The organism is Streptomyces sp. NPDC014764 (genome assembly GCF_043082785.1).
GTDB classification, from domain to species: Bacteria; Actinomycetota; Actinomycetes; order Streptomycetales; family Streptomycetaceae; genus Streptomyces; species Streptomyces althioticus.
Genome location: NZ_JBIBXY010000016.1, coordinates 1 through 55,050, shown reverse-complemented (window position 1 = coordinate 55,050; position 55,050 = coordinate 1). Strand labels below are relative to the sequence as shown.

General features: G+C 72.7%; 54 protein-coding genes, 1 tRNA gene and 1 pseudogene. 28 read left to right on the top strand and 28 right to left on the bottom strand.

Going from position 1 to position 55,050, the window contains the following annotated elements:
* Window positions 1-743: 743 nt before the first annotated feature.
* The 3 genes from ACF1AG_RS28070 to ACF1AG_RS28060 all read left to right on the top strand — a co-directional run bounded on the left by ACF1AG_RS28070 (window position 744) and on the right by ACF1AG_RS28060 (window position 4,697).
* Window positions 744-2,114, top strand: a complete 1,371-nt coding sequence (locus tag ACF1AG_RS28070; protein WP_359601902.1) for an ABC transporter ATP-binding protein — start codon at window positions 744-746, stop codon at window positions 2,112-2,114.
* 92 nt (window positions 2,115-2,206) lie between these two features.
* Window positions 2,207-3,595, top strand: coding sequence for an aldehyde dehydrogenase family protein (locus tag ACF1AG_RS28065; RefSeq protein ID WP_359601901.1), 1,389 nt, complete (start codon window positions 2,207-2,209; stop codon window positions 3,593-3,595).
* A gap of 16 nt (window positions 3,596-3,611) precedes the next feature.
* The gene (locus tag ACF1AG_RS28060; RefSeq protein WP_359601900.1) at window positions 3,612-4,697 is read left to right on the top strand and encodes a Zn-dependent alcohol dehydrogenase; all 1,086 of its coding nucleotides are present in this window, start codon (window positions 3,612-3,614) and stop codon (window positions 4,695-4,697) included.
* A gap of 230 nt (window positions 4,698-4,927) precedes the next feature.
* Here ACF1AG_RS28060 and ACF1AG_RS28055 read toward each other — a convergent pair whose 3' ends face one another.
* From ACF1AG_RS28055 to ACF1AG_RS28045, 3 genes are all read right to left on the bottom strand, one after another.
* Window positions 4,928-6,040, bottom strand: coding sequence for an alkene reductase (locus ACF1AG_RS28055; protein WP_359601899.1), 1,113 nt, complete (start codon window positions 6,038-6,040; stop codon window positions 4,928-4,930).
* A gap of 72 nt (window positions 6,041-6,112) precedes the next feature.
* Window positions 6,113-6,715 carry an NAD(P)-binding domain-containing protein gene (locus ACF1AG_RS28050; protein WP_359601898.1) on the bottom strand — a complete coding sequence of 201 codons (603 nt, stop codon included), beginning with the start codon at window positions 6,713-6,715 and terminating at the stop codon, window positions 6,113-6,115.
* Window positions 6,712-7,734, bottom strand: coding sequence for a zinc-binding dehydrogenase (locus ACF1AG_RS28045; RefSeq protein WP_359601897.1), 1,023 nt, complete (start codon window positions 7,732-7,734; stop codon window positions 6,712-6,714). The genes ACF1AG_RS28050 and ACF1AG_RS28045 overlap by 4 nt, the downstream gene beginning before the upstream one ends.
* A gap of 94 nt (window positions 7,735-7,828) precedes the next feature.
* Here ACF1AG_RS28045 and ACF1AG_RS28040 point away from each other — a divergent pair, with 94 nt between their 5' ends.
* A complete protein-coding gene (locus tag ACF1AG_RS28040) occupies window positions 7,829-8,431 on the top strand; it encodes a TetR/AcrR family transcriptional regulator (RefSeq protein WP_359601896.1) in 603 nt (200 codons plus the stop codon).
* A gap of 15 nt (window positions 8,432-8,446) precedes the next feature.
* Here ACF1AG_RS28040 and ACF1AG_RS28035 read toward each other — a convergent pair whose 3' ends face one another.
* Window positions 8,447-9,169, bottom strand: coding sequence for a helix-turn-helix transcriptional regulator (locus ACF1AG_RS28035; RefSeq protein WP_359601895.1), 723 nt, complete (start codon window positions 9,167-9,169; stop codon window positions 8,447-8,449).
* Window positions 9,170-9,556: 387 nt separating this feature from the next.
* The gene (locus tag ACF1AG_RS28030) at window positions 9,557-10,198 is read right to left on the bottom strand and encodes a TetR/AcrR family transcriptional regulator (protein WP_019522756.1); all 642 of its coding nucleotides are present in this window, start codon (window positions 10,196-10,198) and stop codon (window positions 9,557-9,559) included.
* 93 nt (window positions 10,199-10,291) lie between these two features.
* On the opposite strand from ACF1AG_RS28030, the gene ACF1AG_RS28025 reads away from it, so the two are divergent.
* From ACF1AG_RS28025 to ACF1AG_RS28015, 3 genes are all read left to right on the top strand, one after another.
* Window positions 10,292-11,443 (top strand): acyl-CoA dehydrogenase family protein, encoded by a 1,152-nt coding sequence (locus ACF1AG_RS28025; RefSeq protein ID WP_359608091.1) that lies wholly within the window; start codon window positions 10,292-10,294, stop codon window positions 11,441-11,443.
* A 91-nt stretch (window positions 11,444-11,534) separates the two neighbouring features.
* Window positions 11,535-11,822, top strand: coding sequence for a YiaA/YiaB family inner membrane protein (locus ACF1AG_RS28020; protein ID WP_359608089.1), 288 nt, complete (start codon window positions 11,535-11,537; stop codon window positions 11,820-11,822).
* 722 nt (window positions 11,823-12,544) lie between these two features.
* The gene (locus tag ACF1AG_RS28015; RefSeq protein ID WP_387796633.1) at window positions 12,545-13,183 is read left to right on the top strand and encodes a TetR/AcrR family transcriptional regulator; all 639 of its coding nucleotides are present in this window, start codon (window positions 12,545-12,547) and stop codon (window positions 13,181-13,183) included.
* Here the strand turns inward: ACF1AG_RS28015 and ACF1AG_RS28010 are convergent.
* The gene (locus tag ACF1AG_RS28010) at window positions 13,180-13,641 is read right to left on the bottom strand and encodes a MaoC family dehydratase (protein ID WP_391810585.1); all 462 of its coding nucleotides are present in this window, start codon (window positions 13,639-13,641) and stop codon (window positions 13,180-13,182) included. The genes ACF1AG_RS28015 and ACF1AG_RS28010 overlap by 4 nt on opposite strands.
* Before the next feature lie 131 nt (window positions 13,642-13,772).
* Here ACF1AG_RS28010 and soxR point away from each other — a divergent pair, with 131 nt between their 5' ends.
* The gene (gene soxR, locus ACF1AG_RS28005; protein WP_033276740.1) at window positions 13,773-14,249 is read left to right on the top strand and encodes a redox-sensitive transcriptional activator SoxR; all 477 of its coding nucleotides are present in this window, start codon (window positions 13,773-13,775) and stop codon (window positions 14,247-14,249) included.
* A 35-nt stretch (window positions 14,250-14,284) separates the two neighbouring features.
* On the opposite strand, the gene ACF1AG_RS28000 is transcribed toward soxR, so the two are convergent.
* From ACF1AG_RS28000 to ACF1AG_RS27990, 3 genes are all read right to left on the bottom strand, one after another.
* The gene (locus ACF1AG_RS28000; protein ID WP_359607651.1) at window positions 14,285-15,352 is read right to left on the bottom strand and encodes an RNA ligase (ATP); all 1,068 of its coding nucleotides are present in this window, start codon (window positions 15,350-15,352) and stop codon (window positions 14,285-14,287) included.
* A gap of 223 nt (window positions 15,353-15,575) precedes the next feature.
* Window positions 15,576-16,178: a hypothetical protein gene (locus ACF1AG_RS27995; protein ID WP_359607653.1), complete on the bottom strand. Its 603-nt coding sequence runs from the start codon at window positions 16,176-16,178 to the stop codon at window positions 15,576-15,578.
* A gap of 467 nt (window positions 16,179-16,645) precedes the next feature.
* A complete protein-coding gene (locus tag ACF1AG_RS27990; RefSeq protein WP_359607655.1) occupies window positions 16,646-17,902 on the bottom strand; it encodes a DUF1343 domain-containing protein in 1,257 nt (418 codons plus the stop codon).
* A 169-nt stretch (window positions 17,903-18,071) separates the two neighbouring features.
* Here ACF1AG_RS27990 and ACF1AG_RS27985 point away from each other — a divergent pair, with 169 nt between their 5' ends.
* Together ACF1AG_RS27985 and ACF1AG_RS27980 are read left to right on the top strand one after the other, a co-directional pair.
* Window positions 18,072-18,845 carry an SDR family oxidoreductase gene (locus ACF1AG_RS27985; RefSeq protein WP_359607657.1) on the top strand — a complete coding sequence of 258 codons (774 nt, stop codon included), beginning with the start codon at window positions 18,072-18,074 and terminating at the stop codon, window positions 18,843-18,845.
* A gap of 202 nt (window positions 18,846-19,047) precedes the next feature.
* Window positions 19,048-19,641, top strand: a complete 594-nt coding sequence (locus ACF1AG_RS27980; RefSeq protein WP_387796639.1) for a TetR/AcrR family transcriptional regulator — start codon at window positions 19,048-19,050, stop codon at window positions 19,639-19,641.
* Window positions 19,642-19,697: 56 nt separating this feature from the next.
* Here ACF1AG_RS27980 and ACF1AG_RS27975 read toward each other — a convergent pair whose 3' ends face one another.
* Both ACF1AG_RS27975 and ACF1AG_RS27970 read right to left on the bottom strand, forming a co-directional pair.
* Entirely contained in the window at window positions 19,698-20,912 is a 1,215-nt protein-coding gene (locus ACF1AG_RS27975) for an acyl-CoA dehydrogenase family protein (protein WP_359605729.1), read from the bottom strand.
* Between the two features lie 6 nt (window positions 20,913-20,918).
* Window positions 20,919-21,941 carry a phosphotransferase family protein gene (locus tag ACF1AG_RS27970; RefSeq protein WP_359605730.1) on the bottom strand — a complete coding sequence of 341 codons (1,023 nt, stop codon included), beginning with the start codon at window positions 21,939-21,941 and terminating at the stop codon, window positions 20,919-20,921.
* Between the two features lie 196 nt (window positions 21,942-22,137).
* On the opposite strand from ACF1AG_RS27970, the gene ACF1AG_RS27965 reads away from it, so the two are divergent.
* Window positions 22,138-23,085 (top strand): NADP-dependent oxidoreductase, encoded by a 948-nt coding sequence (locus tag ACF1AG_RS27965; protein WP_359605731.1) that lies wholly within the window; start codon window positions 22,138-22,140, stop codon window positions 23,083-23,085.
* A gap of 63 nt (window positions 23,086-23,148) precedes the next feature.
* Here the strand turns inward: ACF1AG_RS27965 and ACF1AG_RS27960 are convergent, their stop codons facing one another.
* From ACF1AG_RS27960 to ACF1AG_RS27950, 3 genes are read right to left on the bottom strand one after another with little or no spacing between them, the layout of a single operon-like run.
* Window positions 23,149-23,475, bottom strand: coding sequence for a DUF202 domain-containing protein (locus ACF1AG_RS27960; protein WP_391810584.1), 327 nt, complete (start codon window positions 23,473-23,475; stop codon window positions 23,149-23,151).
* Window positions 23,472-23,864, bottom strand: coding sequence for a DUF202 domain-containing protein (locus ACF1AG_RS27955; protein WP_359605733.1), 393 nt, complete (start codon window positions 23,862-23,864; stop codon window positions 23,472-23,474). Before ACF1AG_RS27955 ends, ACF1AG_RS27960 begins: the two co-directional genes overlap by 4 nt.
* Before the next feature lie 10 nt (window positions 23,865-23,874).
* Window positions 23,875-24,435 (bottom strand): NUDIX hydrolase, encoded by a 561-nt coding sequence (locus ACF1AG_RS27950; RefSeq protein WP_387796645.1) that lies wholly within the window; start codon window positions 24,433-24,435, stop codon window positions 23,875-23,877.
* 259 nt (window positions 24,436-24,694) lie between these two features.
* Here ACF1AG_RS27950 and ACF1AG_RS27945 point away from each other — a divergent pair, with 259 nt between their 5' ends.
* The 4 genes and pseudogenes from ACF1AG_RS27945 to ACF1AG_RS27930 all read left to right on the top strand — a co-directional run bounded on the left by ACF1AG_RS27945 (window position 24,695) and on the right by ACF1AG_RS27930 (window position 28,669).
* Window positions 24,695-25,645: a hypothetical protein gene (locus ACF1AG_RS27945; protein WP_359605757.1), complete on the top strand. Its 951-nt coding sequence runs from the start codon at window positions 24,695-24,697 to the stop codon at window positions 25,643-25,645.
* 41 nt (window positions 25,646-25,686) lie between these two features.
* Window positions 25,687-27,228, top strand: a complete 1,542-nt coding sequence (locus ACF1AG_RS27940; RefSeq protein ID WP_359605734.1) for an APC family permease — start codon at window positions 25,687-25,689, stop codon at window positions 27,226-27,228.
* 73 nt (window positions 27,229-27,301) lie between these two features.
* Complete coding sequence (locus tag ACF1AG_RS27935; RefSeq protein WP_359605735.1) at window positions 27,302-28,072, top strand: molybdopterin-dependent oxidoreductase; 771 nt, start codon at window positions 27,302-27,304, stop codon at window positions 28,070-28,072.
* Window positions 28,056-28,669 (top strand): annotated as a pseudogene (locus ACF1AG_RS27930) (cytochrome b/b6 domain-containing protein). The gene ACF1AG_RS27935 and the pseudogene ACF1AG_RS27930 overlap by 17 nt, the downstream one beginning before the upstream one ends.
* Window positions 28,670-28,733: 64 nt before the next feature.
* Here the strand turns inward: ACF1AG_RS27930 and ACF1AG_RS27925 are convergent.
* Window positions 28,734-30,131: a gluconate:H+ symporter gene (locus ACF1AG_RS27925; RefSeq protein ID WP_391810583.1), complete on the bottom strand. Its 1,398-nt coding sequence runs from the start codon at window positions 30,129-30,131 to the stop codon at window positions 28,734-28,736.
* Between the two features lie 72 nt (window positions 30,132-30,203).
* Window positions 30,204-30,722: a gluconokinase gene (locus tag ACF1AG_RS27920; RefSeq protein ID WP_359605739.1), complete on the bottom strand. Its 519-nt coding sequence runs from the start codon at window positions 30,720-30,722 to the stop codon at window positions 30,204-30,206.
* A gap of 144 nt (window positions 30,723-30,866) precedes the next feature.
* On the opposite strand from ACF1AG_RS27920, the gene ACF1AG_RS27915 reads away from it, so the two are divergent.
* A complete protein-coding gene (locus tag ACF1AG_RS27915) occupies window positions 30,867-31,568 on the top strand; it encodes an FCD domain-containing protein (protein ID WP_359750686.1) in 702 nt (233 codons plus the stop codon).
* A gap of 43 nt (window positions 31,569-31,611) precedes the next feature.
* On the opposite strand, the gene ACF1AG_RS27910 is transcribed toward ACF1AG_RS27915, so the two are convergent.
* Window positions 31,612-31,998 carry a helix-turn-helix domain-containing protein gene (locus ACF1AG_RS27910; protein WP_359750688.1) on the bottom strand — a complete coding sequence of 129 codons (387 nt, stop codon included), beginning with the start codon at window positions 31,996-31,998 and terminating at the stop codon, window positions 31,612-31,614.
* 105 nt (window positions 31,999-32,103) lie between these two features.
* Between ACF1AG_RS27910 and ACF1AG_RS27905 the strand changes: the two genes are divergently transcribed.
* A complete protein-coding gene (locus ACF1AG_RS27905) occupies window positions 32,104-32,505 on the top strand; it encodes a RidA family protein (protein WP_391810582.1) in 402 nt (133 codons plus the stop codon).
* 21 nt (window positions 32,506-32,526) lie between these two features.
* Here the strand turns inward: ACF1AG_RS27905 and ACF1AG_RS27900 are convergent, their stop codons facing one another.
* Both ACF1AG_RS27900 and ACF1AG_RS27895 read right to left on the bottom strand, forming a co-directional pair.
* A complete protein-coding gene (locus ACF1AG_RS27900) occupies window positions 32,527-32,907 on the bottom strand; it encodes a YchJ family protein (RefSeq protein WP_391810581.1) in 381 nt (126 codons plus the stop codon).
* A 64-nt stretch (window positions 32,908-32,971) separates the two neighbouring features.
* Window positions 32,972-33,056, bottom strand: a tRNA-Leu gene (locus ACF1AG_RS27895).
* A 198-nt stretch (window positions 33,057-33,254) separates the two neighbouring features.
* Here ACF1AG_RS27895 and ACF1AG_RS27890 point away from each other — a divergent pair.
* The 3 genes from ACF1AG_RS27890 to ACF1AG_RS27880 all read left to right on the top strand — a co-directional run bounded on the left by ACF1AG_RS27890 (window position 33,255) and on the right by ACF1AG_RS27880 (window position 35,966).
* Window positions 33,255-34,580, top strand: a complete 1,326-nt coding sequence (locus ACF1AG_RS27890; RefSeq protein WP_359605749.1) for a M20/M25/M40 family metallo-hydrolase — start codon at window positions 33,255-33,257, stop codon at window positions 34,578-34,580.
* Window positions 34,581-34,736: 156 nt separating this feature from the next.
* A complete protein-coding gene (gene chpH, locus ACF1AG_RS27885; protein WP_006135972.1) occupies window positions 34,737-34,970 on the top strand; it encodes a chaplin ChpH in 234 nt (77 codons plus the stop codon).
* 165 nt (window positions 34,971-35,135) lie between these two features.
* Window positions 35,136-35,966 carry a chaplin family protein gene (locus tag ACF1AG_RS27880; RefSeq protein ID WP_391810580.1) on the top strand — a complete coding sequence of 277 codons (831 nt, stop codon included), beginning with the start codon at window positions 35,136-35,138 and terminating at the stop codon, window positions 35,964-35,966.
* A gap of 77 nt (window positions 35,967-36,043) precedes the next feature.
* Here the strand turns inward: ACF1AG_RS27880 and ACF1AG_RS27875 are convergent, their stop codons facing one another.
* On the bottom strand, window positions 36,044-36,232 hold the full coding sequence (locus ACF1AG_RS27875; protein ID WP_387796655.1) for a DUF5703 family protein: 189 nt from the start codon (window positions 36,230-36,232) through the stop codon (window positions 36,044-36,046).
* Between the two features lie 47 nt (window positions 36,233-36,279).
* Here ACF1AG_RS27875 and ACF1AG_RS27870 point away from each other — a divergent pair, with 47 nt between their 5' ends.
* Complete coding sequence (locus tag ACF1AG_RS27870) at window positions 36,280-36,966, top strand: hypothetical protein (RefSeq protein ID WP_359605753.1); 687 nt, start codon at window positions 36,280-36,282, stop codon at window positions 36,964-36,966.
* Window positions 36,967-37,172: 206 nt separating this feature from the next.
* Here the strand turns inward: ACF1AG_RS27870 and ACF1AG_RS27865 are convergent, their stop codons facing one another.
* On the bottom strand, window positions 37,173-39,242 hold the full coding sequence (locus ACF1AG_RS27865; RefSeq protein ID WP_387796893.1) for a helix-hairpin-helix domain-containing protein: 2,070 nt from the start codon (window positions 39,240-39,242) through the stop codon (window positions 37,173-37,175).
* Entirely contained in the window at window positions 39,227-40,213 is a 987-nt protein-coding gene (locus tag ACF1AG_RS27860; RefSeq protein WP_359607113.1) for an aldo/keto reductase, read from the bottom strand. The genes ACF1AG_RS27865 and ACF1AG_RS27860 overlap by 16 nt, the downstream gene beginning before the upstream one ends.
* 189 nt (window positions 40,214-40,402) lie before the next feature.
* Between ACF1AG_RS27860 and ACF1AG_RS27855 the strand changes: the two genes are divergently transcribed.
* Entirely contained in the window at window positions 40,403-41,458 is a 1,056-nt protein-coding gene (locus ACF1AG_RS27855) for an LLM class F420-dependent oxidoreductase (protein WP_391810579.1), read from the top strand.
* Window positions 41,459-41,790: 332 nt separating this feature from the next.
* Window positions 41,791-42,579, top strand: coding sequence for a ferritin-like domain-containing protein (locus ACF1AG_RS27850; RefSeq protein ID WP_359607110.1), 789 nt, complete (start codon window positions 41,791-41,793; stop codon window positions 42,577-42,579).
* 18 nt (window positions 42,580-42,597) lie between these two features.
* Here ACF1AG_RS27850 and corA read toward each other — a convergent pair whose 3' ends face one another.
* Entirely contained in the window at window positions 42,598-43,593 is a 996-nt protein-coding gene (gene corA, locus ACF1AG_RS27845) for a magnesium/cobalt transporter CorA (RefSeq protein ID WP_359607108.1), read from the bottom strand.
* Between the two features lie 107 nt (window positions 43,594-43,700).
* On the opposite strand from corA, the gene ACF1AG_RS27840 reads away from it, so the two are divergent.
* From ACF1AG_RS27840 to mshC, 4 genes are all read left to right on the top strand, one after another.
* Window positions 43,701-44,387 carry a histidine phosphatase family protein gene (locus ACF1AG_RS27840; RefSeq protein WP_391810578.1) on the top strand — a complete coding sequence of 229 codons (687 nt, stop codon included), beginning with the start codon at window positions 43,701-43,703 and terminating at the stop codon, window positions 44,385-44,387.
* An 87-nt stretch (window positions 44,388-44,474) separates the two neighbouring features.
* Entirely contained in the window at window positions 44,475-45,065 is a 591-nt protein-coding gene (locus ACF1AG_RS27835; protein ID WP_359607104.1) for a DUF3090 domain-containing protein, read from the top strand.
* A complete protein-coding gene (locus tag ACF1AG_RS27830) occupies window positions 45,029-45,862 on the top strand; it encodes an SCO1664 family protein (protein WP_359607103.1) in 834 nt (277 codons plus the stop codon). Before ACF1AG_RS27835 ends, ACF1AG_RS27830 begins: the two co-directional genes overlap by 37 nt.
* A gap of 113 nt (window positions 45,863-45,975) precedes the next feature.
* Entirely contained in the window at window positions 45,976-47,205 is a 1,230-nt protein-coding gene (gene mshC, locus ACF1AG_RS27825; RefSeq protein ID WP_359607101.1) for a cysteine--1-D-myo-inosityl 2-amino-2-deoxy-alpha-D-glucopyranoside ligase, read from the top strand.
* Between the two features lie 168 nt (window positions 47,206-47,373).
* Here mshC and ACF1AG_RS27820 read toward each other — a convergent pair whose 3' ends face one another.
* The 5 genes from ACF1AG_RS27820 to ACF1AG_RS27800 form a co-directional block, all read right to left on the bottom strand.
* Window positions 47,374-48,360 (bottom strand): PAC2 family protein, encoded by a 987-nt coding sequence (locus ACF1AG_RS27820; protein ID WP_359608201.1) that lies wholly within the window; start codon window positions 48,358-48,360, stop codon window positions 47,374-47,376.
* Between the two features lie 227 nt (window positions 48,361-48,587).
* Window positions 48,588-50,204 carry an FAD-dependent oxidoreductase gene (locus ACF1AG_RS27815; RefSeq protein WP_391810577.1) on the bottom strand — a complete coding sequence of 539 codons (1,617 nt, stop codon included), beginning with the start codon at window positions 50,202-50,204 and terminating at the stop codon, window positions 48,588-48,590.
* 7 nt (window positions 50,205-50,211) lie between these two features.
* Entirely contained in the window at window positions 50,212-51,750 is a 1,539-nt protein-coding gene (glpK, locus tag ACF1AG_RS27810) for a glycerol kinase GlpK (RefSeq protein WP_359607737.1), read from the bottom strand.
* A 65-nt stretch (window positions 51,751-51,815) separates the two neighbouring features.
* Entirely contained in the window at window positions 51,816-52,610 is a 795-nt protein-coding gene (locus ACF1AG_RS27805; protein WP_359607739.1) for an MIP/aquaporin family protein, read from the bottom strand.
* A 420-nt stretch (window positions 52,611-53,030) separates the two neighbouring features.
* Entirely contained in the window at window positions 53,031-53,795 is a 765-nt protein-coding gene (locus tag ACF1AG_RS27800; RefSeq protein WP_359607741.1) for an IclR family transcriptional regulator, read from the bottom strand.
* A 299-nt stretch (window positions 53,796-54,094) separates the two neighbouring features.
* Between ACF1AG_RS27800 and ACF1AG_RS27795 the strand changes: the two genes are divergently transcribed.
* Window positions 54,095-55,050: homocysteine S-methyltransferase family protein (locus tag ACF1AG_RS27795; RefSeq protein ID WP_391810576.1), on the top strand; the 956-nt coding region annotated here is incomplete at its 3' end.

Here is a 55,050-nt window from a genome sequence, read left to right as displayed (position 1 = left end):
CTTCGGGTCGACGGTTCGTGTCCGACCGGAGTGCGGCCGAGGGTCGCGTCCGCTTGGTGGCTTCGGGCCGAGGGTCCGTGTCCGACCGGAGTGCGGCCGAGGGTCGCGTCCGCTTGGTGGCTTCGGGCCGACGGTCCGCGTCCGACCGGAGCACGACGGACGAACGGAGTGAGCGCGTGACCCACGGCCGCGCGGAAGTGGCCCGGGCCGGAGTGCCTCCGCCGGGCGGCCCAGCTCCCGACCCGGCATCCCCGGCGGTCGCCGCCCTGCCGGCGCGCTGCAGACGCACGGAGGGCGCGGCGGGGCAGCCACTCGCCGGTGCCCCGCGTCCTGCCCTGCCCGTCACGGACGGGCGGGTGCCGAGCGGTAGTCCGGCGACCGCCGTTCCGCTCAGCGCAGGCCGGAGGCGACCAGAGCGAGGGTGACCCTGGCCGCCGGTCACCTGACGAGCTCCGTCCTCCGCCCCGGCCGCTCCGGCAGTCGAAAGGGAGAGACCTCCGACGACGGCGGGTCGGACTGACCAGGGAGGGATGAGGGCTCGCAGGGTCCCCGCGTACGAGCCGTCGTCACGAACGCTTCCCTCCGGTTTCTCACAAGGCGGACGGAACGCCCCGATCTCGTCCGCTGTCTTCCCCGGCCGCCTACTTTCCGTTAGCTTCCGTGACTCACACGCCCCGTACGACCCGCACGAGGCGTCCGACCGCGGAGCAGCAGCGCCCTGATGAGCCCCCGGGGGCACTTTCATGACACGCGCCATCACCCTGCACGACGTGAGCAAGTCCTACACGCGAGGTGCTCGCGTGGTCGACCGGTTGTCGCTCACCATCGCCCCTGGCGAGTTCCTCGTGCTGCTCGGCCCGTCCGGCTGCGGCAAGTCCACCGTACTGCGGATGATCGCGGGCCTGGAGGAGATCGACGAGGGCAGTCTCTTCCTCGACGGCGAGTACGCCAACGAACTGCCGCCGTCCGAGCGGGACATGGCCATGGTATTCCAGAACTTCGCCCTCTACCCGAGCATGAGCAGCCGCGACAACATCGGCTTCCCCCTCCGCATCGAAGCCCCCGGCGACGACCCCTCGCCCAAGGTGGACGCAACCGCCCGGATGCTGGGCATCGAGGACCTCCTCGACCGTTTCCCCGCCCAGCTCAGCGGCGGAGAACGCCAGCGCGTGGCGATGGGCCGGGCCATCGCCCGCCGCCCCTCCGCGTTCCTCATGGACGAGCCGCTGTCCAACCTGGACGCCAAGCTCCGCAACCACGTCCGCGCGGAAATCTCGCAGCTCACACAGCAGTTGGGCGTCACCACCGTGTACGTCACCCACGACCAGTCGGAGGCGATGTCGCTCGGCGACCGGGTCGCCGTGCTGCGCGGCGGCGTCCTTCAGCAGGTCGGCACGCCCCGCGCGGTGTACTCGCTGCCCGAGAACGTCTTCGTGGCCGCGTTCATCGGCACCCCGCGCATCAACCTGCTGCGCGGCCTGGTCCGCGCACCGCTGGACGGTGCGATGACCGTCAGCCTCGGCAAGCAGTTCCTGCGGCTGCCCGAACCGCTCTCCCTGGATCACCAGTTGCTCCGGGTTCAGCAGGGCCGCGAGGTCATCGTCGGCCTGCGCTCCGAGGCCGTACGAATCGCCAAACCGTCCGCCGCGCGCCCCGGCGAGGTGCCCCTCACCGGTCTGGTGGAACACCTGGAGTTCCAGGGCCACGAGGTGCTGGTGCACTTCAACACCGGCTCCCGCCCCGCCGTCGTCCCCGAGCTGGAGGCCCCGCGCCCGGCTCCCGACCGCGCGGGCGTCCGGCGCCGCCGCCGCGAGGGCGGCACCGTGCTGGGGCGCCTGCGGGAGCGGGCCGGTGCCCTCCGTGCGGGCGCCGACCGGGAGAGCGGCGGCCGCGCCGGCACCGTCGCCACCCTGGACGGCGGCGACCGCCCGGACCCCGCCTCCGCCGAACCCCGCGTCGCCGGCGACCTCATCGTCCGCACCACGCCCGACATCCGGCTCCGGCACGGCATGCAGGTGCCGCTCCTGGTCGACCTCGCCCACCTCTTCGTCTTCGACCAGCACGGTCAGCGCATCTGCCCTAGCCCCGACCGCCTGCCCGACCTGGAGGAGTGAGCGGCGGCGCGCGGCCGACCCCCTGGCGCGGGAAAACTAACATCGCTAGTTTAGGTGTCCGCACAGGACGCCCCCGCCCCGGAGGAACCGCGATGAAGGCATACGACGGCATGTACATCGACGGCGCCTGGCGCCCCGCCGCCGGCCCCGACGTGATCGAGGTCGTCGGCCCGGCGGACGAGCAGGTGATCGCCACCGTCCCCGCGGGCACCGTGGAGGACGTCGACGCCGCCGTGCGCGCCGCCCGAGCGGCCCTCCCGGCCTGGGCCGCCACCCCGCCCGCCGAGCGCGCGGCCCGCCTCGCCGCGCTGCGGGACCAGCTGCACGCCCGCGGTGACGAGATCGCCGCGACGGTCACCGCCGAACTCGGCGCGCCCGAGAAGCTCTCCCGGACCGTCCACGCCGGCGTGCCGGTCGCGGTCGCCGGCTCGTACGCCGAGCTGGCGTCGACGTACTCCTTCGAGGAGAAGATCGGCAACTCGACCGTGTACCACGAGCCGGTCGGCGTGGTCGCCGCGATCACCCCGTGGAACTACCCGCTGCACCAGATCGTCGCCAAGGCGGCCCCCGCCCTCGCCGCCGGCTGCACCATCGTGGTGAAGCCCGCCGAGAACACGCCGCTGGTCGCCCGGATCTTCGCCGAGTGCGTGCACGAGGCCGGCGTCCCGGCGGGTGTGTTCAACCTGGTCACCGGCCTCGGCGCGGTCGCCGGACAGGCGCTCGCCGAGCACCCCGACGTCGACCTGCTGTCCTTCACCGGCTCCACCGCCGTCGGCCGCCGGATCGGTGCGATCGCCGCCGGCATGGTGAAGCGGGTCGCGCTGGAGCTCGGCGGCAAGTCCGCCAACGTCATCCTGCCCAGCGCCGATCTCGCCCGCGCCGTCAACGTCGGCGTCGCCAACGTGATGTCCAACTCCGGTCAGACGTGCAGCGCCTGGACCCGCATGCTGGTCCACCGCGACCGGTACGACGAGGCCGTGGAGCTGGCCGCGGCCGCCGCCGACAAGTACGGCGACCGCATCGGCCCGCTCGTCAGCGCCCGGCAGCGGGACCGCGTGCGCGGTTACATCGAGAAGGGCGTCGCCGAGGGCGCCCGTGTCGTCGCGGGCGGCCCCGAGGCCCCGCGTCCGCAGGGCTGGTACGTCAGCCCTACCGTCCTCGCCGATGTCACCCCGGACATGACCGTCGCGCAGGAGGAGATCTTCGGCCCCGTGCTGTGCGTACTGCGCTACGAGGACGAGGACGACGCCCTGCGCATCGCCAACGGCACCGTCTACGGCCTGGCCGGCGCCGTGTGGGCCGGTGACGAGGCGGAGGCCGCTGCCTTCGCCCGCCGTATGGACACCGGCCAGGTCGACATCAACGGCGGCCGGTTCAACCCGCTGGCACCCTTCGGCGGTTACAAGCAGTCGGGCGTGGGCCGCGAACTCGGCGTCCACGGACTGACCGAGTACCTCCAGACCAAGTCCCTCCAGTTCTAGGGGAGTCGAGACCCTCATGGCCGTACGAGCCGCCGTTCTGCCCGCCGTAGGCGCACCCCTGGAGATCATCGGGGTCGACCTGCCGGAACCCGGGCCCGGTGAGGTGCGCGTCCGCCTCGCCGCCGCCGGGGTGTGCCACTCCGACCTGTCCCTGTCCGACGGCACCATGCGCGTGCCCGTCCCGGCGGTCCTCGGCCACGAGGGCGCCGGCACGGTCGTCGCCGTCGGCGAGGACGTCACCCACGTCGCACCCGGCGACGGCGTCGTCCTCAACTGGGCGCCCTCCTGCGGCGCCTGCCCCGCGTGCGGACGCGGCGAGGTGTGGCTGTGCGCGCACGCCCTGGACGGGGCAGCCCGCGTGCACGCCCGCCGCGCCGACGACGGCACCGATCTGCACCCGGGCCTGAACGTGGCCGCCTTCGCCGAGGAGACCGTGGTGCCCGGCGCATGCGTGCTGCCCGCCCCGGACTGCGTCCCCCTCGCCGACGCCGCCCTGCTGGGCTGCGCCGTCCTCACCGGCTACGGCGCCGTCCACCACTCCGCCCGCGTGCGTGAGGGCGAGACCGTCGCGGTCTTCGGCGTCGGGGGAGTGGGCCTGGCCGCGCTCCAGTCGGCCCGGATCGCGGGCGCCGCCACGATCGTCGCCGTGGACGTCTCCCCGGAGAAGGAGGAACTGGCCCGCGCGGCCGGCGCAACCGAGTACGTCGTCGCCTCCGACACCACCGCCCGGCAGATCCGCGCCCTGACCGGCAAGCAGGGCGTCGACGTCGCGGTGGAGTGCGTCGGGCGGGCGAGCACCATCCGAGCCGCCTGGGAGTCCACCCGGCGCGGCGGACGCACCACGGTCGTCGGCATCGGCGGCAAGGAGGAGAAGGTCTCCTTCAACGCCCTGGAGATCTTCCACTGGGGCCGCACCCTCGCCGGCTGCGTCTACGGCAACTCCGACCCCGCCCGTGACCTCCCGGTCCTCGCCGGACACATCCGCTCCGGCGCCTTCGACCTGGGCGCCCTGGTCACCGAACGGATCACCCTGGACGGCATCCCGGCCGCCTTCGACACCATGCTCGCCGGCAAGGGAGGCCGTGCGCTGGTCGTCTTCTAACCCCGCTGCTCCCCGCGCCCCCACGGCGCCGACGGCGGAAGCCTCGACGCTTCCCTCGCCGCCGCGGAGGCGCCCCCAGGGGCGCGGGGAACTGCGCGACCAGTTTGCACGGGGGAGGCGCCCTCAGGGGTGCGGGGAACTGCGCGACCAGCCCTCACGGCGCCGCACCCGCCCCCGCACCGGCGGCCGTCACCCCCGGCCGGCGGCCGTCACCCCCGCACCGGCGGTCGTCACCCCCGGCCGGCGGCGGGATAGTCGGTGTACCCGCGCTCACCGCCCGAGTAGTACGTCTCGGGGTCGCCCTCCGCGAGCGCAAGCCCTTGGGCGAACCGCTCCACCAGGTCCGGGTTCGCGATGTACGGCGCCCCGAAGGACACCGCGTCGGCCAGCCCCCGCGCGACCAGGTCGTTGCCGCTCTCCCGGGTGAACCCGAGGTTGGCGACGACCGACCCCCGGTAGTGCGCGCGGAAGCGGCCGAACGCGGTGAGCGTGTCGTCCCCGGCATCGCCCTCGCCCGCGCCCCCTCCCGGGCCGACCAGATGCAGATAGGCAAGGTCGCAGTCGCCGAGCCGTTTGAGCAACTGGTCGTAGTCGGCGAGCGATCCCTCGTCCGCGGTGAACGCGGTCCCGCTCCGCCAGTACGGGGAGAGCTTCACGCCGACCCGGTCGGCGCCCCACACGTCGGTGACGGTCTCCACGATGTCGAACAGGAGCCGCGCCCGGTTCTCGGCGCTGCCGCCGTAGGCGTCGGTGCGCCGGTTGAGGCGGGGATTGAGGAACTGGGCGATGAAGTGGTTGCCCTGCGCGTGGATCTCCAGACCGTCGAACCCGGCGCGCCGGGCGTTCTCGGCGGCCCGGCGGTAGTCGTCGAGGGTGGCGGCGATCTCCGCGCCGGTCAGGGCGCGGGGCGTGACGGTCTCCTTCGGACCGTCGGGCGTGTACGACATCTCGTGCGGGTTGACCGCGGACGGCGCGACGGGGAGCCGGCCGCCGAGGTGGTCCGGGTGGGAGAGGGCGCCGAGGTGGCCGATCTGCGAGACGATCCTGCCGCCCGCCGCGTGCACGGCGTCGGTGACCTGACCCCAGGCGGCGGTCTGCGCGTCCGTCCAGATGCCCGGGACGTGGATGTAGCCGATGGCGTCCGGGCCGACCCAGGTCCCCTCGGTGACGATCAGCCCGGCGCTCGCCCGCTGGGTGTAGTACGCGGCGTGCGAGGCGGTCGGGACCAGCTCCGCATTGGTGGCGCGGGCGCGGGTCATGGGCGCCATGAGGACCCGGTTGGGCAGGTCGAGCGCGCCCAGGCGGACGGGCCGGAGGAGGGGCTGGGAGGTGGTGTCGGACATGGGTGATCCTTTCTCCAGGACGTTTCTCTCAGGTGAGGCGAGGGGCGGGCGCTGATCGCGCCGGGTGGCTGCTCAGTCCTGCTTGAGGACGTGCAGCCCCGACAGCGGCCCGCCGAGCTGGATCAGACGGCCGCCCTCGCGGAGCGGGCCGAGGTCGACGGGGGCGAAGCCGAAGGAGCCGGCCAGACGCTCCACGGTCCGCTTGGCGTCCGGGTCGTCGCCGGCCAGGAACAGCACCTGCCGCCCGGCCGCGTGCCGCGGGTCGGCGGCGATGTACTGCGCGAAGAGGGCGTTGAAGGCCTTCACCACACGCGCCCCCGGCAGCAGGGACGCCACGTACTCGCTGCCGGTGAGATCGCCCAGGTCGGCGATCCTCGGGTCAGGGGGAGGGGACGCGAACTGGTTGGTGGCGTCGACGACCACGGTGCCGTCCAGGCGGGGGAGGGAGGCGGCGACCTCCGGCACGCGCGGCCAGCCGACCGCGAGCACGACGAGGTCGGCGGCGGCCGCCTCCGCCGGGGTCCCGGCACTCGCGAGCGGGCCCAGCTCCCGCACCAGCGGGGTCAGCGACGCGGGCCCGCGGCTGTTGCTGAGGACGACCTCGTGGCCCTGGCGGAGCGCGTGCCGGGCGAGGGCCTGGGCGACGGTTCCGGCGCCGAGCATGCCGATCCTCATCGCGCACCCCCGGTCCCCGCCGGCGAAGTGAGCAGCACGGTGCCGCTCTTGCCCGGGCGGCGGGCGTGCTCGACGGCGGCCTTGACGTCGGCCAGGTCGTAGCGGGCCGCGACCTCCAGCAACTCCGGCGACGTACGCGCCAGGTCCACGGCGAAGGCGACGTCCTCCGCCCGCTGCCCGGCGGTCCGGTCCGTCCAGTGCCAGATGGTCACGCCCCGGATCGTCAGGCCCCGGTTGACGAACGGCAGGTCGTCCAGCGCGGTGCTGCCGGAACCGAGCCGGCCGTAGCCGATCAAGGTGCCGCCGTCGGCGAGCAGGCCGGCGAGGTCGCGGGTGAGGGAGCCGCCGACGCAGTCGAGGACGGCCCGCGCGCCCTCGCCGCCGGTCGCGCGGCGCACCTGCTCCCGCCAGTCGGCGTCCGACGTGGAGATCACGGGCTGCGCGGGGAACAGCTCGCGCAGCGCCCTCGCCCCGGCCGTGCTGCGCACTAGGTTGACCAGGCGCAGACCCTGGCGCTCGGCGTGCGCGGCGACGAGGCGGCCGACGGACGAACCGGCGGCGGTCTGGACGACCGGGCCGTCCTGCCCGTCCAGGGCCTGCTCCACCGCCTGGTGCAGCATCAGGAGCGTCAGCGGGTTGACCAGCATCAGCGCGGCGGTGTCGTCCTCGATCCCGTCCGGCACGGGCACGGCGCGTTCTGCCGGGACCGTGACGTACTCGGCCCAGGTGCCCGGGGCGGGGAACACCGCGACCCGCTCACCGGGGCGCGGCGCCCGCGCGCCCGCGCCGACGCTCTCGACGACGCCCATCCCCTCCACGCCGGGGACCAAGGGCTTCGACTCCTGGTCCGGGAGACCCGGCAGGCCGCCCTCCACGGCGACCAGGTCGCCCGGGTGGACGGGCCGGACCAGCAGACGGACCAGGACCTCCCCGGCGCCCGGGTGCGGCCGGCTGTGTTCCTCGCGCACCTCGAGGACCTCGGCGAGGTCCCCGCGGCGGGTGTGTACGACGGAGCGCATGACTCCTCACCACCTTTTAATGATGATCGACATTAAAATAATGATGAGGGGTAACCTTGAAAACGTCAAACAGTGTCGGACCGGGAGGGCGGGCATGCCGCGGATCACCAAGGAAGAGAAGGCCAGGAACCGGCAGAACATCGTCGAGGCGGCCGGACGCATGTTCCGTGCGCAGGGCATCGACGCCGTCGGCATCGCCGACCTGATGAAGGAGGCGGGCCTCACCCACGGCGGCTTCTACAACCACTTCGCCTCCAAGGACGACCTGGCCGCCGAGGTCTGCAACGCCTCGTTCGCCGCCTCCCTGGGCGTGCTGCGGCAGACCGTCGACGAGGGGGACGTGCCCGCCGGGCCGCCGCTGCGGCGGGTGGTGGAGGACTACCTCTCCGCCGAGCACCGGGACGCCCCCGACGGCGGCTGTCCCTCCGCCTCCCTGGTCATCGACGCGGGGCGGCACACCGAGGCGGTGCAGCGGTCGTACGCAGCCGGGGTGGAGGGCTATCTCGCGGGCTTCGCGGGGGAGTTCGAACGTGAGCGGGCGGGTGGCGAGGTCACTCCGGAGGAGGTGCGGGAGCGGGCGGTGCTGCTGCTCAGCAGGATGGTCGGCGCGATGGTGCTGGCGCGGGCGGTGCGGCACGTCGAGCCGGAGCTGTCCGACGAGATCCTGCGCACGTGCCGGGCGCACGCCCTCGACTGACCGGCGCCGGACGTCTCAGCGCAGCGTGGCCGCGTCGACGCCCAGCAGGCCGGTGAGGGCGCGTACGCCGTCCTCGGTCACTTTCACGGCCCGTCCGGATCCGATCCGCACGCACCAGCCCCGGTCCAGGACGTGCCGGCACAGCGCCGCGCCCGCCGCGCCCGCGAGGTGAGGGCGCCGCTCCGTCCAGTCCAGGCAGGCCCGGGCCAGCGGACGCCGGCCCCGGCGGTCGAGCTCGACGCCCAGCGCGCCGAACCAGTCCAGTCCCGCGTCCGTGAGCGCGAACCCGGTGTCCTGGCGCAGGAGTCCGCGCGCGGTGAGGGCGTCCGTGACGGCGATCCCGAGCCGCCCGGCGAGATGGTCGTAGCAGGTGCGGCCGCGTGCCATCGCGGAGTCCGTGCCCGACTGCCGCAGTCCGCGCGGCGGTTCGGCGGCGTCCGGGGCGATGTGCGCCGTGAGGTCCTCCACGAGCTGGGCGACGCGGGCGTCCGCCAACCGCACATACCGGTGCCGGCCCTGCCGTTCCTCGGCCAGCAGCCCGCCGCCGACCAGCTTGCCCAGGTGCTCGCTGAGCGTGGACGCGGCGACCCCGCAGTGTCGCGCCAGCTCACCGGCGGTCCAGGCCCGCCCGTCCAGCAGGGCGAGCAGGCAGGCGGCCCGCGTCTCGTCCGCGACCAGCGCGGCGAGACGGGCGAGGGCGCCGGCCCTGGGGTCCTTGGAGGTCATGCCCTCCAGCATGCGCCAGGAACGGTTCGGCGCGCACCGAACCGCGGTGCCGGTCCGGCGTGCGATGCGCCGGGGACGCCTCCAGGGGCGCGGGGAACTGCGCGGCCGGCCCTCACCGAATGGGCGGTTTCGGGTGCACGGTGCCGGTGATGGCTCGCATGGCGCGGTGGGGGGTGTGGGCAGCGCCCTCAGGGGCGCGGGGCACTGCGCGAACAACCCCCACCGGGCCGCACGATGGAGACGAAAGGGCAGTCCGGGTGCACGGTGCCGGTGATGCCTCGCACGGCGCGGTCAGGGGTGTGGGCAACGCCCTCAGGGGCGCGGGGAACTGCGCGACCAGCCTCCACCGGGCCGCACGCGCGGACCCACGATGCGCTGCGCCCGCCCGTCCAGGCACCCTCAGGCGTGCTGCCGTACCTGCTCGTACTGCAGGGCGAGCCCGTCCAGCAGCGCCGTCAGGCCCGTCTCGAAGGCGCGTTCGTCGATCTTCTCCTGTTGCTCCGCGAGAAGATGTGCCTGCCCAAGATGCGGGTAGTCCGCCGGGTCGTACGCGCTCGCGTCGTCCACGAAGCCGCCCGCGAACGAGCCGAGCGCCGAGCCCATGATGAAATACCGCATCAGCGCGCCGATGGACGTGGCCTGCGCGGGCGGCCAGCCCGCCTCGACCATCGCGCCGTAGGCCGCGTCGGCCAGCCGAAGTGCCGCAGGGCGGCGGCCGGGGCCGCGGGCCAGTACCGGGACGATGTTGGGGTGGTCGCGCAGCGCGTTGCGGTAGGAGACCGCCCAGTCGTGCAGCGCCGTCCGCCAGTCCCGGCCGTCCTCGAACATCGACAGGTCGACCTGCGCGCTCACCGAGTCCGCCACCGCCTCCAGGATCTCGTCCTTGGTGCGGAAGTGGTTGTAGAGCGACGGTCCGCTCACCCCCAGCTCGGCGGCGAGACGGCGGGTGGAGACCGCCGCCAGCCCTTCCGCGTCCACCAGCGCACGCGCCGTCTCCACGATCCGGTCGGTGCTGAGCAAGGGCTTGCGCGGTCGGGCCATGGCGCACATAGTAGGGCTGCGCTTCTAAACTAGCAGTGCTAATTTAGCCGTACACGATGACGCGCGTCTCACATTCACATGGGGTGACTCGGGATGAACCTGGAGCTGAGTGACGAGCAGGAGGCGGTTCGCCGGCTCGCCCGGGACTTCGTACGGCGCGAGGTCACGCCGTACGCCGCCGCCTGGGACCGCGCGGAGGAGGTCGACCGGGGCATCGTGAAGAAGCTCGGCGAGATCGGTTTCCTCGGGCTCACGATCGACGAGGAGTACGGCGGGTCCGGCGGCGACCACCTCGCGTACTGCCTGGTCACCGAGGAGCTGGGGCGCGGGGACTCCTCCGTGCGCGGCATCGTCTCCGTCTCCCTCGGGCTGGTCGCCAAGACGATCGCCGCGTGGGGGACGGAGGAGCAGAAGCGGGCCTGGCTGCCGGGGCTGACCTCCGGCGCGTACGTCGGCTGCTTCGGGCTGACCGAGCCGGGCACCGGCTCCGACGCGGGGAACCTCGCCACGCGGGCGGTGCGGGACGGGGACGAGTACGTCATCGACGGCTCGAAGATGTTCATCACGAACGGGACGTGGGCGGACGTGGTGCTGCTGTTCGCGCGCTCCACGGACGCGCCCGGGCACAAGGGGGTCTCGGCGTTCCTGGTGCCGACCGACACGGCGGGGCTGACCCGCCGCGCCGTGCACGGCAAGCTGGGGCTGCGGGGCCAGGCCACGGCCGAGTTGGTGTTCGACGGGGTGCGGGTGCCCGCGTCCGCGATGCTCGGCGAGGAGGGCAAGGGGTTCTCCGTCGCCATGTCCGCCCTGGCGAAGGGGCGCATGTCGGTCGCGGCGGGCTGCGTCGGCATCGCCCAGGCCGCGCTGGACGCGGCGGTGGCGTATGCGGGGGAGCGGGAGCAGTTCGGCAAGCCGATCGCGGCGCACCAGCTGGTCCAGGAGCTGATCAGCGACATCGCCGTCGACGTGGACGCGGCGCGGCTGCTCACCTGGCGGGTCGCCGATCTGATCGACCGGGGCAAGCCGTTCGCCGTGGAGTCGTCCACGGCGAAGCTGTTCGCGTCGGAGGCGGCCGTACGGGCCGCGAACAACGCGCTGCAGGTGTTCGGCGGGTACGGCTACGTCGACGAGTACCCGGCGGGGAAGCTGTTGCGCGACGCGCGCGTGATGACGTTGTACGAAGGCACCAGCCAGATACAGAAGCTGGTCATCGGGCGGGCGCTGACGGGGATTTCGGCGTTCTGAGGACAGGGCCGAGGGCCGGGTCGGCGAACTGAGTACGGCATGAGTACCTCGGCGGATGTGGTCGCGGCCACATCCGCCGATTCTGTTCCGCATGAGCGACACACCGGTCAAGCAGCAGAGCACGGCGGCCTTCTACGGTCAGGCCGTGGCGTCTTTCGCGCTGGCCCTCGGGGCCACCGCCGTCGGCATCTACAACCTGGAGACGGACGCGTGGGTCCGCGGCTTCTTGAGTATCGCGGTCCTCTACCTGGTCACGTCCGCGTTCACCCTGGCCAAGGTCGTCCGTGACCGGCAGGAGGCGGGGCAGATCGTGAACCGGGTCGACCAGGCCCGCCTGGAGAAGATGCTGGCCGACTACGACCCGCTGCAGAAGCTGTGAGGCTGCCGGCGCCGGCGCCAACGCCGGCGCTGGGGGTGCGGGTGCGCCCGCGCCGGGTGGGTGGAGCGGGGGCGGGGCAGGGGTGGACGTCCTCGGTCTGGCGCGAGAGTGCGTCTCGAAAGGCCCAGGGCGCGGACGCGCCAGCCGCTGCGGGCGCCCACCCCCACCCCGCCCCCTCCCCGCCGCGCGCGGCTGCCCGACAGCGGCGACGCCCGCCGTCCCCGGTCCGCGGGCGCGCGCCGGGCGCCCGCCCCGCCGACCGCGGGCAGCCGTCCGCCGCCGCGCCGAACGCACCTCCGCCCACCGCGGGCATGCGTGCCGCCTGGGGCGGCACGGGTGGGCGCGGCGGCACCCTGCCGGCGCCAGGCGCGCCGACACCCCCGGCCCACACCCACACCGGTGCCTGCGGTCGCCACCCGCGCCCACGCAGGGCGCGCCGCCCGCGCCCACGCAGGGCGCGCCGCCCGCACCCACGCAGGGCGCCCCACCCGCACCCACGCAGGGCGCCCCACCCGCACCCACGCAGGGCACCCCACCCGCACCCACGCAGGGCACCCCACCCCCACACGGAGCACCCCGCCCGCACCGGTATGCGCAACACCCCCCGCCCGCCGCCCGACGGGTGTCGCAAACACGCCCCCGGAAAACGCCCGGAGGGCACGCTAAGCGCTCGCTCACCCTTGCCGGTAGGATGACGACCCTGTCAGCGAATGGGGTGAGCGATGAGTACGGCGGAGGAGACGGCCGGCGGTGAGGCGCAGCCGTGGGGTGAGGTCACGCCCGACGCGGCCCGGCGACTGCTGCTCGCCGCCGTGGAGGCCTTCGCGGAGCGCGGCTACCACGCCACGACGACCCGAGACATCGCGGGCCGCGCCGGCATGAGCCCGGCCGCGCTCTACATCCACTACAAGACCAAGGAAGAGCTGCTCCACCGCATCAGCCGCATCGGACACGAGAAGGCGCTGGACATCCTGCGCACCGCGTCCCGCGGCGAGGGCACCGCGACCCAGCGGCTCGCCGACGCGGTCAGCTCCTTCGTCCGCTGGCACGCGCGCGGCCGTACGACCGCCAGGGTGGTGCAGTACGAGCTCGACTCGCTGGGCCCGGACGCCCGCGCGGAGATCGTCGGCCTGCGCCGCCAGGTCGACGCCGAGGTGCGCGGGATCATCGAGGACGGCGTCCGCTCCGGGGAGTTCGACGTCCCGGACGTGCCGGGCACCACGCTCGCCGTGCTGTCCCTGTGCATCGACGTGGCCCGCTGGTTCAACGTCGACGGGCCCCGCACCCCGGAGGAGGTCGGCGCGCTCTACGCCGACCTCGTGCTCCGCATGGTGGGGGCCAGGAGGGCCGGGACCTCCTAGAGGTAGTACCGGGCCACCGACTCCGCCACGCACACCGGCTTGTCGCCGCCCTCGCGCTCCACTGTGAAGGCGGTGGCGACCTGGACGCCGCCCGGGACCTCGTCCACGGCGCTGATCTTCGCCGTGGCGCGCAGGCGCGAGCCGACCGGCACGGGGGCCGGGAAGCGCACCTTGTTCGTGCCGTAGTTGACGCCCATCTTCACGCCCTCGACGGACAGCAGCTGCGGGCCGAACAGCGGCAGCAGCGACAGCGTCAGATAGCCGTGCGCGATGGTCGTGCCGAACGGGCCCGCCGCGGCCTTGTCCGGGTCCACGTGGATCCACTGGTGGTCACCGGTGGCCTCGGCGAACAGGTCGATCCGCTTCTGGTCGATCTCCAGCCAGTCGGTGTACCCCAGCTGCTCGCCCACCGCCGCCTTCAGGTCGTCGACGGACGTGAAGATCCTCGGCTCTGCCATGTCCCGGCCTCTCGCGTCACGTAGGCGCAGGCGCATTCGCCTGCGCATGCCTAAGCAACTGCTTAGCATGGTCGGCCGTGGAGCCCCTGTCAACGGACGGGCCGCCGTACGGGGTCGGTAGGCTTCGAGGAGTGCACCGGATTCCAGAGAAGATCCACGAGCTCACCGTCGGCCAGCTCTCCGCCCGCAGCGGGGCCGCCGTCTCGGCCCTGCACTTCTACGAGGCCAAAGGCCTGATCCGCAGCCGGCGCACCTCCGGCAACCAGCGCCGCTACACCCGTGACACCCTGCGCCGCGTCGCCTTCATCCGCGCCGCCCAGCGCGTCGGCATCCCGCTCGCCACGATCCGCGAGGCCCTCGCCGAGCTGCCCGAGGAGCGCACCCCCACGCGCGACGACTGGGCGCGGCTCTCCGAGGCGTGGCGCTCCGAACTGGACGAGCGCATCCGGCAGCTGAACCGGCTGCGCGACCACCTCACCGACTGCATCGGCTGCGGCTGTCTCTCGCTGGAGGGCTGTGTGCTGTCCAACCCGGACGACGTCTTCGGTGAGCGCCTCACCGGCTCCCGGCTCATGGCCGAGAGCGGCAGGAAGAACTCCGGCGAGTGACGGAGGCGGGCGGCTTCCCGCCGCCCGCCCCGGGCTCACTCGTACTCGGTGCCGCCCTTGCGGGTCAGATACGCCGGGCTCACCGCCTTCGCGATGGCCCGGCCGCCCGTCACCGGGCTGTGCCGCTCGGTCACCGGTCGGATCACCACGCCCTCCCGGATGTGCAGCTCCCTGCCCGACACCGTCTCCCGGCCGCCGGCCAGCTCCATCACCCGCTCGCTGTCGTACGGGCCGGTCCAGAGGCGGGGCACCAGGGGCAGGCGGCCCTCGAGGAGCTCCGCCGCGTCCAGCCAGCGCACCTGCCCGTCGATCTCCGCGGACACGTCGAACACGGCGTACCCGAGGGAGTCGCGCCGCCCGTCCGCGCCGTACGACAGGTCCTGCACGCCCGCACCGTACACCTCGCCGAAGACGCCGACCCGCCGAGCGCCCAGCCGGGCCGCGAGCTCGGCGGCCGTCTCGGCGACGCCGTGGCCGCGCACCGCGCGCCAGTACAGGTTGCGCGGGTCCTCCTTCAGGGCGAGGGACTTCGACCCGAAGCCCTTCGAGGAGACGTGCACGCGGTCCTCGTCCGCGGCGTAGGTCAGCAGGCAGGCCGTGCCGTGCAGCTTCTCGGTGACCACGACGGGTTCGCCGGGGGAGAAGATGCCGGGGTGGCGCTGGAGGTTCTCGATGTCGACCCAGGGCAGCAGGGCGGGCGCGGACTCCACCTCGCCGCTCATCGTCGGCGGGACCGGCGGCACCCATTTGGTGACGCCGAGCAGCTCCGCGAAATCGGTGCCGTCGGCGGCGGCCCGTACCAGGTCGACGTCCGCGAGCGCCTTCGGGCGGCACACGATGCCCTGCGACAGCTCGCCCCGCAACCGGACCGCCTTGACCCGGTCGTGGTTCCCGCCCGCCAGCCGGCCGGTCAGGCCCAGCTCGTCGATCAGGGCGGGCGGCAGCACGGACTGCTCGGGGATGTACACGGCGGCGTCGCCCGTGCGGTAGGCGTCCTTGGCGACGACGGCCCGGTACAGGCCCACCTGGGCCAGCTCCAGGGCGTCGGCGTTCGGATGCGGGTGGACGGTCAGTATCTCGGCGGTGACGCGCAGCGTCGACATCGGGACGACTCCCCAGGGTTCTCAGGTGGGTCTCATCGGCCCCAACTGTGCTGAGAACAAAGCCGTGGAACGACCGGATTACCGCCTGCTACCGTCCGGGGGCGCGGGGGGTGCGGCAACCCTGGCGCGCACCCCCGTGCCCCCGTTGCCCCGGTCGCTCGTCACCGTGGCCTGCTGTCGCTCGTCGCTCTCGTCGGTCGTGTCGCCCTCGTCGTCCGCCGGGTCAGGCGGAGACCAGCAGCCTCGCGCGGCGGGACTCCGCGAGGGCCGCCGGGGTCAGCACGGGACGCGGGACCAGGATGCCGCACTCCGTGCACACCGGCCCCGCCGAGGGTTCGTGATCAAGGTCGTGGCGCCAGACGAGCCGTGCTCCTCCGCACACGGGGCAGGACGAGCCCGGCTCACGCTCCAGCGCGGCGATCAGCCGCCGCAGCACCTCCGCCAGCGGCTCCGTCGGGTGCACCCGCGGGTCGTCGCACCAGGCGACCCCGAAACCTCCCCAGGTCATCCGGTGCCAGTCGTCCACACTGCCCGGCCTGCGCAGACCGTCGTGCTTCTCCTTCCTGCGGCGCTCGGCGAACTCCACCTCGTACGCCAGCCAGACCGCCCGGGCCTCCTCCAGCTCGTCCAGTGCGGCCACGAGCCGCGCCGGGTCGACGGAGCGGTCCTCGGGATCGAACCCGGCCCGCGAGCACAAGTGGTCCCAGGTCGCGCGGTGCCCGTACGGGGCGAACCGCTCCAGGCACTTGCGCAGCGAGTAGCGCCTGAGCGCCAGATCGCACCGGGGATCTCGGACCTGTCTCGCCAGACTCCGGAAACCGGCCATCGTCCTGCACCTCCGTCACACCTGCACCTGTAATCCGGTCACTTCGGCGTCGTCGAACGGACGTCGCCGAATAGACGTGTCGGCACGCGATTCGGCTCCATCCTTTTTCCGATGGCCCTCTCAGCCGGCCGCGGGGAACGCCAGGCCAACTCCCTTGGCCCGCACTTCAGTTGTCGTCGTCGCGGGGATACCGGCGGTAACGGGCTCCTGTCCCTTCCTGCGAACGGGGCGGCCCTTTTCCCGACGCTCTGAGAACTCCCCGGGGCTTCCACGGGTTCCTGAACACCCCGCCGATATGCACACCGATCACCGGTCCGTCGGCCGATAAACCCCGCATCACCCGGCGCGAGGGGCGGAAAACGCAGGTCACGGCGGTGGGCGGGGCGGAAAAAGGGGGCGTGAACGCGACGGCGGCGGATCGCCGTCCCGCGATCCGCCGCCGCTCACGCGCCCCGGCCGACCGAGGCCTACCGGTAGAGCAGGTGCTCGCGCCGCTTGCGGCGGAACGCCGCCAGCTCGCTCTGCCAGCCCGCCACCACCTCGTCCGTGTCCGCGCCCGCGTCGATCATCGTGCGGACCTGGGTCGAACCGGTGAGCTTGTCGATCCAGTTGTCGGCGCGCCACGCGAAGCCGTCCCACGAACGCTTCGCCGTGATCAGCAGCCCGATGCCGGTCCGCACCGGGTCGAACCGCTCGCGGTCGTGCACATGCAGCTGCACACCCCCGATGGTCTTCCCCTGGAACTTGGAGAACGTCGGCGCGAAGTACGCCTCACGGAACCGCACGCCCGGCAGCTCCAGCTCGTTCGCCGCGGCCGCCCAGCGCCCGTCGATCCCCTCCGCGCCCAGGAGCTCGAACGGCCGGGTCGTGCCGCGCCCCTCCGACAGGTTCGTGCCCTCGAACAGACACGTCCCCGAGTACACCAGCGCCGTCTCCGGCGTCGGCATGTTCGGGCTCGGCGGCACCCACGGCAGCCCGGACGCGTCGAAGAAGTCCGACCGCTTCCAGCCCGACATCTTCACGGTCTCCAGGGCGACGGGCGTCTCGAGGAACTCGGCGTTGAACAGCAGCGCCAGCTCCGCCACCGTCATCCCGTGCGCCTGCGAGATCGGCTGCCGTCCGACGAACGTCGCGAACTCCTTGTGCAGCACCGGACCCAGCGCCGCACGTCCGCCCACCGGGTTCGGCCGGTCGAGGACCACGAACGACAGGCCCGCGAGCTGCGCCGCCTCCATGCAGTCGAAGAGCGTCCAGATGTACGTGTAGAAGCGGGCGCCGGCGTCCTGGATGTCGAAGACCACCGTGTCCACGCCGGACGCCGTGAAGATGTCGGCGAGGTCCTGACCGCTCTTCAGGTAGGTGTCGTAGACGGGCAGGCCGGTCGCCGGATCGTCGTAGCGGCCCTCCGAACCGCCCGCCTGCGCGGTGCCCCGGAAGCCGTGCTCGGGGCCGAAGACCGCGGTCAGGTCCACTCTGCCGTCGGCGTGCATCACGTCGACGATGTGCCGCACCTCGCGGGTGATGCCCGTGGGGTTGGTGACCACGCCCACCCGGCGGCCGTCGAGCAGCGCGTAGCCGTCCGCGGCGAGCCGTTCGAACCCGGTGCGCAGCGTGCGCCCGCCGCCATGCCCGGGGCCCGGCCCCGGTACGGCGGCGGCCGGCGCCGCGGAGGCCGCGACGGCGGCCGTGGTGGTGGCGAGCAGGCTCCGGCGGGACAGCCTCATGCGGTGACCTCCGTGATCGCGGTACATGTCATGGCCACGCACGCTAGCGCGCATGGCCGCGCCGGGGAACGAGCGGGACCGATGCCACGCGGAACGCCCCTTCCTCACGGCATACCGACCGGTTAGTCTGACGCGGTCAGGCGTTCGCGAGCCGCGTCGGAGGAGACCGATGGTGCAAGCCGTGCAGGGTGCGAAGGTGGTCGTCACGGGGGCCGGGGGCGGCATCGGAGCGGCACTCGCCCGCCGATTCGCCGCGCAGGGGGCGCGGGTCGTGGTGAACGACCTGGACGCCGCCCGAGCCAAGGCCGTCGCCGAGGAGATCGGCGGCCAGGCGGTGGCGGGCGACGCCTCCTCGGTCGTCGACGAGGCCCGGGACGCCCTCGGCGGGACGGTCGACGTCTGGTGCGCCAACGCCGGGGTCGGCCGCGACGGCGGGGAGCCCGGCGAGCCGCTGCGCGAGGAGGACTGGGCGCTGTCCTGGGACGTCAACGTGATGGCGCACGTCCGCGCGGCCCACGCGCTGCTCCCCGAGTGGCTGGAGCGTGGCAGCGGCCGTTTCGTCTCCACCGTCTCCGCCGCCGGACTGCTCACCATGATCGGCACCGCCCCCTACAGCGTCACCAAGCACGGCGCCTACGCCTTCGCCGAGTGGCTGTCGCTGACGTACCGGCACCGCGGGGTGAAGGTGCACGCGATCTGCCCGCAGGGCGTGCGCACCGACATGCTCGACGCCAGCGGCAGCGCCGGGGACCTGGTGCTGAAACCCACCGCGATCGAGCCGGAGGACGTGGCCGACGCCCTGTTCGACGGCATCGAGGAGGACCGCTTCCTGATCCTGCCGCACCCCGAGGTCGCCGAGTACTACCGGGCTCGAGCGGCCGACCCCGAGCGCTGGCTCGGCGGCATGAACCGCGTCCAGCGGCAGTGGGAGACCACGCGCTGACATCCGCACCGGCACCCGCCCGGCCCCCACCGGGCGGGTGCCGACGCGGACCCGTCCGCACTTCTCCTCGTCGCGGGGAGAAACTGGGCGGGGAGGCGGTGCCCGAAGCGGTGATTCCGTGGAGTGGGAAGATCTCCCGGCGGGGACGGCGTTCCCTGGACGCACGACGACCGACAGCAACACGGAAAGGCGGGTGGCGGCAGTGCCCAGAACGACGGACGGTGACGGGGCCCCCGTGCCGCAGCGGCTGCTGGCCGCCGCCACCCGGCTCTTCGCCGAGCAGGGCTACGACCGCACCTCGGTGCAGGAGATCGTCGAGGCGGCCGGCGTCACCAAGGGGGCGCTGTACCACTACTTCGGCTCCAAGGACGACCTGCTGCACGAGGTCTACGCGCGCGTGCTGCGCCTCCAGCAGGAGCGCCTGGACCGGTTCGCCGACGCCGACGAGCCCATCGAGAAGCGGCTGCGCGGCGCGGCCGCCGACGTCGTCGTCACCACCATCGAGAACCTCGACGACGCGTCGATCTTCTTCCGCTCCATGCACCACCTGGGCCCGGAGAAGAACAAGCAGGTCCGCGCCGAGCGCCGCCGCTACCACGAGCGGTTCCGCGCGCTGATCGAGGAGGGCCAGCGCGAGGGCGTCTTCTCCACGGCCACCCCGGCCGACCTGGTCGTCGACTACCACTTCGGTTCGGTGCACCACCTGTCGACCTGGTACCGCCCCGACGGCCCGCTCAGCCCTCAGGAGGTCGCCGACCACCTCGCCGACCTCCTGCTGCGCGCGCTGCGCCCGTAGGCGCGTCACCGGCCCGCCGGGCGCCCGACGGCGCCCGGCGGGCCGGTCCCCGTCCGCTACAGGTACTTCTTGATCTCCCGGCGGGCCAGCGACCGCTGGTGCACCTCGTCCGGGCCGTCCGCGAGCATCAGCGTGCGCGCGCCCGCGTACAGCTCGGCCAGCGGGAAGTCCTGGCTCACGCCGCCCGCGCCGTGCAGCTGGATCGCCCGGTCGAGGATGCCGACGACCGTGCGCGGGGTGGCGATCTTGATGGCCTGGATCTCGGTGTGCGCGCCCCGGTTGCCGACGGTGTCCATCATCCAGGCCGTCTTCAGCACCAGCAGCCGCAGCTGCTCGACCGCGACCCGTGCGTCCGCGATCCAGTTCTGCACCACACCCTGCTGGGCGAGCGCCTTGCCGAAGGCCTCCCGGGACACCGCCCGCCGGCACATCAGCTCGATCGCCCGCTCGGCCATGCCGATCAGCCGCATGCAGTGGTGGATCCGGCCCGGACCGAGCCGCGCCTGGGCGATGGCGAACCCGCCGCCCTCCTCACCGACGAGGTTCGACACCGGCACCCGAGCCTCGTCGAAGACCACCTCGGCGTGCCCGCCGTGGTAGTGGTCCTCGTAGCCGAAGACCTGCATGGCCCGCTTCACCGTGACGCCCGGGGTGTCGCGCGGGACCAGGACCATGGACTGCTGGCGGCGGATGTCCGGGCCGTCCGGGTCGGTCTTGCCCATCACGATGAAGATCTTGCAGTCCGGATGCATGGCGCCGGAGATGTACCACTTGCGTCCGCTGACGACGTACTGGTCGCCCTCCCGCCGGATGTGCGTGGTGATGTTGGTGGCGTCCGAGGAGGCCACGTCCGGCTCGGTCATCGCGAACGCCGAACGGATCTCGCCCGCGAGCAGCGGCTCCAGCCACTGCTTCCTCTGCCGCTCGTCGCCGAACTGCGCCAGCACCTCCATGTTCCCGGTGTCGGGCGCCGCGCAGTTGGTGGCGGTCGGCGCGAGCTGCGGGGACCGGCCGGTGATCTCGGCGAGCGGTGCGTACTGGAGGTTGCTGAGCCCTGCGCCGTACTCGGCGTCGGGCAGGAACAGGTTCCACAGGCCCCGCCGGCGCGCCTCCGCCTTCAGCTCCTCCACCACCGGCGGGTTCTCCCACGGCGAGGACAGCCGCGCCCGCTGCTCGTGCGCGACCTGCTCGGCGGGGTACACGTGCTCGTCCATGAAGGCGAGGAGCCGGGCGCGCAGCTCCTCGGTGCGCGCGTCGAACGCGAAGTCCATGTCTCGTCAGCCTTCCTGAAGGGTGGTCAGACCGTGCTCGATGAAGACCGGGACCAGATCGCCGATGCGGTCGAACCCGGCTCCGACCGTCTGCCCCAGCGTGTACCGGTAGTGGATGCCCTCCAGGATCACGGCGAGCTTGAACCAGGCGAACGCCGTGTACCAGGCGACGGACGACACGTCCCGCCCCGACCGCTCGGCGTACCGCTCGATCAGCTCGGCCGGCGTCGGATGTCCCGGCGCCTCGGCGGTCGTGGATACGGGGGAGTCCGGCATGCCCAGCGGGCTGCTGTACATCACCAGCAGGCCCAGGTCCGTCAGCGGGTCGCCCAGCGTGGACATCTCCCAGTCCAGGACGGCGCGGACCGACTCGTCGTCGCTGATCAGCGCGTTGTCGAGGCGGTAGTCACCGTGCACGACGGTGGGCGCGGGGGAGACGGGCAGCTCACGGCCGAGCGCGGCGTGCAGCTCGTCGATGCCGGCCAGCTCGCGGTTGCGGGAGGCGTCGAGCTGCTTGCCCCAGCGCCGCAGCTGCCGGTCCAGGAAGCCCTCCGGACGCCCGAAGTCCGCGAGCCCGACCTCGGCGGGGTCGACGGCGTGCAGGTCGACCAGCGTGTCCACCAGGTTCAGCACGGCCGTGCGGGTCCGCTCGGGGCCCAGCGGGGCGAGCTGGCCGGCGGTGCGGTACGGGGTGCCCTCGACGTACTCCATGACGTAGAACGGCGCGCCCAGCACCTCCTCGTCCTCGCACAGCAGCACCGGACGCGGCACCGGCACGCGGGTCGGGTGGAGGGCGCTGATCACCCGGTGCTCGCGCTTCATGTCGTGTGCGGTGGCGAGGACATGGCCGAGCGGCGGACGGCGCACGACCCAGGTCCCCGCCCCGTCGGTGACCGTGTAGGTGAGGTTGGACCTGCCGCCCTCGATCAGCCGGCCGGAGAGGGGGCCGCCGAGCAGACCGGGCCGCTCGCGTTCGAGCAGCTCGCGCAGCCGGTCGAGATCCAGTCCGGGCGGGTGGTCGGGGCTCATCGTCGCTCCTGTGGGCAGGCGGACAGTACCCGACCATGATGCCGACCGGTCGGTATGCCGTCCAGGCCGGGAGCGGAACGTGATCGGGTCCACGATAGGGGAAGCGCTTTCCGCCATCGGCCCCTCCGGTGACGCGAAAGGCGTACATCGGGCCATTCGGCTTGCACGCCGTGGGCCGACCCCGGAGGGTCGACGCATGAAGGCGATCAGTTACGCACGGTACGGCGGCCCCGAGGTCCTCGAGTACGGCGACATCGACGACCCCAAGCTGGGCCCGGACGACGTGCTCGTCGAGGTCAGGGCGGTGTCCGTCAACCCGGTCGACTGGAAGGCCCGTCAGGGGCACCTCGACGCGATCCTCCCGGCCGTCTTCCCGGTGATCCCCGGCTGGGACCTCGCGGGCGTCGTCGTCCGCCCCGGACCCGCGGTCCCCGAGTTCGCCGAGGGCGACGAAGTGATCGGGTACGTCCGCGAGGACGTCCTCTCCGCCGGGACCTGCGCCGAGTACGTGGCCGCGCCCGTCCGCACCCTCGCGCCCAAGCCGCGGCGTCTCTCCTTCGAGGAGGCGGCCGGCCTCCCTCTCGCGGGGCTCACGGCGTACCAGGTGCTGCACCGGGCCCTGGGCGTGCGCCGGGGCGAGACCGTGCTGGTGCACGCGGCGGCCGGCGGCGTGGGCTCCGTCGCCGTCCAGCTGGCGGCCCACCTCGGCGCGCGGGTCATCGGCACGGCGAGCGAACGCAACCACGACTTCGTGCGAGGGCTGGGGGCGGAACCGGTCGGTTACGGCGAGGGCATGGCCGAACGCGTCCGGGGGCTCGCCCCCGAGGGGGTGGACGCGGTCTTCGACACGGTGGGCGGCGACGCCCTCAAGGCCTCCGCGAACCTGGTGGTGCCGGAGGGCCGGCTGACGTCGATCGCCGATGCGGGGGTGACCGGCTACGGCGGCGCCTACTGGTTCGTCCGCCCGGACCCCGCGGACCTCCGCAAACTGTCCGAACTGGCCGACCAGGGGGTCGTGACGATCCACGTCGAGGAGACGTTCCCCCTGGAACGGACGGCAGACGCCCATCGCAGCAGCGAGGAGGGCCACGTACGCGGCAAGATCGTGGTCACGGTGCCGACGAGTAGCCCCTCCGGCGTTTGAGGAGCGGGGTCCGGGGCGGAGCCCCGGGTCGGGAAGGGTAAGGGCGGCGGGGGCGAGAAAAGCTCACCCCAGTACCACCCCCACCCCACCCCCCACCGTCACCAGCACGCACACCACGACCCCCACCGCGAACCGCAGCGGGAGCCGCTCAGGCTCACCCACCCCCGCCAGCCCCCGAATCCGCCGACGGGCGACCCCCAACACCCCCGCCCACCCCACACAGCACACGGCTCCCGCAGCCAGCACACCCGCCGACGCCCCACCCGCCAGCCCCGCCTTCCCCGCCAGCACAGCCACCACGGTGCTCGCCAGCGTCGTCCGCCGCCACGCCAGCCGGGTCCGCTCGGGCTGCAGCCCGGGGTCCCGCTCCCCGAGGACTCCGGGCGTCACCCCTCCCACCCGACCAGCACCACCACGACCATCACCACGGCCACCCCCGCCACCACCACCCCCAGCAGCGCGGGGAACCGCGACACCGGCAGATCCTCGCCCCGCCGCATCGCCCGCTCGCACCGCACCCAGTGGTTGACCGCCCGGAACGCGCACAGCGCACCGGCCGCCAGCAGCGCGAGGGCCAGCCCCACCCGCCAGCCCCACCGCAGGCCGGGCAGGAACTGGTCCACCGCGAACCCGCCGCCGATCAGCGCGAGCGCGGTCCGCAGCCAGGCGAGGAACGTCCGCTCGTTCGCCAGCGAGAAGCGGTAGTCGGGCGTCTCCCCGTCGTCCCGCACCTCGGCGGGGGAGAACCACAACCGGACGTTCCGTACGAAGTCGATCACGGGGGCGACCCTACCGGTCACCCCCGGCACCCCGGTCCGCCCGATACGCCCGCAGCCGCTCGTACGCCGCGAGCCCGTCCGGCACCCACTCCCACTCGCCGAGCCGCCGCTGCACCTCCTCCTCGGGCAGGAAGGCGTGCCAGGCCACCTCCTCGGCCTGCGGATGCACGCTCGGCTCGCAGCGCACCTCGTACACCGCCGACCACCAGGTCCGGGAGCCGTCGTCGTCGTACAGGAAGGTGAACAGGTGCGAGGGCGCGGGCAGTCCGCTCACACCCAGTTCCTCCTCGGCCTCCCGCAGGGCCGCCTCGTCGTACGTCTCGCCCGCGCCGACCACCCCGCCGACGAACATGTCGTACAGGGACGGGAAGACCAGCTTCGTCGGGGTGCGGCGGTGGACGAACACCCTGTCCTCCGCGTCCCGCGCGAGGACGAAGACGCAGCGGTGGCGCAGCCCTCGTGCGTACGCCTCGCCGCGCGGGGCCTGCCCGATCACCCGGTCGTGCTCGTCGACGATGTCGAGGATCTCGTCGGCGCTCATTCCGCTCCCACTGCTGCCGCTGTCGCTCATACCGCCATCAAAGCAGCGCCGTCGCCGTCCCGGGCGTCGCCGGCCTGCGTCGCGAAGGGCCGCGAGGTCGTTCACCGGCGACACAAGTTGCCCGTTCGTGACCGCAGTTGACGCGTGTAACAGCCTCGGTGCCCTTGACGTGATCCGTTCGCTGACGGTTTGCTGTCCGTGATCAGCCCGTGGCGATCGGCAGCCGACCACTGCCACCGACCACCCGCCGCGGGCCGTATGACAAGAGAAGCGCGTGAGGAAGTTCGCGGTGCCCCCACCCCCGCCTCCCCTCGGCCGCGCCCGCAAACGGGCGGCACAGGCCTACGACGAGGCCCTCGACGACGCCGAACTCGTCGCCGCGCGGGCCGCACTGGCACAGGGGCGCTGGCAGAGCACCCGCTCGCTGCTGGTCAGGACGGGGGACGACTGGGACCGCCGCGGACACCGGATCACGGTGCTCGCGAAGGAGTCGTACTGCGCCGCGTGGGCCCGCGAGTGGCTGCTCGCCGAACCCGACTCCGGCGACGCAACCGTGCTGCTGGCGCTGGCCCAGGTGCGGCGCGCCCTGCGCGGCAAGGAGAAGCCCGCCCGGGCCCGCGAGGCCTGCCGCACGGCCGCCGAGCAACTGCCGCACGACCCGACGCCCTGGCTCGGGCTGCTGATGCTGGAGCGCTCCCAGGGCGCGGAGGGCGACGTGGTCCGGATCTTCGAGCAGGTGCGCACCCGCTACGCCGACCACCACCACGCCCACCACCTGGTCGTCGGCTGGCTCGCGGAGCGCCGCGTCGAGGCGGGCCCCGACCCGCTGCACGAGGTGTACGACTTCGCCAACTGGGCCGCCGAACAGGCCCCCGCCGACTCGCCGCTGGCCATCCTGCCGGTCATCGCGCACGCCGAGCGCTACCGCTCCCTCGCCGCCGCCGGGCACGAGCCCGCCGACCCGGCCGCCTCCGGCCACTGGGCCGGACGCCGCGCCCGGCAGGTCATGAAGGCGGCCTTCGACTGGTGGCTGGAGTGGGAGCACGAGGACCACCCGCGCCGGCTGGTCGACCTCAACTTCCTCGCCCACGCCAAGGTCTGCGAGGGCCGGGGGGCCGAGGCCGCCGCGCTGTTCCACCGCATCGGCGACCACGCCACCCCCGCCCCCTGGTCCTATCCCGACCGGGACGGCCTCACCGTCTTCCGTACCGCACGCGCCGCCGCCCTGGGCACGGCCTGACCCCACCCCGAACCCACCACCGACCCAAGGACGGTCTCGAGATGACGACGGACAGTTCGAGCACCAACAGAGCCCCGGCCGAGGGGATCAGCACCTTCAAGGGGCAGGACCGCGCCCTGCGGGCCGACCGCCTCGGCACGGGAGGCCTGCTGCTCTCCGTGCTGGCCGCGACCGCCCCGCTGATGGTCGTCGCGGGTGTCATGCCCACCACATTCGCGGTGATGGGCATCGTCGGCCAGCCGCTGCTCTTCGTGGTCCTCGGCACCGTGCTGGTCCTGTTCAGCCTCGGCTACGCCGAGATGAGCCGGCACGTCCACAACGCGGGCGCCTTCTACGCGTACATCTCCCGCGGACTCGGCGGCACCGCCGGCGCGGGCGCCGCCATGGTCGCCCTCGTCGCCTACAACTCCCTCCAGGTCGGCATCTACGGCATCTTCGGCTTCGAGGTCTCCGGCCTCTTCGCCACCTACGCCGACCTCGAGGTCGCCTGGTGGATACCGGCGCTCGCCGCCGCGCTCGCCGTGGGCGTGCTCGGGTGGCTGAAGATCGACGTCAACGCGAAGGTCCTCGGCGTCCTGCTGGTCATCGAGGTGCTGCTGGTCGTCGTCTTCGACATCGCCGCCGTCGCCGACCCCGGCACGGAGGGCCTGTCGCTGCACGCCTTCAACCCGGACACCCTCACCGGCGCCGGCGTCGGCACCGCCCTGTGCTTCTGCATCGCCGCCTTCCTCGGCTTCGAGCAGGCGCCCGTCTACGCGGAGGAGACCAGCAGGCCGCACGTCCTGGTCCCGCGCGTGATGTTCCTCGCCGTCACCGGCGTCGCGGTCTTCTTCGCCCTCAGCAGCTGGGCCCTCACCGTGGCCACCGGCCCCGCCTCGATCGTCCCCACCTCCCAGGAGCAGAGCGCGGGTCTGCTGTTCTTCCTCACCGAGGAGCGGCTCGGCTCCACCTTCACCGACGTGCTGCACGTCCTGTTCGTGACCGGCATGTTCGCCGCCATGCTCAGCTTCCACAACGTCGTCGCCCGGTACGCCTTCGCCATGGGCCGCGAGGGCCTGCTGCCCGCCGCCTTCGGCCGCACCACGGGCTCCAGCGGCGCCCCCGGCACCGGCTCCCTGCTGCAGACCGGCATCGCCGTCGTGCTGGTGCTGACCTTCGCGCTCACCGACGACAAGCCCACCGGCGACCCCACCGCGCCGGTGCTGCGCCTGTTCACCTGGGGCGGCAACATCGGCGCGCTCGGCGTCATCGTCCTCATGGCGATCGCCTCGCTGTCCGTCGTGGTCTTCTTCGTACGGCGCGGCGCCGCTGGCGCGCAGGCCTGGCGGCTGGTGACGTCGGCGGTGGCCGGCATCGCCCTCGTGGTGATCGCGGTCTACACGGTCAAGGACTTCGACGTCCTCGTCGGCGCCGGACCGGACTCCACGCTGCGCTGGATCCTGCCCGGCGTCATCGGCCTCGCCCTCGTGATCGGACTCGTCCAGGGCGCGATCCTGCGCAGCCGCGCCCCCGGGACGCACGCCCGCATCGGCCTGGGCAACGAGGCGTTCCAACTGGAGAAGGAGGCCGAGCGCACCCCGTGAGGGCCCTTACGGAAGTCTGACGAGCACCCGCGTTCCCTGGTCCGCCCGGGGCCGCGGGTGCTCGAATGAAGGGGTGAAACCCGAACACCCCGCACGGGACCCGGACGTCCGCCCCGCGGAACACGCGACCGACCCGGACGCACGCGGCGCTCCCGTCGGCCGCCGCGTCCTGCTCGGCACCCTCGGTCTCGGCGCGCTCGGCCTGGCCGCCGCGCCCTCCCTCCAGCGCGGCCTGGAATCCCTCCTCGCGGGCGCCGCCGACCGCGACCCCACCGGCCTGACCGGACTCCTCCCGAACGGCGGCGGCTTCCGCTACTACTCCGTCGCCGCGTCCGTCCCGCGCAAGGACGCCCGCTCCTACCGGCTCACCGTCGACGGCCTCGTCCACCGCCCCTCCTCCTACACCCTCGCCGACCTCAGAGCTCTGCCGCAGACCCGCCTGGTGCGGGACGTGCAGTGCGTGACCGGCTGGCGGGTGCCCGGGACGCCGTTCGAGGGCGTGCGACTGTCCCGGCTCCTCGACGCGGCCGGGGTGCGCCCCACCGCCCGCGCGGTGCGCTTCACCTGCTTCGACGGGACGTACTCCGAGAGCCTCACCCTCGACCAGGCCCGCCGCTCGGACGTCCTGGTCGCCCTGCGCATGCAGGACGAGGACATCGGCCACGGACACGGCGGCCCGGCACGGCTCTACGTGGCGCCCATGTACTTCTACAAGTCGGCCAAGTGGCTCTCCGGCATCACCGTCACCGACGAGGTCGAACCGGGCTACTGGGAGCTGCGCGGCTACGACGTCGACGCCTGGGTCGGCCGCTCGAACGGACGCGGCGATGCCCCCACGAGCTGACGCCCCGCCCGCCGCCACGACCGTACGGCGCTTCACCCGGACCCAACGGTGGGCGCACCGCGCCGTCGCCCTGCTCATGGGCGTCTGCGTGGCCACCGCCGCCTGCCTGTACGTCCCCCAGCTCGCCCAGCTGGCCGGCCGCCGCGCCCTCGTCGTCACCCTCCACCAGTGGTCGGGGCTGCTGCTGCCCGCCCCCGTGCTCGCCGCCCTGGTCTCCCGCGCGTTCCGCGCCGACCTGGGCCGGCTCAACCGATTCGGCCCGCACGACCGGGTCTGGCTGCGGGCCGCCCTGCGCCGTGACCGCCGCCCCGCGTCCCGCCCGGCGGGGAAGTTCAACGCCGGTCAGAAGCTGTACGCGGCCTGGATCGCCGGGGCCACCCTGGTGATGCTCGGCACCGGGCTGCTGATGTGGTTCACCCACCTCACCCCGCCGGCCTGGCGTACCGCCGCGACCTTCGTCCATGACTGACCGTCGGCATCGTCCTCGCCGGGCACATCGGCATGGCTCTCGCCGACCCCGAGGCCCGCCGCGGTCTGCGCACGGGCTCGGTCCGCCGGGAGTGGGCCGGGCGCGAACACCCTCTGTGGCGGCCCTGAACACGACAGCGGCCCGTCCGCCTCTCCCGTGAGAGGCGGACGGGCCGCCGTGCGTCCGGTCCCGCTAGATGATCAGGGACAGCAGGAGCACCAGCGCCCCCGCGACCACCGAGATGATCGTCTCCATGATCGACCAGGTCTTGATCGTCTGGCCGACGTTCAGGCCGAAGTACTCCTTCACCAGCCAGAAGCCGGCGTCGTTGACATGGCTGAAGAACAGCGAACCCGCGCCGATGGCCAGCACCAGCAGTGCGGCGTGCGTCGTCGACATGTCGGCCGCGAGCGGCGCGACCAGACCGGCCGCCGAGACGGTCGCCACGGTCGCCGAGCCCGTCGCCAGCCGGATCGCCACCGCGATCAGCCAGGCCAGCAGCAGCGCCGGGATCGACCAGTCCTCGGAGATGTCCAGGATCATCTGGCCCACACCGGTGTCGATCAGGGTCTGCTTGAAACCGCCGCCCGCGCCGACGATCAGCAGGATGCCCGCGATCGGGGCCAGGCCCTTCTCCATCAGGGAGGAGATCCGCTCCTTGCTGAAGCCGGCGGGCATACCGAGGGTGAAGATGCCGACCAGCACGGCGGCGAGCAGCGCGATCAGCGGGGAGCCGACCACGTCGAAGACCCGCTGCACGTTGTGCTCGGGGTCGTCGATCACGATGTCGACGAGCGCCTTGGCCAGCATCAGCACGACCGGCAGCAGGATCGTGGCCAGCGTCGCGCCGAATCCGGGGCGCCGCTCCAGGTCCTCGGAGGGACGCTGCGGGATCATCCGCTCGGGCGCCGGGACGTCCACCCAGCGGGCGGCGTACTTGGAGAACACCGGACCGGCGATCACCACGGTCGGGACGGCGACGAGCACGCCGAGCGCCAGCGTCACGCCCAGGTTGGCGCCGACCGCGTCGATGGCGACCAGCGGACCGGGGTGCGGGGGGACCAGGCCGTGCATCACGGACAGACCGGCGAGGGCCGGGATGCCGATGCGCATGAGCGAGTAGTTGCCGCGCTTGGCGACCATCAGCACCACCGGGATCAGCAGCACCACGCCGACCTCGAAGAACAGCGGCAGACCGATCACCGAGGCGATCAGGACCATCGCCCACGGCATGTAACGGCCGCTGGCCCTGGCGAGGATGGTGTCGACGATCTGGTCGGCGCCGCCCGAGTCGGCGAGCATCTTGCCGAGGATCGCGCCGAGGGCGATCAGCACGCCCACACCGGCGACGGTGGAGCCGAGGCCGGCGCTGAAGCTGGTGATGACCTTGTCCAGCGGAGCGCCGGCGAAGGCGCCGAGCGCCAGTGACCCGATGGTCAGCGACAGGAAGGCGTGCAGCTTGAACTTGGTGATGAGCAGGACGATGACGGCTATGCCCGCCAGGACGGCGATGCCCAGCTGAGCGTGGCCGGCCGAGGTGATCGGCTCGGGTACGTCCGCTGCCAGCATCTCGACGCTGAGTCTGGTCACGGTGGATCCCTAGGAGGTGCGGGGTTGGGGGGAGAGGGGCGGCCCTGGGGGAGGGCCGGTGCGGGGCGGGTCCTACGGGGTCGGCTCGGGGAGCGACGTCAGGGCGGTGGCCGCCCGTTCGGTGATCTCCTCGGGGCTGCCCGTCACGTCCACGGCGATCCCGGCCTCGTCCTGCCCCAGCGGCTGGAGCGTGGCGAACTGCGAGTCGAGCAGGGCCGTGGGCATGAAGTGCCCCTTGCGGTGCGACATCCGGTCCTCGACGAGCGCGCGGTCACCGGTGAGGTGCACGAAGACCACGCCGGGCGCGGCGGCCCGCAGCCGGTCGCGGTACGAGCGCTTCAGCGCGGAGCAGCTGACCACGCCCCCCAGACCCGCGCGCCCCTGCGCCCAGTCGCCGATGGCGTCTAGCCACGGCCACCGGTCGTCGTCGGTGAGCGGGGTGCCCGCCGACATCTTGGCGATGTTGCTCTGCGGGTGGAAGTCGTCGCCCTCGGCGTACGGAACGCCGAGGCGGGCCGCGAGCAGGGGACCGATGGTGGTCTTGCCCGTTCCGGCGACGCCCATGACCACGACCACGTGGGGGGTGTTCATCGCTGCCTCACTGTCTGCTGTCCTCGTCGACACCTTGCCGATGATGCCGACCGCAACTGAAACTTATAAGTACGACAACTTCAAGAGGCTGTGACGAATAAGTCTGACTTTTTATCGGTGTGATCCGCCCCGTACTCTGAGTGCATGAGCACCACGGGCCGGGGGCTGCACGGCCGCGTACTGGACACCCTCGGCCCCGAGATCACCGCAGGCGAGTACCCGCCCGGCAGTGTGCTGCGTACCGACGAACTCGCCCAGCGTTTCGACGTGTCGCGCTCGGTGATGCGCGAGGTGGTCCGCGTCCTGGAGTCCATGCACCTGGTGGAGTCCCGCCGACGCGTCGGTGTCACGGTCCTCCCGGCCTGCGAGTGGAACGTCTACGACCCGCAGGTCATCCGCTGGCGCCTGGCCGGCGCCGACCGCCCCCGCCAGCTGCGCTCCCTCACCGTGCTCCGCTCCGCGATCGAACCGGTCGCGGCCGGACTCGCCGCGCGCAACGCCACGGCCGAACAGTGCGCCGAACTCACCGAGTGCGCCCTGGGGATGGTCGCGAACTCACGCGGCCACAAGCTGGAGGGCTACCTCTTCCACGACGTGGCGTTCCACCGCGTCATCCTGACCGCCTCCGGCAACGAGATGTTCGCCCGCCTCGGCGACGTGGTCGCGGAGGTGCTGGCCGGGCGCACCCACCACGACGTGATGTTCGAGGACCCCGACCCGGCCGCCGTCACCCTCCACGTCCAGCTCGCCGAGGCCGTCCGCGCCCGCGACGCCGCCCGCGCGGAGAAACTCACCCGCGAGATCACCGAGGGCGCACTGCAGGAACTCGACATCCTGGCGCCGTAACGCCGCCGGCCCGTCGGTCGTGCCGTCCGTCGGCCGGTCGCGGTCACCGGTCGCCGAAGTGCTCCCGGGCCCGCTCGATGTGCCCCAGGTGCTCGTGCGTCCACCCGCAGATCGCGTCCACCGCGGTGCGCAGCGCGCGGCCCGGTCCGGTGAGGGTGTACTCGACCCGCGGCGGCACGGTGGGGTACACCGTCCGCTCGACCAGGCCGTTGCGCTCCAGCATGCGCAGATTCTGCGTGAGCATCTTGTGGCTGACGCCCTCGACCTCGTCCCGCAGCTCGCTGAACCGCAGGGTTCCCTCACCGAGCGCCTCGATGATCAGCAGCGCCCACTTGTTGGCGACGTCCGAGAAGATCTCCCGCGCCAGGGAGTCCGCGCGCCGCAGATCGGCGTCCTCAGGCAGTCCAGCCAGCACACGCTTGGTCACCATCAGGTTCCCCAGTCACCGAAAAGTGCGTTCTTCCATGTCGGCGCTCACTCTCCTACAGTTCCTGGGTAACGACAAGAGACCGACCGAAAAAGGACGAACCGAACCATGGCCACCAGTGACGTCTTCTCCTACGGAATCCCGGCCGAGAGCGACTTCGGCTACGCGCAGGCGATCCGCTCCGGCGACCTGATCCACGTCTCGGGACAGCTCGCCTTCGACGAGGCGGGCGGGTTCCCGGACCCCGGCGACTTCGCGGCCCAGCTGCGGCGCACGCACGCCAACATGGACCGCGTCCTCGCCCACTACGGGGCCGGCCGGAACCAGATCGTCTCGCAGACCCTCTACGTGGTGGACCTCGGGCGCCACGCCGCGGCCACGGCGGAGGCCAACCTCGCCTACTTCGGCGGCCACCGCCCGGCGAGCACGGTCCTCGGCGTCACCGAACTCACCCTGCCCGGCCAGCTCGTGGAGATCGCCTTCGTCGTCGACACCCGGCTGCCCGCCTGAGCCGGTCCTCGCCGAGGTCCTTCAGCCGAGGAAGTCCCCGTCGACGTACACCCAGGCCCCGTCGACCCGTTCGAAGCGGCTGCGCTCGTGCAGGGAGCCGCCCCGGTACGCGGCGCGGAAGGTCACCGTGCCGGTGGAGTGGAAGGCGGAGCCGTCCTCCGCGGCGAGGATCTCCAGCCCGGTCCACCGCATCGCCGGGTCGAGGTCGAGCCGGGCGGGCCGGGTCCGCGGGTGCCAGGTCCGCAGCAGGTACGCCCCGTCCCGCCGCACGAACGCCGCGTACCGCGACCGCATCAGCCGCTCCGCCGTCGGTGCGGAGGCCGTACCGGCGTGGAAACAGCCGCAGCACTCCTCGTAGGTCCCGGGGAGGCCGCAGGGGCAGGGCGTGCGAGACGACGTCATGGGGCACCTTCCGTACAACGCCCGAGGGCCCCGACCGTCCGGTCGAGGCCCTCGATGAAGCAAGTGTCCGAGGGGGGACTTGAACCCCCACGCCCGATAAAGGGCACTAGCACCTCAAGCTAGCGCGTCTGCCATTCCGCCACCCGGACAAGGTGTCTGTCGCGCGGGCTTCCCCCCGCGGCGACGACATAAACATTACCAGGTGTTCCGGGGTGGCCGATCACCCCCGGGCGCGCCGTCGCGTGAACGGCCTGTGACGGGCCGGGGCGGGTCTTGGGGCCGGCCGCCGGGAGGGGGAGGATGGGGGAGGACCGACCAGCGGGAACACCAGCAGCGGGAGGAAGCACGTGAGCGAGACGGACCCGGCCAAGGGCGTCACCGGTGAGGACGAGGTCGTGGACCTCTGCCGCGAGCTGATCCGGATCGACACCAGCAACTACGGCGACCACTCGGGCCCCGGCGAGCGCAAGGCGGCCGAGTACGTCGCCGAGAAGCTCGCCGAAGTCGGCCTGGAGCCCCAGATCCTCGAGTCCCACCCGGGACGCGCCTCCACGATCGCCCGGATCGAGGGCGAGGACCCGTCGCGGCCCGCCCTGCTCATCCACGGCCACACCGACGTCGTGCCCGCCAACGCGGACGACTGGACCCACCACCCCTTCTCCGGCGAGATCGCCGACGGATGCGTGTGGGGACGCGGGGCCGTCGACATGAAGGACATGGACGCGATGACCCTCGCGGTCGTCCGCGAGCGCATGCGCAGCGGCCGCAAGCCCCCGCGGGACGTCGTCCTCGCCTTCCTCGCCGACGAGGAGGCCGGCGGCACCTACGGCGCCAAACACCTGGTGCACAAGCACCCCGAGCTGTTCGACGGGGTCAGCGAGGCGATCGGCGAGGTCGGCGGGTTCTCCTTCACCGTCAACGAGAAGCTGCGCCTCTACCTCGTCGAGACCGCCGAGAAGGGCATGCACTGGATGCGGCTCACCGTCGACGGCACGGCCGGCCACGGCTCGATGACCAACGACGACAACGCCATCACCGAGCTGTGCGAGGCCGTCGCCCGCCTCGGCCGCCACAAGTGGCCGGTCAGGGTCACCAAGACCGTCCGCGCCTTCCTGGACGAGCTCTCCGACGCGCTCGGCACCGAGCTCGACCCGGAGAACATGGACGAGACCCTCGCCAAGCTCGGCGGCATCGCCCGCATGATCGGCACCACCCTGCGCAACTCCGCCGCGCCCACCCAGCTCGGCGCCGGCTACAAGGTCAACGTCATCCCCGGCCAGGCCACCGCGCACGTCGACGGCCGCTTCCTGCCCGGCTACGAGGAGGAGTTCCTCGCCGACCTCGACCGCATCCTCGGCCCGCGCGTGCGGCGCGAGGACGTGCACTCCGACAAGGCGCTGGAGACCGACTTCGACGGCCGGCTCGTCGACGCCATGCAGACCGCGCTGAGCGCCGAGGACCCCATCGCACGCGCCGTGCCCTACATGCTCTCCGGCGGCACCGACGCCAAGTCCTTCGACGACCTCGGCATCCGCTGCTTCGGCTTCGCGCCGCTGAAGCTGCCGCCGGAGCTGGACTTCGCGGGCATGTTCCACGGCGTCGACGAGCGGGTGCCGGTGGACGGCCTCAAGTTCGGCGTCCGCGTGCTCGACCGGTTCCTGGACGCGTCCTGAGGGGGCGCCTTCCGGCGATCCCGAATATTCGGGCAGACGTGCGGAGTTGACCGGGAAGAGTGAATGCGACCATAAGCTCGTAGCCTCATTACTTCCTCCTCGTTACCCGTGATGTGATCCGCGACTTTGGATCACATTGCCAACTAGGAGGAATACATGCTGAAGAAGGTCGTCGCCGTCGCGGCCGCCACTGGTGGTCTGGTTCTCGCGGGCGCGGGCATGGCCGCCGCCGACTCGGGCGCGCAGGGTGCCGCCGTGCACTCCCCGGGCGTCCTGTCCGGCAACGTCGTGCAGGTGCCGGTTCACGTTCCCGTGAACGTCTGCGGCAACACGATCTCCGTGATCGGGCTGCTGAACCCCGCCTTCGGCAACACCTGCGTCAACGCGTGACGTCGTGTCTCGCCCTCTAGGCATCGCCCGCTGAGGGTTCGAGCCCGTCGGCCCCGGAGCGCGCGCCATGCGCTCCGGGGCCGACCGGTTCCTCATTCGTCGAGAATTCCGGGACACGGCACGCTCCGCGTCCCGGCAGCAGGTCCGAGGACAGGGAATTCAGCAATGCGACAGGTCACCCGCAAGGGCTTGATGACCATGGCCGCCGCCACCGGTGTGCTCGCCGCCGCGGGCGGTGCCGCCGCCCACGCCGACTCAGGCGCGACGGGCGGGGCCAAGGGCTCGCCGGGCGTGCTCTCCGGCAACGTCGTGCAGGCGCCGGTCCACGTGCCGGTGAACGTCTGCGGCAACACGGTCAACGTCGTCGGGGTCCTCAACCCGGCGGTCGGCAACGCCTGCGCCAACAAGGGCGGCTCCGGCCACTACGGCGGCTCGCACGCCCACGGCAAGGCGAGCGACTCGCCCGGCGTGGCCTCCGGCAACGTCGTGCAGGTGCCGGTCCACGTGCCGGTGAACGTCTGCGGCAACAGCATCGACGTCATCGGCGTGGGCAACGGCGCGGCCGGCAACGACTGCGCCAACACGGGACACGGCGGGGGGCACCCGGGTGAGCCGGGTGAGCCCGGTGAGCCGGGCAACCCTGGCGAGCCTGGTGACCCGGGGGAGCCTGGCAACCCCGGTGAGCCCGGCGACCCGGGAGAGCCCGGCAACCCGGGAGAGCCCGGCGACCCGGGAGAGCCTGGCAACCCGGGGGAGCCCGGCAACCCGGGAGAGCCTGGCAACCCTGGTGAGCCCGGCAATCCGGGGGAGCCGGGGAACCCGGGTGAGCCCGGCACCCCGGACTCCCCCTCCACCGGCAACCAGCCGGGCCCGCGGGGCGACGCGCAGCTCGCCGAGACCGGCAGCGAACTGCCGCTCGGCCTCGCGCTGCCGGCCGGCGCGGGTGCGCTGCTCGCCGGCGGCATCCTGTACCGCAGGGCGCGCGCCGCGGCGTGATCTCGGACACACGGAGCGGACCCCGCGACCGACGCGGGGTCCGCTCCGCCCGTTGACTCCGGTCGGGCGCGCCCAGCTCACCAGGTGGCGCGCACCTGGCGGATGATCCGCCGCCGCAGCCGCACTCTGCGGCTGCCGTCACGCATCAGCGTCAGGCGGTGCAACTCCCAGTGACCGTACTCGGCATGGTCCGTCAGCAGACGCGCCGTCTCCTTGCGGGAGACCCCGCGCGGTACGTACACGTCGACAAATTCGTATTCCGGCATCGCATCTATTGTGCGGGCCGGGCCCCGGTACGGATAGCGTCTGCACTATGTCTGATGCTGCGCAGCCCACCGCTGCCGAGGTACGCGCCGCCGCCGAGGCGGTGAAGACCGCGATCGACCGCCACCTGGCCGCGGTCGAGAGCCGGTCGGGTGACGACGACCCGGCCGTCTACGAGGCCTTCAACCAGCTGGCCGCGGCCGCGGAGACGTACGACGAACTGCTCTACGACCGCTACGACGAGGTCACGCCCTTCGAGATCCCCAGTGCCGAGGAGTCCCTGCCCCCGTACGGCGGCCCCGAGGAACCGAACGCCCTCAGCGTGCTGATCCGCCGGGACTACGCCGTCGTCGAGCCGCAGCGGCTGCTGGCGCACGCCCAGCGGATCGAGGAGGCCGACGACGAGAGTTCGGAGGCCTCCAGCACCGTCCACGGCGCGCTCGGCCTGCTGTTCGGGGAGTACGAACCGGACGAGATCGCCTCCCGGCACAAGGAGTTCGGCCTGGAGGAGGGCGACTCCACGCTCTGGGTCACGGCATCGGACGAGATCCCGGACCCCGGCGAGTGGCTCGAGGCCCCCTTCGAGCAGGCGGACCCCGAGGCGGTGGTGTGCCGCTTCGACGTCAGCGCGGTCTTCGACGACGACGCGGACGACGAAGAGGACGACGACGACCTGGAGTCGGTCCTGTCCCCGGACGCGGACGAGGACCTGGAACCCCTGGACGCGGACCGCTGACCCGACACGCGCCGGCGGGGTGCCGTCCTGCCGCGGCCGGCCCGCTCAGCCGGTCGTGTCGCCCGAACCACGCGCTCCGGCATCGCTTGAGCCCTGACACCACCCGCGGCCCTCAGCCCCGGGCGTACGGCCGCGCCGCACCCCGGTCGCACCAGGGTGAGCCCACCGCATGCCGGTCAAGCACGGGGCGCCTGACCGGGGGCGCCCTACTCCGCCGCCCCCGGCAGTTGCGGCGCCAACAGCACCGGCAGACGCGTCGTGCGCGGCTTCGCCGGGATGTCCGTGACCGCTCGCTGGAGGGCCTGGTCGACTCCGTGGACCACCGACAGGTGGCGGTCGGCCCGGCTGAAGGCCGTGTAGATCCAGGGACGGCTCAGGGCGGGGACCGCGTCGCCGGGGAGGACCACGACCGCCGCGGGCCAGCGCGAGCCCACCGCCTGGTGCGCGGTGAGCGCCCACCCGTGGCGGACCGTCTGCTCCACGCGGTCCCGCGGCACGACGACCGTCTCGCCCGCGCAGTCCAGGCGCAGGCCTTCGGCGTCCGCCCCGGCCACACGGCCCGGAAGGGTGCGTCCCGGGGCGGGGGACCAGGCCACCCGGTCTCCGGGGTCGAAGCCGGCGAAGCGGCCGGGACCCGGGTTCAGCCGCTCCTTCAGCGCCGCGTTCAGCACACGCGTGCCGACCGCGCCCCCGTGGCCCGGGGTGATCACCTGCGTCTCCTCGGCCGGCACGCCGATGGCGCGGGGCACCGAGTCCGCCACCAGCTGCACGGCCCGGTGCACCGCCTCGCCCGCGTCCCGCACGGGCACGATGACGACCTCCTTCCCGGGGGCCTCCACCTGGAGCAGCTCGCCGACGCCGATGCCCGAGACCAGCTCGCCCAGCGGCCCCGGATCCGGTCGCCGGGAGGCGACCTGCGGGCAGGCCCGCGCCGCCAGCAGGTCCGCGAACACCCGCCCGGGACCGACCGACCACAGCACCGCCGGATCGCCGGACAGCACCAGCCGCGCCCCGTCCGGCAAGGACTCCGTGAGCAGCGCGGCGGTCTCCACGTCGAGCTGCGGCGCGTCCAGCACCACCAGCAGGTCCACGGCCAGCGCGCCTTCCGGGTCCCGCCCGGGCCCCTCCGCGCCGGACAGCAGCCCGGCGACCGTGACCACACCCGGGCCCTCCACGCGGTTCACGAACCGCTCCCGCCCGACCGGGCTGTGCGTGGCGGCCCAGGCGCGCAGGCCCATGCCGTGCGCCGCGTCCAGCAGCGCCGCCGGCTCCGCCAGCGCGGCCTCCCCGCCGGTGTGCAGCACCAGCCCGTGCCCGGAGGCCGCGCGGATCAGATCGGCCGCGGAGCCCGCCGCCGCGGCGGCGGCCCGCTCCCACTCCTCGGCCGCGCCGTCCTGCTTGGGCGCCGAGTTGATCAGCCGGGCCAGGCCGTCGGCGAGGCTCTCCTCGGCGAGGGCACAGCGCTCCAGACCGACCAGCACCCGGACGGGCTGCTCCTCGTCCTCCCCGACCGGTTCGCCGATCGCGTCCTGGAAGACGAGGACGTCCCCCTCGGCGACGGCGTTCCGCATCGCGTCCTCCGGATCGGGCACGCCCTGACGGCCGAGTGCCTCGGTGAGCGCGGGCATCTCCAGCACCGTGTGCCCGGCGGGCGCGGCCTGTTCCAGCAGCCAGACGGTCAGCGCGCGTCCCCGCCGCTCGTCACCGGGCCCGGCCTCCCCGCCGAGCAGCGTGCGGGCGAACCCGTCCGCCTGCTCGGGCCGGACGCCCGGCACCCGCAGCAGCTGCCAGGGGTCGTCCCGCAGCAGCTCCGCGGCGCTCTCACCCAGGGCCGCGGCGGCCTGCGCGGCGAGCGCGGCGGGAGCGCCGCCCCGCGTCAGCACCTCCCGCACCTCGCCCACGGTGCCCTCGGCGGGCGCGGCCGGTCCCTCGGGGACGACCACCGGGGCCTGCCGCACCGGCTCCGGCGCGGGGCGCCGCGGCGCGGGGCGGGCCTCCTCGAACACGGTGGCCGGCGGCTTCTCACCGCTCTCCACGGCCCGTACGGCGGCGAGCAGTTCGGCCGCCGTGCCGCTCAGCTTGGTGCCGGCCTCGACCGGGCCCTGCCGCTCCGCCTTGCGCCGCTCGATCCGCTCCCGCTCCAGGCGCTGCGCGGCCAGCTCCGCCTCGGCCTCGGACACCTGCGTGCCCTCGGCGGGCGTGCCGTCGGCGGGCGTGCCGTCGTCCGCGCTCCTCGGCTCCTCAGGGGTCTCCGGCGTGCTCACAGCGTGCTCCAGTCGTGATCGGGATAGCGGTGCACCGGAGCCGACACGTCGTCGAGCGCCCGGCAGATCTCGTCAGGAAGACTAAGCGCCTCCACTGACAACGCCGCCGTGAGCTGCTGCGCCGTGCGCGCGCCGATGATGGGGGCGGTCACGCCGGGCCGGTCGCGGACCCAGGCGAGCGCGACCTGGAGCGCGGTCACGGCGAGGCCGTCCGCCGCGGTCGTCACCGCGTCGACGATCCGGCTCGCCGTGTCGTCCAGGTACGGCGCGACGAACGGCGCGAGATGCTCCGACGCGCCGCGTGAGTCGGCCGGGGTGGCGTCCCCGCGGTACTTGCCGGTGAGCACGCCCCGCCCGAGCGGGGAGGACGGCAGCATGCCGATGCCGAGGTCGAGCGCGGCGGGCAGCACCTCCCGCTCCACCCCGCGCTGGAGCAGCGAGTACTCCATCTGGGTGCTCGCCAGGCGAGTGCGCGCGCCAGGCCCGGCGAGCTGCCAGGTCGCGGCCTTGGCGAGCTGCCAGCCGCAGAAGTTGGACACGCCCGCGTACCGCACGCGCCCGCTGGATACGGCGATGTCCAGCGCCTGGAGCGTCTCCTCCAGCGGCGTGGCCGGATCGTAGGCGTGGACGTGCCACACGTCGACGTAGTCCGTGCCGAGGCGCGCGAGCGAGGCGTCGAGCGCGGAGAGCAGATGGCCGCGCGAGCAGTCGAACCGGCGGTCCGGGTCGGGCACGCTGCCGGCCTTCGTCGAGATCACCAGGTCCCGGCGCGGCACCAGGCCGTCCATCAGCTGCCCGAGCAGGTACTCGGCCTCCCCGTCGCCGTACACGTCGGCCGTGTCGACCAGCGTCCCGCCCGCGTCCCAGAACGTCTTCAAGAGCTCTGCCGCGTCGTGCTCGTCCGTGTCACGGCCCCAGGTGAGGGTCCCGAGCCCGATCCGGGACACACGCAGGCCGGTACGGCCGAGATGCCTCTGCTCCATGAACGCCGAGATTACTGGCCAGAGCTGAGCGTGTGGGGGCCTGTGGACAACCGTTTCCCGGGCGTCCGGCACCTCGCAAGCGCTCGGCCGGACCCGTGCGGCCGTACCTCCCCGCACCCCCTGCCTCGCGGGCGTGGGAGGTATAAGGTCTGCGCAAGTCACGTTACTGATCGGTAAGGGGAGACGGCCATGCAGCTAGGTATCAACCTCGGCTACTGGGGCGCCGGAATGGACGCGGACAACCTCGCCGTGGCCCAGGAGGCGGACCGCCTCGGCTACGCGGTCTGCTGGGCCGCCGAGGCCTACGGCTCCGACGCCGCCACCGTCCTCGCCTACGTCGCCGCCCGCACCGAGCGCATCGACGTCGGTTCGGCCATCTTCCAGATCCCGGCCCGCCAGCCGGCCATGACCGCGATGACCGCGGCCACCCTCGACTCGCTCTCCGAGGGCCGCTTCCGTCTCGGCCTCGGCGTCTCCGGCCCCCAGGTCTCGGAGGGCTGGTACGGCGTCAAGTTCGACAAGCCGCTCGCCCGCACCCGCGAGTACGTCGGGATCATCCGCAAGGCGATGACCCGCGAGCGCCTCTCCTTCGAGGGCGAGCACTGGACCCTGCCCCTCCCCGGCGGCCCGGGCAAGCCCCTCAAGCTCACCGTGCACCCGCAGCGCGAGCACATCCCGCTGTACATCGCCGCGATCGGCCCGAAGAACCTCGAGCAGACCGGTGAGATCGCCGACGGCGCCCTGCTGATCTTCCCCTCCGCCGACCACCTGGAGGAGACCGCCGTCAGGCACATCCGCGCGGGCCGCGAGAAGGCCGGCAAGACCCTCGACGGCTTCGACGTCTGCCCGACCGTCCCGCTCGCCGTGGGCGACGACAAGGACGTGGCCACCCTCGCCGACACCTTCCGCCCCTACACGGCGCTGTACGTCGGCGGCATGGGCAGCCGCAAGCAGAACTTCTACAACCAGCTCGCCCAGCGCATGGGCTACGAGCGGGAGGCCGCCGAGATCCAGGACAAGTACCTGTCCGGCGACAAGCAGGGCGCTGCCGCCGCCGTCCCGCACGACCTGATCGACAGCACCACCCTGCTCGGCTCGGTCGACCGCATCGCCGACCGCATGAAGGCCTACGCGGCCGCCGGGGTCACCACCCTCACCCTCGCCCCGGCCGGCTTCACCCTCGACGAGCGGCTGGCCTCGCTGCGCGCCGGCGTCGAGGCCCTGGAGCGCGCGGGCCTGGCCTGACCCGTCAGGCCGCCGCCGCGTCCCCCGCGGCGGCGGCCAGGTCCCGCGGCCGTGGTGGGGGCTCGGGGGTCGACCCCGCCACGGCCGTCATCCACAACAACGCCCGCGACCCGCCAGGGTTACGCGCCCCGCGCGCCCCTCACCACAGGCGCCCGCGAGCCCCCGCACGCGCGCGTCCGAGTCCTCCGCCCACCGCCCGGCACGTACGCCAATCGGCGGAGTTGTCGGCCGCACCTGTTGCCGCGCCCCCCGAGCCGCATTTGACTCATTCTCTGCGACGACTGTGGACGTGCGGACCGCGGAACCGCGGACGCCGCGGAGAGGTGGGCCCCATGCTGTCGGCGAAGAGCCTGTTCCAGGAGATCCTCGACCACGACGAGTCCTTCGCGCTGTTCTGCTCGATCGCGGCGAGCGGCGAGTCCCAGGGCGGCTGGGAGAACGCCCGCATCGCCGCGCTCGTGCCCGAGACGCAGCGCGACCTCGCCCCCAAGATCACCCGGCACGGCGCCGACGAGGACAAGCACGGCCGCATCTTCAACGCCCTGCTCAAGAAGCGCGGACTGGACCCCGTCCCGGTGCCCCCGGAGACCGACTACACGATGCTGCTGGAGCGGAACGGCATCGGCCTGGCCCACGACAAGCTCAGGCGCGACGAGCCGCTGACCGTCCAGGACATCGTGACCTACCTCGCCCACAGCCGGGTCACCGAGCAGCGCGCCTCCGAGCAGATGGAGCTGCTGCGCAAGCACTTCGCCGACCACCCCGACCTCGGCCGCGCGGTGCGGATGATCTCCAACGACGAGGACAACCACCTCGCCTACTGCCACGAGGAACTGCTCCGCTTCGCCTACGCCGGACACGGCCGCGCCATCCAGCGCACGCTGCGCGAGTGCGCGCTCGCCGAGATCCGTGTCTACCGCGACGTCAGCCTCGCGGTGATGGGTCACATGGGCCGCGTCCTCGGCTGGCCGAAGCCCAAGGCGGCGCTGCTCGCGGCGGGCATCCACGCCGTGTACCTGTACGAGCGCCTCGGCGGCTGGCGCCGGATGGTCTCGCTGCGGATGCCCGAGCGGCGCGACGCGCTGGGCGGTCCCGCCACCCCGGAGCCGGAAGCGGCCTGACCGTCCCGCGGTCGTCCGCTACAGCCACCCCCGGCGTTTGAACGTGCGGAACAGCACCACCTCCAGCGCGGCCATCAACGCGATCACCACCGGGTACGACCACGTCCAGTGCAGCTCGGGCATGTGCTCGAAGTTCATGCCGTAGATCCCCGCGATCATCGTGGGGACCACGGCCATCGCCGCCCATGCGGAGATCTTGCGCATGTCGTCGTTCTGCTGGACGCCGACCTGCGCCAGGTGCGCCGACAGCACGTCCGACACCAGCCGGTCCAGGCCCTCCACCGACTCGTTGACGCGGGTGAGGTGGTCGTGGACGTCACGGAAGTACGGACGCGCCCCCTCCTCCACGAACGGCACCCGCGACCCCGACGCGCCGGCCCCCGCCAGCCGGGCCATGGGCGCCGTCAGCGGCACCGTCGCCCGGCGGAACTCCAGGATCTGGCGCTTGAAGCCGTAGATCCGGGACGCCGTGTGCCGCGAGCCGCCCGCGTCGGGGGTGAAGACCTCCGTCTCCAGCTCCTCCAGGTCGGTCTGCAGCTCGGTCGCCACCTCCAGGTAGTGGTCGACGACGGCGTCGGCGACCGCGTACAGCACCGCCGTCGCCCCCTCCTGCTGGAGCTCCGGCTCCCGCTCCAGCCGCTCCCGTACCGCGTCCAGCGGGGCGCCCCGGCCGTGCCGTACGCTCACCGCGAACGAGTCGCCGAGGAAGATCATGATCTCGCCGGACGACACCGTGTCGCTGTCCGGCTCGTACACCACCGGCTTCAGGACCACGAAGACCGAGTCGTCGTAGACCTCCAGCTTGGGCCGCTGATGCGCCTTGAGGGCGTCCTCCACGGCCAGCGGATGCAGCCCGAACTCCCGCGCGACCAGGTCGAACTCCTCGGCCGTCGGCTCGTGCAGCCCGATCCAGACGAAACCTCCCGCCGACCGTGCCTGCTCCAGCGCGTCGGAGAAGTCCTGGGACCCCTCCGACCTGTGCCCCTCCCGGTAGACGCCACAGTCGACGATCACGAAGCATGTCCTCCCGTCCCGGCAGCCGGTCTGCCGTCCCGTATCCGTCCCGCCCTCGTCCTCATGCCCCGGTTCCCGCGTACGCCCGTACGCCTACCCTGGGCGGCATGCCCACGTTGCTCCTGGTCCGGCACGGACGATCCACCGCCAACACCGAGGGACTGCTCGCCGGCTGGACGCCCGGCGTGCACCTCGACGACCGCGGGACCGCACAGGCCGCCGCACTGCCCGGACGGCTCGCGCCGCTGCCGCTGGCCGAGGTCGTCACCAGCCCGCTCGACCGCTGCCGGGAGACCGTCGGCCCACTGCTCCGGGCCCGCCCCGGCCTCACCCACCACACCGACGAACGCATCGGCGAGTGCCACTACGGCGACTGGACCGGACGCAAGCTCGCCGAGCTCAAGGACGAGCCGCTCATGGAGGTCGTGCAGGCGCACCCGTCCGCCGCGGCCTTCCCCGGCGGGGAGTCCATGCGCGCCATGCAGACGCGCGCCGCCGAGGCGGTGCGCGAGTGGAACGCGCGCGTGGAGCGCGACCACGGACCCGACGCCGTGTATCTGATGTGCTCGCACGGCGACATCATCAAGTCTCTGGTGGCGGACGCCCTCGGACTTCATCTCGACCTCTTCCAGCGGATCTCCGTCGAACCGTGTTCCATCACCGCGATCCGTTACACCCGGCTGCGGCCGTTTCTCCTGCGCCTCGGCGACACCGGCGACCTCGCGTCCCTGGCGCCGCGCGAGGAGCCGCCGGCCGGCGACGCCACCGTGGGGGGCGACGCGGGCGCACCGTGATCGTTCCCCGCAGTAGGGTGAAGCGACCGCGGAGTTGCGCTCCGATCCACCCCTCGCCCGTACCCCGACTCTCAATGGAGACAGGACGTGTCCCGTCAGGTGTTCCTCTACGACCAACCGGAACGTTTCGTGGCCGGCACGGTCGGACTGCCAGGGCGCCGTACGTTCTTCCTCCAGGCCACCGCCGGCTCCCGGGTGACCAGCGTGGCCCTGGAGAAGACCCAGGTGGCGGCGCTCGCCGAACGGATGGACGAGCTGCTCGACGAAGTGGTGCGCCGCAGCGGCGGCAGCGCCGCGGTGCCCGCGATGGCGCCGGCCGAGATCACCGACACCGCGCCGCTGGACACCCCCGTCGAGGAGGAGTTCCGCGTCGGCACCATGGCGCTCGCCTGGGACGGCGAGGAGCAGCGCATGATCGTGGAGGCGCAGGCCCTCGTCGAGCTGGACGCCGACTCCGACGAGGACCTCGCCGAGGCGGAGGAGCGGCTCCTCCAGGACGAGGAGAACGGCCCGCCGATGCTCCGCGTCATGCTCACCGGGACACAGGCGCGGGCCTTCGCCAAGCGCGCCCTGGACGTCGTCAACGCGGGGCGGCCGCCGTGCCCGCTGTGCAGCCTCCCGCTCGACCCGGAAGGACACGTATGTCCGCGCCAGAACGGATACCGCCGCGGAGCGTGACCGCCACCGACCCGGCCGCGGCCGAACTGCTGGCCCGCGGTGAGCTGACCGTGCGCGGCCGCATCCGCGAGGCGTCGAACGCCGCGCTGTACTGCACCGTCACCCACGGGGACCGCGAGGCCGCCTGCGTCTACAAGCCGGTCGCGGGGGAGCGGCCGCTGTGGGACTTCCCCGACGGCACCCTCGCCGGGCGCGAGGTCGCCGCGTACGAGGTCTCCCGGGCGACCGGCTGGGACCTGGTGCCGCCCACCGTGCTGCGCGACGGCCCGTACGGCGAGGGCATGTGCCAGCTGTGGGTCGAGACCGCGCCCGGCGACGAGCTGCTCGCCCTGGTGGACGGCGAGGAACCGGAACCGGGCTGGAAGGCGATCGGCTTCGCCGAGGTCGGCGAGGGCCGCACCGCGCTGCTCGTGCACGCCGACGACGAGCGGCTGCGCCGTCTCTCCGTGCTGGACGCGGTGATCAACAACGCCGACCGCAAGGGCGGGCACCTGCTGCCCACGGCGGAGGGCGTGCTGTACGGCATCGACCACGGGGTCACCTTCAACACCGAGAACAAGCTGCGCACGCTCCTGTGGGGCTGGGCGGGGGAGCCGCTGACCGAGGAGGCCCTGGACGTCCTCAAGGGCCTCAGGGACGCCCTCGCGCCCTCCGGGCCCCTCAATGCGGTTCTCACCCCGCTGATCACCCCCTCGGAGATCGACGCCACCCGCGCCCGCGTGGACGCCCTGCTCGGCTCCGGCACGCACCCGCAACCGGGCACCGAGTGGCCCGCCATCCCCTGGCCGCCGGTCTGACCGTGACGGAGGCCGGAGGAGGCACACGGCGCGGCGACGCGCAAGAACGCCTTCCCGGCCATACGGCCCGCTCCGGTTCGTATCCGGAACTGCGGTCCGGTTAGGCTCGTGACATGCATGCCTGGCCCGCTTCCGAAGTCCCCGCCCTGCCCGGTCAGGGCCGCGACCTGAGGATCCACGACACCGCGACCGACGGTCCTGTCACCCTCGACCCCGGCCCCGTCGCCCGTCTCTACGTCTGCGGCATCACGCCCTACGACGCCACCCACATCGGACACGCGGCGACCTACAACGCGTTCGACCTGGTGCAGCGCGTGTGGCTCGACAACAAGCGGCAGGTTCACTACGTCCAGAACGTCACCGACGTCGACGACCCGCTGCTGGAGCGGGCCGAGCGCGACGGCGTCGACTGGACCGCGCTCGCCGAGCAGGAGACCGCCCTGTTCCGCGAGGACATGACGGCCCTGCGGATGCTGCCGCCCCGGCACTACATAGGCGCGGTCGAGGCCATACCCGGCATCGTCCCGATCGTCGAGCGGCTCCGTGAGCTCGGCGCCACCTACGAGATCGACGGCGACATCTACTTCTCCGTCGAGTCCGACCGGCACTTCGGCCAGGTATCCCACCTGGACGCGGCCGCCATGCGGATGCTGTCCGCCGAACGCGGCGGCGACCCGGACCGCCCGGGCAAGAAGAACCCCGTCGACCCGATGCTCTGGATGGCCGCCCGCGAGGGCGAGCCGAGCTGGGACGGCGGCTCGCTCGGCCGCGGCCGGCCCGGCTGGCACATCGAGTGCGTGGCCATCGCCCTCGACCACCTGGGCATGACCTTCGACATCCAGGGCGGCGGCTCCGACCTGGTCTTTCCGCACCACGAGATGGGCGCCTCGCACGCACAGGTGCTCACCGGCGAGTACCCGATGGCCAAGGCGTACGTGCACGCCGGCATGGTCGCCCTGCACGGCGAGAAGATGTCCAAGTCCAAGGGCAACCTGGTCTTCGTCTCCCGGCTGCGGCGTGAGGGCGTCGACCCGGCGGCGATCCGCCTGGCGCTCCTCGCCCACCACTACCGCTCCGACTGGGAGTGGACCGACCAGGTCCTCCAGGACGCCGTGACCCGCCTCGACCACTGGCGCGCCGCGGTCTCCCGCCCCGACGGCCCGCCCGCCGAGGCGCTCGTCGAGGAGATCCGCGACGCCCTCGCGGACGACCTGAACGCCCCGGCCGCGCTCGCCGCCGTCGACCGCTGGACCGTCCTCCAGGAGCAGACCGGCGGCACCGACACCGGCGCACCCGGCGTCGTCTCCCGCGCCGTGGACGCCCTCCTGGGCGTCGCCCTTTAGGGAAGCGCCCCCAAGGCGCGCGGGGAACTGCGCGAGCGACCACGGCCGGTCCGCACCCCGCGTACAACCGTGCCCGGCACGGCGCCGGCGAGACACACGAAGCGCCGGCGAGACACACGAAGGGGGCGCCCCGATCCTCGATCGGGGCGCCCCCTTCGTGTTGTCCCGTCACTCCTCCGGCGACTCGTCGCCGTCCTGCTCCGTCTCCTGCCGGGGCGGCTTCGGCGGACGCGACCGCCCGCCCGGCCCGTCACGCCGGTAGGACGGCCCCTCCGTGCCGTCGGCGGTGGCATGACCGCCCGGCGGCCCCGACGCCCCGTCACGCCGCCGCAGGTACCGCTCGAACTCCCGGGCGATCGCCTCGCCGGACGCCTCCGGCAGCTCCGCGGTGTCCCGCGCCTCCTCCAGCGTCTGCACGTACTCGGCGACCTCGCTGTCCTCCGCGGCCAGCTGGTCCACACCCACCTGCCAGGCGCGCGCGTCCTCGGGCAGCTCGCCCAGCGGGATCCGCACGTCGATCAGGTCCTCGAGCCGGTTCAGCAGCGCCAGCGTGGCCTTCGGGTTGGGCGGCTGCGACACGTAGTGCGGGACCGCCGCCCACAGCGACACCGCGGGCACGCCCGCGTGCGTGCACGCCTCCTGGAGGATGCCGACGATGCCCGTGGGCCCCTCGTACTTGGTCTCCTCGAGGTCCATGCGACGGGCCAGGTCCGGGTCGGACGTGGTCCCGCTGATCGGAACCGGACGGGTGTGCGGGGTGTCACCGAGCAGCGCGCCCAGCACCACCACCAGCTCCACGCCCAGCTCGTGAGCGAAGCCGAGGATCTCGTTGCAGAACGAGCGCCAGCGCATGGACGGTTCGATGCCGCGCACCAGCACCAGGTCGCGCGGTTTCTCGCCGCCCACCCGCACCACCGACAGCCGCGTCGTCGGCCAGGTGATCTTCCGCACGCCGTTCTCCAGGAACACCGTGGGGCGGTTGACCTGGAAGTCGTAGTAGTCCTCGGCGTCGAGCGCCGCGAACACCTCGCCCTTCCACTCCCTGTCCAGATGCGCGACCGCGGTGGAGGCGGCGTCACCGGCGTCGTTCCAGCCCTCGAACGCGGCCACCATGACCGGGTCGATCAGCTCGGGAACCCCCTCGAGCTCGATCACCCAGCGCCTCCTTCCGACGTGCCCTCGCGTACGCACCAACCTTACGGCGTGTCCGCGGGGGCTCCCGCAGCTCCCCGCACACGGGGGAGTGCCCCATCACTGCCCCGCACGGCGCCGGGAAACACCCCGCACGCGGACCGCGGAACGCGGTGGGGGGCGGCCCGTCGGCGCGGGCCGCCCCCCACCGCGCGCCGGCTCCCGTGCGGGGAGCCGGCACGGGAGAGCCGTCACTTCTTGTCGAGCAGCTCCTGCACGTCCGCCCGTACCTCGTCCGTGGCCAGGCCACGGATGGTCAGGGTGGTGCGGCGGCGCAGCACGTCGTCCGCCGTCTCGGCCCACTCGTGGTCCCGGGCCCAGACGACCTGCGCCCAGATCTCCGGGGCGTCCGGGTGGACGCGCCGGGCCAGCGCCGGGTCCTCGTTCGCCAGGCGGGCGATGTCGAAGGCCAGCGACCCGTAGTGGGTGGCAAGGTGGCGGGCGGTGTCCGCCGCCATGCGCGGACCGGGCGCCGGCCCGTCCACCAGCAGACGGTGGGCGACGGCGCGCGGGTTGGCCACGCCGGGCAGCGGCAGCTTCTTCGGCAGGGCGCCGACCGGCTCGAAGTCCTCGCCCAGCGGGTGGCCGGGCAGTTCCTGGAGCTTGCGCATCACCGTGCGGCCGATGTGGCGGAACGTGGTCCACTTGCCGCCGGCGACGGACAGCATCCCGCCCTTGCCCTCGGTGACCACCGTCTCGCGCTTGGCCTTCGCCGTGTCGCCGGGGCCGCCGGGCAGCACCCGCAGACCGGCGAAGGAGTACGTGATCAGATCACGGTCGAGCTGCTGGTCGCGGATGGAGAACGCGGCCTCGTCGAGTATCTGCGCGATGTCCTTCTCGTTCACCGCGACGTCCGCCGGGTCGCCCTCGTACTCCTCGTCCGTGGTGCCGAGCAGCAGCATGTCCTCCCAGGGGAGGGCGAAGGTGATCCGGTACTTGTCGATCGGCGTGGCCAGCGCGGCCTTCCACGGGGCGGTCCGCTTCAGGACCAGGTGGGCGCCCTTCGACAGCCGGATCGACGGGGCCGCGTCCGGGTCCTCCATGCGGCGCAGGTGGTCTACCCACGGGCCGGTCGCGTTGAGCACCAGCCGAGCGTCGACGCCGAACTCGTCGCCGGAGAGACGGTCCCGCAGCTCGGCGCCGGTGACCCGGCCCTTGGTGAAGCGCAGGCCCGTCACCTCGGCGTGGTTGAGGACCACCGCGCCCGAGTCGGCCGCCGCGCGGACCGTCATCAGCGCCATGCGCGCGTCGTTCATCTGGTCGTCGCCGTACACGGCCACGGCCTTGAGGTTCTCGGTGCGCAGCTCCGGCACGTCCTGCGCGGCCTTCGCCGGCGACAGCAGGTGGCCCACGCCGTCACCGAAGGCCGACAGCGCCGAGTAGGCGAACACTCCGGCCCCGAGCTTCGCCGCGCCGTGCGGCCCGCCCTTGTACACGGGGAGGTAGAACGTGAGCGGGTTCGCCAGGTGGGGGGCCACCTGGCGGGAGACCGCACGGCGCTCGAAGTGGTTCTCCGCCACCAGCTTCACCGCGCCGGTCTGCAGGTAGCGCAGACCGCCGTGGAGCAGCTTGGAGGAAGCGGAGGAGGTAGCTCCGGCGAAGTCACCGGCGTCCACCAGGGCCACCCTGAGACCGGACTGCGCGGCGTGCCAGGCGGTGGAGATGCCCAGGATGCCGCCGCCGATGACGAGGAGGTCGTACGACGCCTTGGAGAGCTGCTCCCGGGTCTCGGCGCGGCTCGGATTCGGGCCGGACGCCGGGTGCGTCCCCAGGGCAGGTACGGAGTGCAGGGTGGCTTGGGTGGTCATGGCGTTTCTACTCCTCGTCCTCGAGCCAGCCCATGGTCCGCTCGACGGCCTTGAGCCAGCTCTTGTACTCACGGTCGCGGGTGTCCGCGTCCATGCGGGGGGTCCACTCGGCGGCCCTGCGCCAGTTGGCGCGCAGGTCGTCGGTGCTGTTCCAGAAGCCGACGGCCAGGCCGGCGGCGTAGGCGGCGCCGAGGCAGGTGGTCTCGGCGACCATCGGGCGCACCACGGGGGCGTCCACGAAGTCGGCGAGGGTCTGCATCAGCAGGTTGTTGGAGGTCATGCCGCCGTCGACCTTGAGGGCGGCGAGTTCCACGCCGGAGTCCTTCGTCATGGCGTCGGCGATCTCCCGCGTCTGCCAGGCGGTGGCCTCCAGGACGGCGCGCGCGAGGTGCGCCTTGGTGACGTACCGGGTGAGGCCGGCGATCACACCGCGGGCGTCGGAGCGCCAGTACGGGGCGAACAGACCGGAGAAGGCCGGCACGAAGTAGGCGCCGCCGTTGTCCTCGACGGACAGCGCCAGGGTCTCGATCTCGGCGGCGGTGGAGATCAGGCCCATCTGGTCGCGCATCCACTGCACCAGCGAACCGGTGACGGCGATCGAGCCCTCCAGGGCGTAGACCGTGTCCTGGTCGCCGATCTTGTAGCCGACCGTGGTCAGCAGGCCGCTGTAGGAGTTGATCAGCTTGTCGCCGGTGTTCATCACCATGAAGGTGCCGGTGCCGTAGGTCGACTTGGTCTCGCCCTCGGCGAAGCAGGTCTGACCGAACAGCGCCGCCTGCTGGTCGCCGAGCGCAGAGGCGACCGGGATGCCGCCGAGCAGGTCGCCCAGCTTGCCGCCCTTGATCTCGCCGTAGACCTCGGCGGAGGAGCGGATCTCGGGCAGCATCGGCGTCGGGACGCCGATCGACTCGGCGATCTTCGCGTCCCACTGCATGGTGTGCAGGTTCATCAGCATGGTGCGGGAGGCGTTGGTGACGTCGGTGACGTGCCGGCCGCCGTCCGTTCCGCCCGTGAGATTCCAGATGACCCATGTGTCCATGGTGCCGAAAAGAATGTCTCCCGCCTCCGCACGCTCCTTCAGACCCTCGACGTTGTCGAGCAGCCAGCGCGCCTTGGGACCGGCGAAATAGGAGGCCAGGGGCAGGCCGGTCTCGCGGCGGAAGCGGTCCTGGCCGACGTTGCGGCCCAGCTCACGGCAGAGGGCGTCGGTGCGGGTGTCCTGCCAGACGATCGCGTTGTGGACCGGCTCACCGGTGTTCTTGTCCCACAGCACGGTGGTCTCGCGCTGGTTGGTGATGCCGATGGCCTTGATGTCGTCCCGGGTGATGCCGGCCTTGGCGACGGCGCCGGCCACCACCTCCTGGACGTTCGTCCAGATCTCGGTGGCGTCGTGCTCCACCCAGCCGGGCTTGGGGAAGATCTGCTCGTGCTCCTTCTGGTCGACGGAGACGATGCGCCCGTCGCGGTCGAAGACGATGCAGCGGGAAGAGGTGGTGCCCTGGTCGATCGCGGCGATGAACGGGCCGGCGGTGTGGGCGTCGGTCACGGTGTGCTCCTGAACGTTCCTTGGTTACGGGGCAGTGGGTACGGCGCTTGCTGCAACGATCGCGTCTACGCGAAGGCGATGTTGTAGACGCCGGCCGCGATGGCGCCGCCGATCAGCGGACCGGCCACCGGGACCCAGGCGTACGACCAGTCGGAGCCGCCCTTGTTGGGCAGCGGCAGCAGGGCGTGGACGATACGGGGGCCGAGGTCGCGGGCGGGGTTGATCGCGTAACCGGTCGGGCCGCCGAGCGACAGACCGATCGAGACGACCACGAGCGCCGTGATCAGGCCGCCCAGTACGCCGAGGCCGTTGCCCGCGTCGTTCAGGCCCTGCGTGAGGATGGCGAGCAGCAGCACGAAGGTGCCGATGATCTCCGTGGCGAGGTTCTGCACCGTGTGCCGGATCTCCGGGCCGGTGGCGAAGACGCCGAGCACCGGGCCCGCGCCCTTCTCCTGCGCCTCGACGGCCTTGGCGGCGGTCGTCTGGGCACCCGGGCCGCCCACGATCTCCTTGTCGGTGAGGTGGGCGTGGAACTGGCCGTAGTACGCCAGCCACACCAGCGTGGCGCCGATCATCGCACCGAGGATCTGTGCGGCGAAGTAGGTCGGAACGTTGGCCCACCCGCCGTCCTTGATGGCGAGCGCCAGGGTCACGGCCGGGTTCAGATGGGCGCCGGAGAGCGGCCCCGATATGTAGACCGCCGTCATGACGGCGAAGCCCCAGCCGAAGGCGATGGCGAGCCAGCCGGCGTTACGGGCCTTGGAGGCCTTGAGCGTCACGGCGGCACACACACCGCCGCCGAGCAGGATGAGTATGGCGGTACCGATGGTCTCGCCGATGAAGATGTCGGAGCTGGACACCCGCGACTCCTTTGTCCTTCGTCCAGGGATGCCGACCCCCGGGTCCCTCCGGGGATTGGCGCCCTCAGGGTGAGAGCGTTGCCGGCCCTTGGCGTTGTCCCACTCTAGCGCGTATTGCCGGTAGGTGTTCGACAATGCCGACCGATGGACGGGAGTCTTGCCCGGTGCCGGTGATGCGTCAAGGGTCTCGGTTGTCGAAAAGTGCGATCGTTACTGATCGCCGTGGCTGCGGATCGGAACCGATTGCTGCCCGTCTTCGTGCAGGCGCATGCCTGGGGCCCGGCCCGCCCTCAGGCGTCCGGGTGCTGTGTCGTCCGATGTCCGGAGTGCGGCCGGGGTCCGCTCGGAAGCGTCCGGTGTGCGGAGTGCGGCCGGCGGGGCATGCTCGGAGGCGTCCGGTGTCCGGAGTGCGGGGCCAGCTCAGAAGCGTGCGGCGCCCAGGTCCCGCGACACCGCGCGGGCGCAGTCCCGTACCGCCGCGATCAGCTCGGGCCGCAGCTCGCCGTCCTTGCGCAGCCGTTCCACGGCACCTGTGATGCCGACCGCCCCGACCGGCATGCGCCGCCGGTCGTGGATGGGCGCGGCCAGCGAGGCCACGCCCTCCCAGGTCTCCTCCACGTCCGCTGCGTAACCCCGCGCGCGGGTGAGGTCGAGGATCCCCTCGAAGGCCTCGACGTCGCACACCGTGCGGTCGGTGAACGCCTTGCGGTCGGCCTCCAGGGCCTCGCTGTGTGCGACCGGGTCGTAGGCCGCCAGCACCTTGCCCAGGGCCGTGGAGTGCAGCGGCTGCATGGCGCCGATCTCCAGCACCTGCCTGCTGTCGTCGGGCCGGAACACGTGGTGCACGATCAGCACGCCCTGTTGGTGCAGCACCCCGAGATGGACGCTCTCCCCGCTGGAGCGGGCCAGGTCGTCCGTCCATACGAGGGCACGGGCCCGCAGCTCGTGCACGTCCAGGTAGGTGGTGCCCAGGCGCAGCAGCTCCGCGCCCAGCTGGTAGCGGCCGGAGGGCTCGTCCTGCTCCACGAACCCCTCTTGCTGGAGGGTGCGCAGGATGCCGTGGGCGGTGCCCTTGGCGAGGCCCAGCGAGGAGGCGATGTCCGAGAGGCCGAGCCGTCGCTCGCCGCCCGCCAGCAGGCGCAGCATCGCTGCCGCCCGTTCGAGCGACTGGATGTTCCGTGCCATCGCCGTACTGCCTCCGTCCCCTTCGAGCGCCGACTCACGACGTCGCTGCCACTGTTCGGCAATGCCGAACACTACCGGTCGATGCCGACCCTTCGCTAATGGTCGGTGATGATCGGTCGCGTTCTCCCCGCCCCGACCGTCGCCCGTCGGCCATCTTCGTCCGGCCCGTGGACGCCTCCGACGCCAGGGGGCGGTCCCGGATACCCTGACGGCGTGCGCCCTGCCGGGGAAGCTCGAACAGGTGACTTTTCCGGGCAGCCGCAAAGCCGACAGCCGTCGCACCTGAGGGAGCCCCTTTCATGGCCTCGTTGCCGCTGACCCCTTCCGCCGACAGCCGGACCCGTGTGTCCGCGCTCCGAGAGGCCCTGGCCACCCGTGTGGTGGTCGCCGACGGAGCGATGGGCACGATGCTCCAGGCCCAGGACCCCACCCTCGAGGACTTCCAGAACCTCGAGGGCTGCAACGAGATCCTGAACCTGACCCGCCCCGACATCGTCCGTTCGGTCCATTCGGAGTATTTCGACGCGGGCGTCGACTGCGTCGAGACGAACACGTTCGGCGCCAACCTCACCGCATTGGGCGAATACGACATCCCCGAGCGCGTGCTGGAACTGTCCGAGGCGGGCGCCCGCATCGCCCGCGAGACGGCCGACGAGTTCACCGGCCGCGACGGCCGGCCGCGCTGGATCCTGGGATCCATGGGCCCGGGCACCAAGCTGCCCACCCTCGGCCACACCACCTTCGGCGCCATCCGCGACGCCTACCAGCAGAACGCGGAGGGCCTGCTCGCCGGCGGCGCCGACGCGCTGCTCGTGGAGACGACGCAGGACCTGCTGCAGACCAAGGCGTCCGTGATCGCCGCCCGCCGCGCCATGGAGGCCGTCGGCCTCGAGGTGCCGCTGATCGTGTCGGTGACGGTGGAGACCACCGGCACCATGCTGCTCGGCTCGGAGATCGGCGCGGCGCTGACCGCGCTGGAGCCGCTGGGCATCGACATGATCGGCCTGAACTGCGCGACCGGACCGGCCGAGATGAGCGAGCACCTGCGCTACCTGGCCCGTCACTCCCGTGTCCCGCTGTCGTGCATGCCGAACGCCGGCCTGCCCGAGCTGACCAAGGACGGCGCGCATTACCCGCTGACCGCGCCGCAGCTGGCGGATGCGCAGGAGACGTTCGTGCGGGAGTACGGGCTGTCGCTGGTGGGTGGCTGCTGCGGTACCACGCCGGAGCATCTGCGGCGGCTGGTGGAGCGGGT

Coding starts and splice junctions, on each gene's coding strand:
- ACF1AG_RS28070 (WP_359601902.1), top strand. CDS start 744: ATGACACGCGCCATCACCCTGCACGACGTGAGCAAGTCCTACACGCGA.
- ACF1AG_RS28065 (WP_359601901.1), top strand. CDS start 2,207: ATGAAGGCATACGACGGCATGTACATCGACGGCGCCTGGCGCCCCGCC.
- ACF1AG_RS28060 (WP_359601900.1), top strand. CDS start 3,612: ATGGCCGTACGAGCCGCCGTTCTGCCCGCCGTAGGCGCACCCCTGGAG.
- ACF1AG_RS28055 (WP_359601899.1), bottom strand. CDS start 6,040: ATGTCCGACACCACCTCCCAGCCCCTCCTCCGGCCCGTCCGCCTGGGC.
- ACF1AG_RS28050 (WP_359601898.1), bottom strand. CDS start 6,715: ATGAGGATCGGCATGCTCGGCGCCGGAACCGTCGCCCAGGCCCTCGCC.
- ACF1AG_RS28045 (WP_359601897.1), bottom strand. CDS start 7,734: ATGCGCTCCGTCGTACACACCCGCCGCGGGGACCTCGCCGAGGTCCTC.
- ACF1AG_RS28040 (WP_359601896.1), top strand. CDS start 7,829: ATGCCGCGGATCACCAAGGAAGAGAAGGCCAGGAACCGGCAGAACATC.
- ACF1AG_RS28035 (WP_359601895.1), bottom strand. CDS start 9,169: ATGCTGGAGGGCATGACCTCCAAGGACCCCAGGGCCGGCGCCCTCGCC.
- ACF1AG_RS28030 (WP_019522756.1), bottom strand. CDS start 10,198: ATGGCCCGACCGCGCAAGCCCTTGCTCAGCACCGACCGGATCGTGGAG.
- ACF1AG_RS28025 (WP_359608091.1), top strand. CDS start 10,292: ATGAACCTGGAGCTGAGTGACGAGCAGGAGGCGGTTCGCCGGCTCGCC.
- ACF1AG_RS28020 (WP_359608089.1), top strand. CDS start 11,535: ATGAGCGACACACCGGTCAAGCAGCAGAGCACGGCGGCCTTCTACGGT.
- ACF1AG_RS28015 (WP_387796633.1), top strand. CDS start 12,545: ATGAGTACGGCGGAGGAGACGGCCGGCGGTGAGGCGCAGCCGTGGGGT.
- ACF1AG_RS28010 (WP_391810585.1), bottom strand. CDS start 13,641: ATGGCAGAGCCGAGGATCTTCACGTCCGTCGACGACCTGAAGGCGGCG.
- ACF1AG_RS28000 (WP_359607651.1), bottom strand. CDS start 15,352: ATGTCGACGCTGCGCGTCACCGCCGAGATACTGACCGTCCACCCGCAT.
- ACF1AG_RS27995 (WP_359607653.1), bottom strand. CDS start 16,178: ATGGCCGGTTTCCGGAGTCTGGCGAGACAGGTCCGAGATCCCCGGTGC.
- ACF1AG_RS27990 (WP_359607655.1), bottom strand. CDS start 17,902: ATGAGGCTGTCCCGCCGGAGCCTGCTCGCCACCACCACGGCCGCCGTC.
- ACF1AG_RS27985 (WP_359607657.1), top strand. CDS start 18,072: ATGGTGCAAGCCGTGCAGGGTGCGAAGGTGGTCGTCACGGGGGCCGGG.
- ACF1AG_RS27975 (WP_359605729.1), bottom strand. CDS start 20,912: ATGGACTTCGCGTTCGACGCGCGCACCGAGGAGCTGCGCGCCCGGCTC.
- ACF1AG_RS27970 (WP_359605730.1), bottom strand. CDS start 21,941: ATGAGCCCCGACCACCCGCCCGGACTGGATCTCGACCGGCTGCGCGAG.
- ACF1AG_RS27965 (WP_359605731.1), top strand. CDS start 22,138: ATGAAGGCGATCAGTTACGCACGGTACGGCGGCCCCGAGGTCCTCGAG.
- ACF1AG_RS27950 (WP_387796645.1), bottom strand. CDS start 24,435: ATGAGCGACAGCGGCAGCAGTGGGAGCGGAATGAGCGCCGACGAGATC.
- ACF1AG_RS27940 (WP_359605734.1), top strand. CDS start 25,687: ATGACGACGGACAGTTCGAGCACCAACAGAGCCCCGGCCGAGGGGATC.
- ACF1AG_RS27920 (WP_359605739.1), bottom strand. CDS start 30,722: ATGAACACCCCCCACGTGGTCGTGGTCATGGGCGTCGCCGGAACGGGC.
- ACF1AG_RS27915 (WP_359750686.1), top strand. CDS start 30,867: ATGAGCACCACGGGCCGGGGGCTGCACGGCCGCGTACTGGACACCCTC.
- ACF1AG_RS27910 (WP_359750688.1), bottom strand. CDS start 31,998: ATGGTGACCAAGCGTGTGCTGGCTGGACTGCCTGAGGACGCCGATCTG.
- ACF1AG_RS27905 (WP_391810582.1), top strand. CDS start 32,104: ATGGCCACCAGTGACGTCTTCTCCTACGGAATCCCGGCCGAGAGCGAC.
- ACF1AG_RS27900 (WP_391810581.1), bottom strand. CDS start 32,907: ATGACGTCGTCTCGCACGCCCTGCCCCTGCGGCCTCCCCGGGACCTAC.
- chpH (WP_006135972.1), top strand. CDS start 34,737: ATGCTGAAGAAGGTCGTCGCCGTCGCGGCCGCCACTGGTGGTCTGGTT.
- ACF1AG_RS27880 (WP_391810580.1), top strand. CDS start 35,136: ATGCGACAGGTCACCCGCAAGGGCTTGATGACCATGGCCGCCGCCACC.
- ACF1AG_RS27875 (WP_387796655.1), bottom strand. CDS start 36,232: ATGCCGGAATACGAATTTGTCGACGTGTACGTACCGCGCGGGGTCTCC.
- ACF1AG_RS27870 (WP_359605753.1), top strand. CDS start 36,280: ATGTCTGATGCTGCGCAGCCCACCGCTGCCGAGGTACGCGCCGCCGCC.
- ACF1AG_RS27860 (WP_359607113.1), bottom strand. CDS start 40,213: ATGGAGCAGAGGCATCTCGGCCGTACCGGCCTGCGTGTGTCCCGGATC.
- ACF1AG_RS27855 (WP_391810579.1), top strand. CDS start 40,403: ATGCAGCTAGGTATCAACCTCGGCTACTGGGGCGCCGGAATGGACGCG.
- ACF1AG_RS27850 (WP_359607110.1), top strand. CDS start 41,791: ATGCTGTCGGCGAAGAGCCTGTTCCAGGAGATCCTCGACCACGACGAG.
- ACF1AG_RS27840 (WP_391810578.1), top strand. CDS start 43,701: ATGCCCACGTTGCTCCTGGTCCGGCACGGACGATCCACCGCCAACACC.
- ACF1AG_RS27830 (WP_359607103.1), top strand. CDS start 45,029: ATGTCCGCGCCAGAACGGATACCGCCGCGGAGCGTGACCGCCACCGAC.
- mshC (WP_359607101.1), top strand. CDS start 45,976: ATGCATGCCTGGCCCGCTTCCGAAGTCCCCGCCCTGCCCGGTCAGGGC.
- ACF1AG_RS27815 (WP_391810577.1), bottom strand. CDS start 50,204: ATGACCACCCAAGCCACCCTGCACTCCGTACCTGCCCTGGGGACGCAC.
- ACF1AG_RS27800 (WP_359607741.1), bottom strand. CDS start 53,795: ATGGCACGGAACATCCAGTCGCTCGAACGGGCGGCAGCGATGCTGCGC.